Source organism: Shewanella sp. MF08487, assembly GCF_050848685.1.
In the GTDB taxonomy this organism is placed as follows: domain Bacteria; phylum Pseudomonadota; class Gammaproteobacteria; order Enterobacterales; family Shewanellaceae; genus Shewanella; species Shewanella glacialipiscicola.
In genome coordinates, this window is record NZ_JBOZPB010000020.1 from 57,672 (window position 1) to 98,551 (window position 40,880).

32 protein-coding genes (1 of these 32 only partly in view) are annotated in these 40,880 nt (G+C 47.9%); 18 read left to right on the forward strand and 14 right to left on the reverse strand.

Annotated features, from left to right (window positions below; genetic code table 11):
- The 7 genes from ACRN9H_RS14020 to ACRN9H_RS14050 all read left to right on the forward strand — a co-directional run.
- Window positions 1-808 carry the 3' portion of a hypothetical protein gene (locus tag ACRN9H_RS14020; RefSeq protein ID WP_432314557.1) on the forward strand. 41 nt of this gene lie to the left of the window's left edge, so the window shows 808 of its 849 coding nt (coding positions 42-849); the start codon falls outside the window, past its left edge; it ends in the stop codon at window positions 806-808.
- A gap of 147 nt (window positions 809-955) precedes the next feature.
- On the forward strand, window positions 956-1,267 hold the full coding sequence (locus ACRN9H_RS14025) for a hypothetical protein (RefSeq protein WP_432314559.1): 312 nt from the start codon (window positions 956-958) through the stop codon (window positions 1,265-1,267).
- 10 nt (window positions 1,268-1,277) lie between these two features.
- Window positions 1,278-2,732 carry a protein adenylyltransferase SelO gene (locus ACRN9H_RS14030; RefSeq protein ID WP_432314601.1) on the forward strand — a complete coding sequence of 485 codons (1,455 nt, stop codon included), beginning with the start codon at window positions 1,278-1,280 and terminating at the stop codon, window positions 2,730-2,732.
- A gap of 13 nt (window positions 2,733-2,745) precedes the next feature.
- Complete coding sequence (locus tag ACRN9H_RS14035; protein ID WP_432314561.1) at window positions 2,746-3,063, forward strand: DUF3630 family protein; 318 nt, start codon at window positions 2,746-2,748, stop codon at window positions 3,061-3,063.
- Window position 3,064: 1 nt separating this feature from the next.
- Window positions 3,065-4,090 carry a serine/threonine protein kinase gene (locus ACRN9H_RS14040; RefSeq protein ID WP_432314563.1) on the forward strand — a complete coding sequence of 342 codons (1,026 nt, stop codon included), beginning with the start codon at window positions 3,065-3,067 and terminating at the stop codon, window positions 4,088-4,090.
- Between the two features lie 136 nt (window positions 4,091-4,226).
- Window positions 4,227-4,835, forward strand: coding sequence for a thiol:disulfide interchange protein DsbA/DsbL (locus ACRN9H_RS14045; RefSeq protein ID WP_432314565.1), 609 nt, complete (start codon window positions 4,227-4,229; stop codon window positions 4,833-4,835).
- Window positions 4,836-5,321: 486 nt separating this feature from the next.
- Entirely contained in the window at window positions 5,322-5,534 is a 213-nt protein-coding gene (locus ACRN9H_RS14050) for a DUF1107 domain-containing protein (protein ID WP_220772211.1), read from the forward strand.
- A gap of 69 nt (window positions 5,535-5,603) precedes the next feature.
- Here the strand turns inward: ACRN9H_RS14050 and ACRN9H_RS14055 are convergent, their stop codons facing one another.
- Complete coding sequence (locus ACRN9H_RS14055; RefSeq protein ID WP_006083484.1) at window positions 5,604-5,825, reverse strand: cell division protein ZapB; 222 nt, start codon at window positions 5,823-5,825, stop codon at window positions 5,604-5,606.
- Window positions 5,826-6,004: 179 nt separating this feature from the next.
- Here ACRN9H_RS14055 and ACRN9H_RS14060 point away from each other — a divergent pair, with 179 nt between their 5' ends.
- Window positions 6,005-7,498 carry a Na+/H+ antiporter NhaC family protein gene (locus tag ACRN9H_RS14060; RefSeq protein WP_432314566.1) on the forward strand — a complete coding sequence of 498 codons (1,494 nt, stop codon included), beginning with the start codon at window positions 6,005-6,007 and terminating at the stop codon, window positions 7,496-7,498.
- An 80-nt stretch (window positions 7,499-7,578) separates the two neighbouring features.
- Window positions 7,579-7,932 carry a RidA family protein gene (locus tag ACRN9H_RS14065; RefSeq protein ID WP_261273302.1) on the forward strand — a complete coding sequence of 118 codons (354 nt, stop codon included), beginning with the start codon at window positions 7,579-7,581 and terminating at the stop codon, window positions 7,930-7,932.
- Between the two features lie 162 nt (window positions 7,933-8,094).
- Here the strand turns inward: ACRN9H_RS14065 and ACRN9H_RS14070 are convergent, their stop codons facing one another.
- Together ACRN9H_RS14070 and ACRN9H_RS14075 are read right to left on the reverse strand one after the other, a co-directional pair.
- Window positions 8,095-8,436, reverse strand: a complete 342-nt coding sequence (locus ACRN9H_RS14070; protein WP_432314568.1) for a hypothetical protein — start codon at window positions 8,434-8,436, stop codon at window positions 8,095-8,097.
- A gap of 12 nt (window positions 8,437-8,448) precedes the next feature.
- On the reverse strand, window positions 8,449-8,721 hold the full coding sequence (locus ACRN9H_RS14075; RefSeq protein WP_012197738.1) for a Rho-binding antiterminator: 273 nt from the start codon (window positions 8,719-8,721) through the stop codon (window positions 8,449-8,451).
- Window positions 8,722-9,212: 491 nt separating this feature from the next.
- On the opposite strand from ACRN9H_RS14075, the gene ACRN9H_RS14080 reads away from it, so the two are divergent.
- Window positions 9,213-10,304, forward strand: a complete 1,092-nt coding sequence (locus ACRN9H_RS14080; protein WP_006083479.1) for a branched-chain amino acid aminotransferase — start codon at window positions 9,213-9,215, stop codon at window positions 10,302-10,304.
- Between the two features lie 140 nt (window positions 10,305-10,444).
- Here ACRN9H_RS14080 and ACRN9H_RS14085 read toward each other — a convergent pair whose 3' ends face one another.
- From ACRN9H_RS14085 to ACRN9H_RS14115, 7 genes are all read right to left on the reverse strand, one after another.
- On the reverse strand, window positions 10,445-14,971 hold the full coding sequence (locus ACRN9H_RS14085) for an EAL domain-containing protein (RefSeq protein WP_432314571.1): 4,527 nt from the start codon (window positions 14,969-14,971) through the stop codon (window positions 10,445-10,447).
- A 406-nt stretch (window positions 14,972-15,377) separates the two neighbouring features.
- Window positions 15,378-16,241, reverse strand: coding sequence for an isocitrate lyase/PEP mutase family protein (locus tag ACRN9H_RS14090; protein WP_432314573.1), 864 nt, complete (start codon window positions 16,239-16,241; stop codon window positions 15,378-15,380).
- Between the two features lie 55 nt (window positions 16,242-16,296).
- Window positions 16,297-17,520: a 2-methylaconitate cis-trans isomerase PrpF gene (gene prpF / locus ACRN9H_RS14095; protein ID WP_432314575.1), complete on the reverse strand. Its 1,224-nt coding sequence runs from the start codon at window positions 17,518-17,520 to the stop codon at window positions 16,297-16,299.
- A 160-nt stretch (window positions 17,521-17,680) separates the two neighbouring features.
- Entirely contained in the window at window positions 17,681-20,284 is a 2,604-nt protein-coding gene (gene acnD, locus ACRN9H_RS14100) for a Fe/S-dependent 2-methylisocitrate dehydratase AcnD (RefSeq protein ID WP_432314577.1), read from the reverse strand.
- Between the two features lie 96 nt (window positions 20,285-20,380).
- On the reverse strand, window positions 20,381-21,508 hold the full coding sequence (gene prpC, locus ACRN9H_RS14105) for a bifunctional 2-methylcitrate synthase/citrate synthase (protein WP_432314579.1): 1,128 nt from the start codon (window positions 21,506-21,508) through the stop codon (window positions 20,381-20,383).
- A 134-nt stretch (window positions 21,509-21,642) separates the two neighbouring features.
- Window positions 21,643-22,521 carry a methylisocitrate lyase gene (prpB, locus tag ACRN9H_RS14110; RefSeq protein ID WP_432314581.1) on the reverse strand — a complete coding sequence of 293 codons (879 nt, stop codon included), beginning with the start codon at window positions 22,519-22,521 and terminating at the stop codon, window positions 21,643-21,645.
- Between the two features lie 49 nt (window positions 22,522-22,570).
- Window positions 22,571-23,356 carry a GntR family transcriptional regulator gene (locus ACRN9H_RS14115; RefSeq protein ID WP_432314583.1) on the reverse strand — a complete coding sequence of 262 codons (786 nt, stop codon included), beginning with the start codon at window positions 23,354-23,356 and terminating at the stop codon, window positions 22,571-22,573.
- A 331-nt stretch (window positions 23,357-23,687) separates the two neighbouring features.
- Between ACRN9H_RS14115 and ACRN9H_RS14120 the strand changes: the two genes are divergently transcribed.
- Entirely contained in the window at window positions 23,688-24,158 is a 471-nt protein-coding gene (locus ACRN9H_RS14120; protein ID WP_432314603.1) for a DUF523 domain-containing protein, read from the forward strand.
- 30 nt (window positions 24,159-24,188) lie between these two features.
- Here ACRN9H_RS14120 and ACRN9H_RS14125 read toward each other — a convergent pair whose 3' ends face one another.
- The 3 genes from ACRN9H_RS14125 to ACRN9H_RS14135 all read right to left on the reverse strand — a co-directional run bounded on the left by ACRN9H_RS14125 (window position 24,189) and on the right by ACRN9H_RS14135 (window position 27,670).
- The gene (locus ACRN9H_RS14125) at window positions 24,189-25,124 is read right to left on the reverse strand and encodes an acyltransferase (RefSeq protein WP_432314585.1); all 936 of its coding nucleotides are present in this window, start codon (window positions 25,122-25,124) and stop codon (window positions 24,189-24,191) included.
- A gap of 7 nt (window positions 25,125-25,131) precedes the next feature.
- On the reverse strand, window positions 25,132-26,034 hold the full coding sequence (locus tag ACRN9H_RS14130; protein ID WP_432314587.1) for an acyltransferase: 903 nt from the start codon (window positions 26,032-26,034) through the stop codon (window positions 25,132-25,134).
- A 109-nt stretch (window positions 26,035-26,143) separates the two neighbouring features.
- Window positions 26,144-27,670, reverse strand: a complete 1,527-nt coding sequence (locus ACRN9H_RS14135) for a YifB family Mg chelatase-like AAA ATPase (protein WP_432314589.1) — start codon at window positions 27,668-27,670, stop codon at window positions 26,144-26,146.
- An 845-nt stretch (window positions 27,671-28,515) separates the two neighbouring features.
- On the opposite strand from ACRN9H_RS14135, the gene ACRN9H_RS14140 reads away from it, so the two are divergent.
- Window positions 28,516-29,838 carry a hemolysin family protein gene (locus tag ACRN9H_RS14140; RefSeq protein WP_432314591.1) on the forward strand — a complete coding sequence of 441 codons (1,323 nt, stop codon included), beginning with the start codon at window positions 28,516-28,518 and terminating at the stop codon, window positions 29,836-29,838.
- Between the two features lie 167 nt (window positions 29,839-30,005).
- Here the strand turns inward: ACRN9H_RS14140 and ilvY are convergent, their stop codons facing one another.
- Window positions 30,006-30,893, reverse strand: coding sequence for an HTH-type transcriptional activator IlvY (gene ilvY, locus ACRN9H_RS14145; RefSeq protein WP_432314593.1), 888 nt, complete (start codon window positions 30,891-30,893; stop codon window positions 30,006-30,008).
- A 231-nt stretch (window positions 30,894-31,124) separates the two neighbouring features.
- Here ilvY and ilvC point away from each other — a divergent pair, with 231 nt between their 5' ends.
- From ilvC to ACRN9H_RS14175, 6 genes are all read left to right on the forward strand, one after another.
- Entirely contained in the window at window positions 31,125-32,603 is a 1,479-nt protein-coding gene (ilvC, locus tag ACRN9H_RS14150) for a ketol-acid reductoisomerase (protein WP_432314595.1), read from the forward strand.
- A gap of 771 nt (window positions 32,604-33,374) precedes the next feature.
- A complete protein-coding gene (gene ilvG, locus ACRN9H_RS14155) occupies window positions 33,375-35,048 on the forward strand; it encodes an acetolactate synthase 2 catalytic subunit (protein ID WP_432314597.1) in 1,674 nt (557 codons plus the stop codon).
- The gene (gene ilvM / locus ACRN9H_RS14160) at window positions 35,045-35,302 is read left to right on the forward strand and encodes an acetolactate synthase 2 small subunit (protein ID WP_006083459.1); all 258 of its coding nucleotides are present in this window, start codon (window positions 35,045-35,047) and stop codon (window positions 35,300-35,302) included. The genes ilvG and ilvM overlap by 4 nt, the downstream gene beginning before the upstream one ends.
- Window positions 35,303-35,438: 136 nt before the next feature.
- Window positions 35,439-37,328, forward strand: a complete 1,890-nt coding sequence (ilvD, locus tag ACRN9H_RS14165) for a dihydroxy-acid dehydratase (RefSeq protein ID WP_432314598.1) — start codon at window positions 35,439-35,441, stop codon at window positions 37,326-37,328.
- 16 nt (window positions 37,329-37,344) lie between these two features.
- On the forward strand, window positions 37,345-38,940 hold the full coding sequence (gene ilvA / locus ACRN9H_RS14170; protein ID WP_432314605.1) for a threonine ammonia-lyase, biosynthetic: 1,596 nt from the start codon (window positions 37,345-37,347) through the stop codon (window positions 38,938-38,940).
- Window positions 38,941-39,184: 244 nt separating this feature from the next.
- Window positions 39,185-40,318, forward strand: coding sequence for a pyridoxal-phosphate-dependent aminotransferase family protein (locus ACRN9H_RS14175; RefSeq protein WP_432314607.1), 1,134 nt, complete (start codon window positions 39,185-39,187; stop codon window positions 40,316-40,318).
- The last annotated feature ends 562 nt before the right edge of the window (window positions 40,319-40,880 follow it).

Below are 40,880 nucleotides of genomic sequence, written 5' to 3' on the forward strand. Positions count from 1 at the left end.
GTTTTTATTTCGTCGCACACAACGATTGGCGAAGAAGGAGCAAGAAGCGTTGAAGCCTAAATCGGCGCCGATTACGCCGGTTGTTCCTCGCGAAGAAACACCGATTTCATCTACAGCAGAGCCCGAGCAGGTTGAGTCTGTGGAGCTAGCCGTAGGGACTCCTGTAGTGGAAGCGGTTATTGAAGTTGAAGCCGAATTGATGCCGCGCGACCCAAAACAGACAGTGAATACTACGCATATTTCGGTCGATATCGACACTGATATTATCGAGGTCGATATTCCTGCGGCACATAACGAAGAGGCGGTGATCATCTTAGGTTCAACATTTGTAGATGACCCATCTGAAGTCGCTGGTGTTGATGTACTTAAGGCTGAAGTTCAGGCTACTGTGCCAGTGATTGGTGCTCAATCGCCCGGCGATTGGGCGAATGTGACCTTGAAACGAGCTTTTGAGGAGTATCAAGCGGCAACCTCAGTAAGCGATCGTTACAGTGCATTACAAAATATGGTGGGTGAGTGCTACAAGCAGCGTAAATCTGCTGATTATCTCAATTATGGTGCTCAGTTGGCACAGGAGTATATTGCATTATTCCAAGCGGTGACTGCTGAGCAAGGTAAAACTGCTGAGCTTAAATCTGCAGGTTTCCTCCACTTGGCGACGCTGCTTAATGATACTCAAGCGTTCGATGCTGCTATTGTCTTATGTCGTAAAGCATTAGAGTTTGGGTTGAGCGATGGCACAGTAACGGGCTTTGAAGGCCGTATTAGTCGAATAGAAAAAGCCCAGACCAAAGCTGCTATGACTTAACATGAATGTAGGGATTAAACCCTTAGGCGAAAAGCGGTTATTTACCTCGTCTAGGCAGTGTAGAATCCTCCTTAACTGATGCGCAAAAGGCGAACCTTAGTTCGCTTTTTTTTATGGGCCTATTTTATGGGCTTAAGTAGGGGAACAATGAAACTACGCTATGTCTTACCGAACGCCTTATTTATGTTTGGAATACTGTTACTCAGTGGCTGTACTAAAACGGCAGAATGGACACTGTTTTATTATCCCGATGCGAGTGCCATTCCGGCGATGCCTTTACAGACCGAAACGATTAATGGCTACTATGAAACATTAGAGCAATGCCAAAGTAAGGCACACGGCATGCAGCGTTTAAGTCGCTCTGGTGTGAGTGGTTTTGGCCTTGGCGTCTATCAGTGTGGACATTTATGTGAACTTGACGATAAGTCGGTGCTGGTTTGCAAGACCTTGAGCCAATAGGTGGGTGATGATGAAGTTTAAACAGGATTTTTTTACCCAGCTGCCCGAATTTTACTCGCAGGTTTATCCTCAGGGGATCACCAATCCTCAGTGGCTAGCGTGGAGTGATGACGCTGCGCAATTAATTGGCCTAACCCAGCCAACCGATGAGCTATTACTCGGTTTATCTGCTAATGCCGCAATCGATGGCGCGACTTATTACGCCCAAGTGTATAGCGGCCACCAGTTTGGCGGTTATACGCCGCGCTTAGGCGATGGGCGCTCAATTATCTTAGGCGAAGCGGTAGGCCCAAACGGTGTGTGGGATGTCGCGCTTAAGGGCGGCGGCCCAACGCCATACTCTCGCCGTGGTGATGGCCGTGCGGTGATGCGCTCAGCGGTGCGCGAGTTTTTAGTCTCAGAAGCGCTATATGCTTTACAAGTTCCCACTACGCGTGCTTTGGCCGTGATTGGTTCTGACTTACCAGTTTGGCGTGAGAGCCAAGAAACGGCAGCGATTACTGTACGTCTAGCTCGTAGTCACATTCGCTTTGGTCATTTTGAGTTTTTTTGCCATAGCGAACGTGGCCGCGCTGATAAACTGATTCAATTACTCAATTTCACGATCACTCAGCATTATCCTCATTTGAGTTGTGATGCTGCAGGTTATAAAGCGTGGTTTTTACAGGTAGTGCAAGATACGGCCAAAATGATTGCCCATTGGCAAGCGGTAGGTTTTGCCCACGGGGTGATGAACACCGACAATATGTCGATTCTGGGTGACAGTTTTGATTTTGGCCCTTTTGCATTTTTAGATACCTTCCAAGAAGATTTTATCTGTAATCACTCTGATTCAGAGGGGCGTTATGCATTTGGTCAGCAGCCGGGTGTTGGATTATGGAACCTACAACGCTTAGCGCAAGCATTGACACCCGTTATCCCGTCCGACGATTTAATTGCCATCCTTAATCAATACCAAGAGGCGCTAGTTCAGCCTTATTTACATTTGATGCGCGCAAAATTAGGTCTGCCAACATTAGTTAAACCAACGCCAGAGCAGGATAAGCAAGACCTTGAGCTTATTGGTCGTTTGACTGTGCTAATGGAAAAAAATCAACTCGATTACACTCAAACATGGCGTCAATTCGGTAAGGTCGACCCGACCAGTCAACACAGCGGTTTACGGGATGATTTTATCGATGTGGCGCAATTTGATACTTGGTATCAAGCCTATCAACAGCGATTAGGTATAGTGGCTGATGTGGGTGAATGGCAAACTGAGCGTAATGCAGTGAATCCAAAATATATTTTGCGTAACTATTTAGCTCAAGAGGCGATAATTGCGGTGGAAGAGGGTAATCTTGCGCCATTGCACCGATTGCAGAAAATTTTAAGCCAGCCTTTTGCCGAACACACAGAACATGAAGACTTAGCTAAACGTCCACCGGACTGGGGCCAAGGTTTGATTATGTCATGTAGTAGTTGATTGGATAAAAAACATGAAATTAGCTAGCACTCAGATACAAGCCATTCGCTTAGATAAAGAGGCGTTAAGTTTATCAATTAGCGCCGATATTGATTTTGATCGTTTTGTCGATTTTGCCGAGCCACTTGCAGCGATACTCGATTGCACTGTGGGTGAGCGTCAGTGGGGCGCCGACAGACATCAATGGGCATTAGCATTTGAAGGGAGCCTGTTATGGCTCAATTATGAGTTTTATGGCAATATTTGCTGGCTTTCAACTGAAAATAAAGCCGATTTTGAGGTGTTAGAATACTTCGCCACTGTGCTTAAACCTCATCTAAGAGTGAACTAATATGAATCAGAATATGACGCCGCCGACGATAACCAATACCAGCGGTGCAGCATTCCATTTCCAAGCGTTAACGCCAGATTTGATCTTAGATGCCATTGAAAGCTTAGGTGTGTATCCTGAAACGGGCTTGCTCGCACTCAATAGCTATGAGAACCGTGTATATCAGTTTCGTAGTGATGAAGGGTTACGTTATGTGGTGAAGTTTTATCGCCCCGATCGTTGGAGCGACGAACAGATCCAAGAAGAACATGACTATGCGTTAGCGCTCGCCGCTGAGGATATTCCAATGGCGGTGCCTGTGATTATCGAAGGCCGCACACTGCATAAGTATCAAGGTTTTCGATTTACGCTGTTCCCGTCTTTAGGTGGTCGAGCTTTTGAGGTCGATAATTTAGAACAACTAGAGTCAGTCGGTCGATTTATCGGTCGCATACACCAGTACGCCGCGCAAACCTCATTTGCAGAGCGTGAACCCTTAAACCCACATATTTTAGGGGCAGAACCGCTGGCGTGGTTAAAACAATCCGATCTCGTGCCTAACAGCTTGCGTTTGCCTTTTTTTACCGTGGTAGAGCAAGTGCTAGCTAAGGCCAATGCGATTTGGGAACGACAGGATTTTGCGGCAATTCGTTTGCATGGGGATTTACACCCAGGCAATATTCTGTGGACGCCCGACGGCCCTGGATTTGTCGATTTAGACGATGCGCGTATGGGGCCGGCCATTCAAGATTTATGGATGATGTTAACCGGTGATAGAGCGCAGCAATTAATGCAGCTTGAAATCTTACTCGAGGCCTATGAAGAGTTTTGTGAGTTTGATACTAGGCAACTGGCCTTGATTGAGCCACTGCGGGCGTTGCGTATGGTGCATTATAACGCGTGGATTGGCCGCCGCTGGGATGATCCAGCTTTCCCGATGAACTTCCCTTGGTTTGGGGATGAGAAATATTGGGAGCAGCAAATTTTATCGTTTAAAGAACAGTTATATGCGCTGGGCGAACCGCCTTTGAGTTTAGTACCTTATTAATGTTCAATATTTAACCATGCATAATAGTCGCAGTGATTTTAAATTGAACTCTTAGGCGTGAGTTACACTCAAAAAAGAGAATGTGTTAGTCTCCTGCCTAGTGAACCTATTTATAAGATTGATTTAAGGAATTTTCATGAAAAAAGCATTACTTATGGCTGCGGCCTTGTTACTGGCACCAATGGCCGTAGTCGCTGCAGATTATCAAGAAGGTGTTCATTACACTGTGATTAATGATGGTCCTGCGACGGCAAAACCTGAAATTACTGAGTTTTTCTCCTTCTATTGTCCACATTGTTATAATTTTGCTAAGACTGTAGTGCCAAAAATTATTGCAGACAAACCTGATGGTGTGGCTTTTAACCAAGCGCACGTTGATTTTATCGGTAAAGACATGGGCGTAGAAATGTCACGTGCATTTGCAGTAGCACATCAATTAAATGTCGATGATAAAATTGATAATGCACTTTTTTCAGCTATCCATGATAAAAAACAAAATTTTACTAATCGTGATGATATCCGTGCTCTTTTTATCGCTAACGGTGTGGATGGTAAAACCTTCGACGCGGCCGCGGAATCTTTTATGGTGAAAGCGCAAATGGCTAAGATGAAGCGTGATACTGAAAATGCTAAGTTAACCGGCGTACCGGCTTTGGTTGTTAATGGTAAATATCGCGTTGAAACCGGTTCAATCAAATCCTACGATGAGCTATTAGATATCGCTTTCTTTCTAGCGAAGAAATAATGCTGATGACGTTATCATGTCGCCGTTATACGAGCGGGTGATAATCACGTACCCATACAGTTGTTTGTTTAAAGGAGCCTAACGGCTCCTTTTTTATTGCTTGTGACGGCAGTATTAAGTGTTGGCGTGAGTTAGCGACGTCGGGTTAAGCGCTTGAGATTATAGTTTATTGAATATATTGATAAAAAACAGGTAAAAAAAACCGTACTTCTTATAACAGAAAGTACGGACTTGAGCCAAGGGGCTCTTTTTCACCCTGAGTAACATGGTTAATTTAACAGAGCGTCAAAAAATTGGCAAGCGTCATTTTTATGGCTTTTGGTTTTTTTGTGATTGAGTTTAATATTGATAGTTTAACTAAATCAGATGATTGAAGTTTTTGGGTGCTCAAATATGAAAAATAGTCTGTCAACCATGCAACTCAAACAGTAAACCTTATGTCAAAGAGGGGAATCAATAACAACAAGAATGTTTATAGGTGGTCATATGAGAGTTTTCCCCGTTTACGCCCCTAAACTTATCGTTAAGCATGCGCGTATTTTTCTTACTGGTGTTATTTGGGTTAAAGATTTAGGACGACTAGAATTTGAGCGGGGACGGTTTTTACTACCAAGAAAAAGCCTGCCAAAAGTGAAGCAGGCTATTTTAGAGCTGAACGAACTCATTGAAGCGCAGAATTATCAAACCAATTCAATTTAGAGCGGGTTCGATTTAGAACCGGCTCAATTTAAATCTCATTTAGTTAGTATAGATTTCACGCCGTGCAGCTTAGATTTCGCTGTTTAACAAGCCAACAAGGCCAGTAACTTTTTCGTTCCAAGAAGTGAGTTCTTCTTGTAGTTGCTGGTTTTGCGCATTCAATTGTTGATTGTGCTCACTCAGTGTAGACGCTTTTTGCTTCTCTTCTTCAAGCTCCATTTTTAGAAGCTCGATCGTTTCGAGTGCAGCCTGGATTTTGGTTTCCAGTTTGGACAGTAATTCAAGGCTCATCTGGAGAGTCCTATGGTTTCTGGATGGGACTGTGATTCTAGCAGTGCCTAGAACTTAAGGAATAGCGATTCTTGTCGTTTGGTTAAAAAACACCCTATTACTGGGTTCTAAATTAAGTTTTTTTGCATTTGTTATTAACTCGTTAGTATTCTTGGTTTTATTTTTTATCGGAATGGTCCATGTCGCCTAGTCTGCTCGCCATACTCCCGTTACTGTTGACCTTAACCTTAGCCCTGTTTTTACGCCGCACGCTGGTGGCGTTAGGCGTTGGTATCGTCTCTGGCGCGCTATTGATCGCCCAATTTGACCCGCTGCAAACTGCGCGGTATTTGCTTGATATCGGTGTTAAACAATTTTATGCCCAAGGCGCGTGGCAAGCGTGGCACCTCAATGTGCTATTGGCCATGTTGCTGCTAGGTAGCATGACGCAGTTGTTAGCACGTGGCGGCGCCGTGGGTCAGTTTGGCGATTGGCTATATAGCCGTATCCGCACTGAGCGTCAGGCGCGTCTGGGAGTGGTGTTCCTCGGTTGGTTAGTGTTCATCGATGGGATTTTCAGTTGCCTTGCCGTCGGTCATGTTTGTCAGCCACTGAGCCAGCGTTATGGCATTCGCCATGAGCAGCTCGCTTATCTGGTGGATTCCAATGCCTCGCCCCTGTGTGCGCTATTGCCTTTCTCCAGTTGGGGCCCCTATGTGATGGCGCTTATCGCGGGGATCAGCTTTTTGCCCATGTCGCCGCTGGAAGCCTTCATCGATGTGGCCTTATTTAACTTTTACGCCATAGTGACCTTAGGTTTGTCCGTGCTTGTCGCTTGGTATGGCGTGGGTTTTCGCTCTTTTGTCGCCGCTACCGTGGTGGAATCTTCTAGTACAGTCGAGGCCAAGGGCAATCCTTGGCTACTCGCTATTCCTATGCTGACTCTGTTATTGGCTTCGGTGGGATTAACTTTGTGGTCTGGTGCCCAGCAGGTCTCTTCTTGGGATGTGTCGCTCTGGCTGGCTAAGGCCGATATTGGCGCCTCTATGCGCGATGCTTGTTTGTTGGCGACCTTGGTCACTCTGATTATGTTGGGCTTGTCTGGGCGACGCTTAACGGCGTTAGTGGGGGATTTGAGCCACGGTGTGCGCATGATCGCCTTTGCTATTGCAATTTTACTCTGCACTTGGATGATTGGCGCTGTTATCCAAGATCTTGGCGTGGCGAAATTGTTGGCCGCTTGGGCTAAATCTTATCTTTCTCCACACTTGCTGGTGGCGGGAATGTTTTTACTCTGCGCGATAATGGCTTTTGCGACGGGCTCGAGTTGGGGCACATTTGCGATTATGATCCCGATTGGCGCTGAGATTGCTCATAACCTTGATCCTCATCTGTTGTTACCAGTATTGAGCGCTGTGATGGCGGGGTCAGTTTTTGGCGATCACTGCTCGCCCATTTCAGATACCAGCGTGCTCAGTGCGACCAGTTCAGGTTGCGCTCCCCATGACCACGTGGTGACCCAGTTGCCCTTTGCATTAATCGCGGCGTGTTCGGCCTTGGTTGGATTCCAATTAGTGAATTTAGAAGTGGCGACGCCGTTAGTGTGGTTGGCCGTGGTGAGCTGTGGTCTCGGTTTATTTGCCTTGATGGCGCGCTTCTATTCGCCTTGGCCTAAGTTAGCGGCGCAGACATAACGCCTGTTTATCGTTAAAATGGCCTATTCAGTTTGAGCTGAACCAATTATTTAAATGTACTGATTTAAGAGATGATCAATATGAGCATTACCCGTTTAGACGTTGGCACCCGCATGAGCAGTATAGTCATTCACCAAGGTACTGTGTATCTGTGTGGTCAAGTGGCGAAGGATAAGTATCAAGATATCACTGAGCAAACCGTCACTATGCTTGAAGAAGTCGATACCTTGTTGGCGCAGGCGGGGAGTTCGCGTGAGCATTTGTTGTCAGCGACTATCTATCTGAAAGACATGGGTGATTACGATGCGATGAATGCCGTATGGGATGCTTGGGTGCCTAAAGGCCATGCACCAGCCCGCGCTTGCGTGCAAGCTGCCATTGCTGAGCCGGAATATTTGGTTGAAGTGTCTGTAATAGCGGCGGTCGCGGTTTAAGCGCTAAGCTATTTTTCGCCCTGTTTAGAAACCTATTTCAATCCCTATTTAGAATCCTGTCACCGAGTGTCATGACTCGGTGAAGCTTTTCCGCAATACACCTCGCTATCTAAACCTGCATTGTTCATCACGTTCACTCTCTTCTAGCTAAATCTTTCAGCTTTAACCTAATAAGTATTCCATTAAATGTTTAGGCACAAGCGGTGGATGATCCACATATTGGATTGAGAGTGCCGCGGCGATCGTATCCATATTCTGTTGCGCTAAGCCCTGTTCGATAATGGCAAACGCCCAAGGAGCCTCAGTTTTGAGCTTTAGGTAATAAGGCGTGTTGATAAATTGTGCGAGTGAGTAAGCCGCGCCACCTAAACCATGCCCCCAACCATCGCTGACCTGAAAAGGTCTATCAAGATGCGTCGTATCAAACTCAATCAGCTGGGGATATTGGCCATTATGCCCACCGGTCCAGTGACCGATTTCAACTGCTAACATTATCTTTGCCATGTGTTGTCCTCGCTAACCTTGTTTAGTGGCAATCTGCATCCTGCCAAATTCAGCATGCACATCGACAGGCGTGATAGCGACGATATGGTCGAGCCTAAGGGATTGTTTATTTTGTTGCTGCTGGATAACAAGCCACTCGGTTTTGTCGGCTCTGGTCTGCGTGGTGATGGCTTGACCTTGGCACTGCGTGCCATCAATTAACTCAATCTTGAGCTGATAACCGCGCAGGCAGGCAAGTTCGAGGTAATCGTAGTGCTCACAGGGGATCATCTTATAGTCAGACATAGGTTTATCTCATCGGGAGTTCGACCCCATTGTGGCAAAAATACTTGCCATTGGCATTATGTGTGACCCAATGCTGATTGTTTTATCTAGTATCTAAGACAGTGTGAAAGGCTGAGCCAAGCATGTTAGCGAGTTTTTTATTGCTTAGACCTTTATACCCAAGCTACCTGAAGATACGAGTTTCAGAGCGCCTAGGGTGCTTCAATTCAAGGCGCATCAATGACAGAATGTCGGTCACCTTTTGAATTGATGCAACACGGAAGTGGAGTTCCCTAGGCGCTCCGTCCCGGCGGGTTTTAATGCACTTTATGCTGTGTTGGTTATTTTTAACTTAGCCCACTAGGTCCGCAAATAACCGCCTTGCCTAAAGTGCGTTAAATTCCCGCTGAATCCTGCATCTTCAGATTGTTTGGGTATAGATATGCGCGCCCCTCTTGACTTTATTCCTGTCGCTCCCTAGTCTGCTTGTTCAGTAATCAAGGTGGTATGCGATGGAAATAACCTACAATTTAAAACCTGCGTCCGAGCGCCGTACTGAGCAATTCAAGCCCGAGGGGAATGTGGGCTTTGGTAGCCTCAGAACCGATCATATGTTTTTGATGGATTATCATGACGGACAATGGTGCGATCCGCGCATCGTTCCTTATGGTCCATTTGAAATGGCACCGGGTGCAATGGCGTTGCATTATGGCCAGTCGATCTTCGAAGGCGCGAAAGCCTTTATGCACGAAGATGGCGAGATTTATACTTTCCGTATTAATAAGAATGCCGAGCGGATGAATCGCTCCGCCGATATCGTCTGTATTCCTAATATCGATGAACAAGTGCAGATGGATGCGATCAATGCGTTGATCGATGTCGATCGCCTGTGGTTCCCGATGCAAGAAGGTGCGTGTCTGTATATTCGCCCCTTTATTTTTGCGACCGAAGACCGTCTCTCTGTTAGCCCAAGCACGCGTTATACCTTCTGTGTGGTATTAAGCCCAAGTGGTGCTTATTACGCAGCGGGTGTCAACAAAGGCATACGCTTACTGATCAGCAAAACTTTCCATCGCGCAGTTTCGGGTGGCACTGGCGCCTCAAAAGCGGCGGGAAACTATGCGGCGTCGTTGCGTGCGGGTAAAGCCGCGGCAGCCTTTGGTGCATCGCAAGTGTTATATCTCGACTCGACCAATCAACAGATTGAAGAAGCGGGCGCGATGAACCATTTCCACATATTAAAAGATGGCACTGTGATCATTCCGACTTTCACAGATACCATTCTTAAGTCGATCACCTCGCAATCCATCATGGAATTGGGTGAGATGCTTGGTTGTGAAGTGCGCCAAGAGACTGTCATGCTTGATCAATTTATCGCTGACATCGAATCTGGTGAAATTATCGAGGCGGGTGGTTTTGGTACAGCGGCCGTAGTTTCAGCTGTAGGCTCCTACATTTTTGAAGATGGCCACATAGTCACTGTCGGTAATGGTGAAGTGGGCGAGCATGTTCAGCGCATCTACAAACTCTATACCGAAATACAAAAGGGTCACATTCAAGGTCCAGAAGGCTGGGTTAAGCGTGTTGAACGTTTAGCAAAGTAAGGATGTTGTGGTGATGATTAAAGGCTCCTAGGAGCCTTTTTTATTGGCTGATTTTGACGATGACATTTGTAGGCTTCGCCTCAAATCAAACCAAATCAAACCAAACCAAATCAAATCAAATCAAATCAAATCAAATCAAATCAAATCGGCTGTGGCTTAGATTGATTCTTGAGTAAAGTTAAAAAATCCGCGGCACTTAAGGGTTTACTGAGTAAGAAACCTTGTACTTGATCGCAACCCTGCATCGCCAAGAAGTTGAGTTGTTCTTGGGTCTCTACGCCTTCGGCGACAACGTTCAGGTCTAAACTGTGGGCGAGGGCGATAATAGCGCTGGTGATGGCCGCATCGTCGGGATCATTTGTAATATCTCTGACGAACTCTCGATCGATTTTCAGCGTGTCTATCGGGAAGCGTTTGAGATAACTTAGGCTCGAATAACCTGTCCCAAAATCATCCACCGCTATGGTCAAGCCTAGGGCTTTGAGTTTAGATAAAATGCTGACCGACTCCTGCGGATTGCCCATGATCATCGACTCTGTCAGTTCAAGCTCAAGGGATTGTGCCGGGAGACCTGATACTGCCAAGGCAACTTCTATAGTGGAGATAATATCGGCCTTAAGTTGGCGAGCCGATAGGTTAACGGCGACAGTGATACCATTGAATCCTAAGCTGTTCCATTCGGCTAATTGCTGGCAGGCTTGATTGATCACCCAATGGCCAATTTGGGTGATGATGCCGGTTTCTTCCGCCAGCGGAATAAACTCGACGGGGGAAATTGGGCCAAGTTCAGTGTGATGCCAACGTAAAAGCGCTTCTATCCCAGTGAGTGAACCATCCTTTAAACAGAACTTAGGTTGATAAACTAAGCTCAATTCGTTGCGCTGAATCGCCTCTTTTAGCCCACTTTCGAGTTGCACATGGCGAGTGGCAATTTCATTTAACTTAGAAGTATAAAACTGGAAGTTATTTCTACCTGAGGATTTCGCGTGGTACATGGCTGTATCGGCAAATTTAATCAGCGAGTCAGCATTGTCAGCATCGTTTGGATAGAGACTGATGCCGATGGAGGTCGAAATGGTTAGCGTTTTATCGTCCAATAAGAAGGGCGTTTGGAATGCTCTGAGTACTTTTTCTGAGATCAAAGTAGCGGCTTTGGTTTTCGCCACCCCTTCTAAAATAATGGTAAATTCATCACCGCCTAGGCGTGCGACCGTATCGCCATCGCGCACTGCATTTTGCAGTCTTCTGGCTACCGCTTTGAGCAGTAAATCGCCGACATGATGCCCCATGGAGTCGTTGATATGTTTAAAGCGGTCAAGATCTAAAAACAGTAAGGCGACGATATTGTTCGCCCTATGCGCTTGGGTTATCGCGTGATTGAGCCTGTCTTGGAATAAGGTTCGGTTTGGCAGGCCCGTTAAGGTGTCGAAACTGGCGAGGAAACGCAGATCTTCTTCGGCTTTTTTCCGCTGTGTGATGTCGGTAAATACCGCGACGAAGTGACTGGTTTCACCTTTAATATCGATAACTTGGTTGATCTCAAGCCAGACTAAAATCGCCTGCCGTTGTTTATTGCGGATCCACAGTTCCCCGACCCAATGTTTATGGCGCAGTAGCTGTTGTTCAATAGTATTGAACAATTCACGCTGTTGGCGCCCAAAGGCTAAATGAATGAAATGCCTGTCGGTGATTTGGCGCTCTGTGTAGCCAGTAATGGCACAAAAGGCAGGGTTAACCGAGCGAATGCGATAGTCTAGGCCCGCAACGACAACCGCTTCATTCATACTGTTGAGCACTTGCGAGGACAATACCAGCTCGTTCTCAATCAGTTTACGAGAGGTGATATTACGATTAGTCCCTGTCATGCGGATTGGGTTATCTAGGCTATCTTTTTCAACCACTTTGCCACGGTCTAAAATCCACACCCAATTACCCGGTGAGCGTTCGACACGGTACTCGGCTTCGAAGAAAGGCGAGCGGCCTTGAAGGTGCTCGTTTAGCTCAAGTTTGAATCTCTCTCTGTCTTCTGAGTGCATGCTCTCATGGACAATATTGCTGCTGTTCCAATGGGGAATAGAAGAGTCCATATTGGTACGATAGACTTGGTTTTCGGCTATGTTCCAGTCCCACATGCCATCGCCAGACGCCCAAAGTGCCAGTTTTAGCCGCTCCTCTGAGGCGCGAATGCTGGTTTCAAATTCACGTTGTATTTGATGTTTCTTTTTACGCCAGAGAATGACCCAAGCCAGCAGTCCTAAAGTGAGTAAGAAATAAAGGATGTAGGCGAATTGAGTGCGATAGAAGGGGGCTTGTACATTCAGATCGACAAGCAGCGCGTAGGCACCTTCTGAGTTGTATTGCAGCCCATGACGAACATGTAATCGGTAATGGCCAGAATTGATGTTAGTGAAGGTGATTTCATTGCCTGTGGGTAGCTCATGCCATTCGTTATCAAATCCCTCGAGATAATAGCTGAAACGGTTTTTACCCGTGTAGCTGAAATCCAATGAGGTCACCTCAAAACTGATTAGCTGATCGCTATAGTCCATCACTATGCTAGGGGGGCGGCTTAAATCGAGAATCGTGTGGCCTTTTCCCGCAATGCTATAGCCAGTGAGTGCGACTTTAACATCGGGTCGTTGATCTGGAATCGACTGGGGATTGAAACGATTGATGCCGTTAATGCCACCAAACCAGAGATCGCCATCGCTGTCCTGCAGTTTTACGCCGCCGTTAAACTCCAGTGCCTGCAAACCTTCTTGTTCGTTGAATATGATGATGCGATTGGTTTTAGGGTTAAGTTTACCTATGCCGGCATTGCTGCTAAACCAAATGTTATGTTCTTGGTCCTCAAGTAAGGCGTAGATGGTATCGCTTGGTAATCCCTGCTCGCGGGTGTAATGAGTAAAGCCTGCATCGGCACCTTGGGAAGATAACTTACTGATCCCGCCATGGGTGGCGAACCATACCTCACCCGCCTGAGTCACCAAAATATCGCGGACACGGTTGTTGATTAAGCTTTTCTTATTAGAGGATTGATGGAAGTAAGATTTACCTATCCCCGTTTTCATATCCAGTTTCAGCAGGCCATTGAGTGTGCCTATCCAAAGCGTATCTTTGTGTGCTCTTAGGATTAAAAGCTGGTTTTGTGCCGGATAGAAATGATCAATATTTGCCAATGAGATAAAAGTAAACTCATCGGTATCTATAGCTTTGCGATAGATGGCATGGGTCGTTGCTACCCAGAGAAGACCTTGATCATCAATGTCTAGATTGCGAATATAATTGGCTTCAGAGCCTTGGTCCGTACTTGTAGTGACCTTGAGTAATTGGAAATCGCCCTCTGGCGACAGCCGACCGAGTCCATAGTTAGTGGCAAACCAGAGCACGCCAGCTTTGTCTTGATCAATATCTCGCAGGATGAGGTTTAAATTGCGTTGATGCATTCCTAAGGCGTTCGCAAATAGCTCCGTATAATGCTCATATTTTCCATCGGCTAATATGCGCTTAAGCCCTGCGCCTTCAGTGCCTATCCAAAGGGCATTATCTTTGCTGCGGAATAAGGTGCGAATATTGTTGCTCTGTTGCGACAGCTCAGTGGTGTATTCGAAAATATGCTGAAAATACTGGCGACGGGTATTAATTTTATCTAATCCCGAATAACTGGCGCCTAGCCATAAGTTGCCAAAGGGATCTTGTAGTAAACTCAGTATGTTATTTTCACTGATACTGTTGGTGCGCTTAGGATCGTATCTATGGTAGGTCGCTGTGAATAAATTATCATTTTTCTCGAGTTGAATGAGACCCGCTTCAGGCCCGACGACCCAAAAGTCACCCTGTTCGGTTTGGATAAAATCCTTAATGTAAGGCACGTTATCGTCAGTCTGCCAAAGGATTTCGCCCTGCTGCGAGGCCAAGTTGTAGTGCCATAGTTGTCCACCTAGGGCTAAAGTGATCGAGTAGGCCGAGTTCGCCCGAATTTGATAGGTGGTGACATTTTGCGGCACGTTTAAGCGAGTGATGGTATTCGCACTGGCGGCAAAGGTGCCGCTATCTTGGGTACCTGCCAGCAGGTACGTGTTTTCAACATTGGCTAAGCTAGTGATATAGGGCTCGACGCTATTACCTAAACTCACTTGGGTAATGCGTTTGGTTTTGGTCGATAGGGAAAATAGTCCTGCTTTAGTACCAATCCAGAGTGTATTACCCACTATGCTGAGTTTGGTGGTGCGGGGATCGGTCAGACCTTGTTCTTGGCCAAAGTGCTCAAAGGTCCCTGTACTCAAATCGAGTCGATTGACCCCTTGGCTGAATGTGGAAACCCAAATGTAGCCTTCTGAATCTTGAATAATGTCAGAGACATAACTTTCTGAAATACTGCTAGGATCGTTGGGGGAATGGGTAAAAATGGTGAAGTTATGACCGTTGTATGCATGCAAACCATCTTGAGTACCAATCCACAACATGCCAGCACTGTCCATAAACAGGCTGGTAATCGTATTCTGGTTGAGACCATCTTCACTGCGAATATGTTCAAATTTAAGCTGCGTGAAAGCCGCGCTCAATGGTTGCGCTAATCCATTGCACGAGATCCCCCACAAACTTAGGATACAAAGCGCGCCTAGCACTAGCTTGTGGATTAGTTGACTCAAATTTTCCCCTACCAAAAAACGGACCCATCCTGATTAGGTTTCTATTTAGTTTAGTTCTTAGCCTAGACCTTAAATGCCATTTTGTTGTAAAAACTTTAGCTTAAATTGCTGACTTGGTTTAAAAACAACCAAAATCGATGGGCGCGATTCAGTCATCGATCATGCGATAGCTCAAATATGCTGTTTTAGTGTCTTTGTGCTGGTTATGACGAGCTTTTTTTCCCGTGTTTAAGCTTAAGAATCTTAGCACTGTTTAAGATAGGCCAACATATGATGCTGCGACAAATGCAGCGAAAACCAGTGCGCAGAGTCACTAAAATCATGAAGGGGAATAGAAAAAGACCTTGCCGGAAGGGGGAGAAGCAAGGTCTTTGGTTGAACTGTTTTAGCGTTTAGATGGCAGGGTTAAACTTGCATTGACTCAGTTACGCCCATAGCCGAGGTCAATATCCAAATATGCTTGTGTATTTATGATCCGTTCTCGCTCTGCAAACGACACCATCTGTTCGGCAATTCTGCCACTGTCACCCTGCTCGAGAATCGTGCGTAAGGTGTGCTGACAAGCATGGATAGTCGCTCGTTGTAAGTCAGAGGGAATAATAATGAACTTGTATCCCAATGCTTGCAGTCTGTCCTTCGACACCAGCGGTGTTTTACCACTGTGGAACATATTGATGAGCTTAGGCTGCTTAATATGCTTAGCGATCAATTCAATTTGCTCAACGGTTTCGGGCGCTTCGACAAAAATCACGTCGGCCCCCGCTGCTAAATACGCATGTGAGCGCTCCATTGCAGCGTCGAATCCTTCAACAGCGATCGCATCAGTGCGAGCAATTAAGATAAAATCTGGGTCAGTTTGGCTGTCCTTAGCGACACGGATCTTGTGCACCATTTCTTGGGTACTCACCAAAGATTTATCATTCAGATGGCCGCAGCGCTTTGGAAAGGTTTGATCTTCCAAGTGCAATGCTGCGACACCCGCTCGCTCAAAGGCTTTTACTGTGCGGCTCACGTTGATGGCATTACCAAACCCAGTATCTGCATCCGCTATGATGGGCACTTGGGTCACTTCGACCATTTGCTCAAGTCGATGCAACACTTCGCTAAAGCTCAGCATGCCTATATCGGGGAAACCACAACTTCTCGCAATCGCGCCGCCACTGGCATAAATCAGCTTAAACCCCGCCTGTTCGGCTAAACGTGCCGTCATACCATCGTAAACACCGGGGGCGACGTGAATATCGCTACCACTGAGCATTTGTCGTAATGCCGTTGTTTTTTTCATTTGAATCCTCTTCCTTGTGCGCCTTTAGCGATTGAATCTAAAACCAGATAAACGATTAGAAACACTCGCTCGGTACTCGCACAAAACCTTCCATTAGCACGCGGGCGCTGCGGCTCATAATGGCTTTAACAACTGTCCATTCGCCGTTGACCATTGACGCCTCAGCCCCAACACGCAGCGTGCCTGAGGGATGACCAAAACGCACCGCATCTATTTTGTCCTTAGTGTCTCCGCTAGCGGCTAAGTTAACTAAGGTACCGGGGATTGCTGCTGCTGTGCCAATTGCCACTGCTGCCGTGCCCATCATGGCGTGGTGCAGTTTGCCCATCGACAGCGCGCGCACGAGCAAGTCGATATCATCGGTATTGACGGGTTTGCCGCTCGATGACACATAGGCTTTGGGTTTAGCAACAAAGGCGACCTTGGGCGTATGTTGGCGCGTAATCGCTTCATCTATATGCGAAATCAAGCCCATACGCACAGCGCCATAGGCGCGAATGGTTTCAAATTTAGCCAGTGCCGCCGTGTCGCTGTTAATATCATCCTGCAGCTCAGTGCCTGTGTAGCCTAAGTCCTCAGCATTGATAAAAATGGTGGGAATGCCAGCGTTAATCATAGTGGCCTTAACGCTGCCAATACCCGGCACTTCTAGCACATCAACAACATTGCCGGTCGGGAACATGCTGCCACTCCCTCCGTTAGAATTGGCATCTTCGTCCGCAGCCGGATTCATAAATTCGATTTGCACTTCGGCCGCGGGAAAGGTCACACCATCGAGCTCAAAATCCCCTGTTTCTTGCACTTCACCTTGGGTGATGGGTACATGGGCGATAATGGTTTTGCCTATGTTGGCTTGCCAAATACGCACAGTGCAGATGCCATTGTGTGGAATGCGGGCCGTATCAATTAAGCCATTGCTGATGGCAAAGGCGCCGACGGCGGCGGTTAAGTTGCCGCAGTTACCACTCCAATCGACAAAGGGTTTATCGATGGCCACTTGGCCGAACAGGTAATCGACATCGTGATCGGTTTGGGTGCTAGGGGAGAGGATCACGGTTTTACTGGTACTTGAGGTGGCAGCACCCATGCCATCAATTTGTTTGCCGTAAGGATCTGGGCTGCCAATCACTCGCAGCAGTAGCGCATCACGAGCAGGGCCGGCAACTTGTGCGGCTTTAGGCAAATCCTGCAGCCGGAAAAACACGCCTTTACTGGTGCCGCCGCGCATATAGGTCGCAGCAACTTTGATTTGCGGCGCGTGGGGTGTTGAAGCATTCATAGATTGACTCCAAAAGGACTCCCAATGGAATCCAAATGAGCGCCAGTAACTTAATTGGGGAAGTTATTGGCGCTCGGTTTCGCTAGCTTATCTTTAGCTGATATTCGCGTTTTACTTGAGCCGAGCCTTGATTCAAGACTCGACTCAAACAAGATTCGATTTAAGCCTGATTCGATTCGAGAAAGTCCTGCGCGAAGCGTTGCAATACGCCGCCTGCTTCATAGATCGAGACTTCTTCGGCGGTATCGAGGCGACAGGTTACTGGCACTTCGATGCGCTCACCGTTTTTACGGGTGATAACGACGGTTAAATCCGCTCGTGGCGCTGGCGTGCCGAGGACATCGAACACTTCTGTGCCGTCTATACCATAGGTGGCGCGGTTGTCACCGGCTTTAAATTCCAGCGGCAATACGCCCATACCCACTAAGTTAGTGCGATGAATGCGCTCGAAACCTTCGGCAACAATGGCCTCAACGCCCGCTAAACGCACGCCTTTGGCGGCCCAGTCGCGCGACGATCCTTGGCCGTAGTCTGCGCCCGCTATGATGATCAGCGGCTGCTTACGTTCCATATAGGTTTCAATCGCTTCCCACATGCGGGTCACTTGGCCTTCGGGCTCGATACGCGTTAGTGAACCTTGTTGCACTTTACCGTCAACGATTGCCATCTCGTTTTTAAGCTTGGGATTGGCAAAGGTTGCGCGTTGGGCGGTTAAGTGATCGCCCCTGTGGGTGGCGTAGGAGTTAAAGTCTTCCTCCGGCAAGCCCATTTTGTGCAGGTATTCGCCCGCGGCGCTGTCGAGCATAATGGCGTTCGACGGCGATAAATGGTCTGTGGTGATGTTGTCACCTAGCACCGCCAGTGGTCGCATGCCCTTGAGTGCGCGTTCACCTGCCAATGCGCCTTCCCAGTAAGGAGGGCGGCGAATATAAGTAGATTGCGGACGCCAATCGTACAGCGGGCTGATTTGCTCGCCGTAATCGACGGCTAAATCGAACATGGGCTCGTACACTTTGCGGAACTGCTCAGGTTTAACACTGGTCGCAATCACGGCATCGATTTCTTCATCCGATGGCCAAATGTCGATAAGTTTGACTGGATTGCCATCATGATCTAATCCCAGCACATCCTTTTCGATATCGAAACGTATGGTGCCAGCTATCGCGTAGGCGACGACCAATGGCGGCGAGGCCAAAAAGGCTTGTTTGGCATAGGGGTGAATACGGCCATCAAAGTTACGGTTACCCGATAACACAGCAGTGGCGTACAAGTCGCGGTCGATCACTTCTTTTTGAATCACAGGATCCAGCGCGCCGCTCATGCCGTTACACGTTGTGCAGGCAAAACCAACAATGCCAAAACCGAGTTGTTCAAGCTCAGGCAATAACTTGGCTTCTTCCAAATACAACTGCACTGCTTTTGAGCCGGGCGCGAGTGAGGTTTTGACCCAAGGTTTGCGGCTTAAGCCTTTGGCGTTGGCGTTGCGGGCAATCAGACCCGCTGCAATCACGTTGCGCGGGTTACTGGTATTCGTGCAGCTGGTAATTGCCGCGATAATCACTGCGCCATCGGGCATTAAGCCAGGCTCGTTTTCGATTACGCCGCTAATTCCACGCTCAGCAAGCTCTGATGTTGGCACCCGTGCGTGTGGGTTTGATGGCCCTGCAATGGTGCGCACTACCGAGGATAAATCAAAACGTAATACGCGTGGATAGTGCACTTCGGTCAAGCTGTCGGCCCATAAACCTGCGGTTTTGGCATAGGTTTCAACCAGTTTAACTTGCTCGGCTTCGCGGCCCGTTAAGGTCAAATAATCAAGGGTTTGCTGGTCGATGTAGAACATGGCTGCGGTGGCGCCAAATTCAGGCGTCATGTTTGAAATCGTGGCGCGATCGCCAAGTGTCAGCGCTGCTGCGCCTTCACCGAAGAACTCTAAGTAAGAGGAGACGACTTTTTGTGCGCGTAGAAACTCGGTCAAGGCCAATACGATATCGGTAGCCGTAATGCCAGGCTGTGGCCTGCCCGTGAGCTCGACACCGATAATGTCCGGCAGGCGCATGTACGATGCGCGCCCCAGCATCACGCTTTCGGCTTCTAAGCCGCCAACACCAATGGCGATAACGCCCAGAGCATCAACGTGCGGCGTGTGGCTGTCGGTGCCGACTAAGGTATCTGGGAAGGCCACGCCATTGCGTGAATGCACCACAGGCGACATACGCTCTAAGTTAATTTGGTGCATGATGCCGTTACCCTGAGGGATAACATCTATGTTTTTAAAGGCTTTTTGCGTCCAATCAATAAAGTGGAATCTGTCTTCGTTGCGTCTGTCTTCGATAGCGCGGTTTTTGGCAAAGGCGTCTTTATCAAAACCACCAAACTCAACGGCGAGTGAGTGATCCACAATGAGTTGTGTTGGTACAACAGGGTTTACTTTGGCAGGGTCGCCACCTTTAGCGGCAATCGCATCACGCAGGCCTGCAAGGTCAACTAAGGCGGTTTGCCCCAAAATGTCGTGGCAGACCACGCGGGCAGGAAACCAAGGGAAATCCAGTTCTTGCTTAGATTCGATAATTTGTTTCAGCGAGGCGGTTAAGTCCGCAGGTGTGCAGCGACGGACTAAGTTTTCAGCGAGTACGCGCGAGGTATAAGGTAGCTTGGCGTACGAGCCGGGAGCGATCGCTTCTATGGCTTCGCGGGTGTCGAAATAATCAAGCTTAGTGCCGGGTAAGGGCTTGCGATATTGGGTATTCATAGCAGTGTTCATAACATCATCCATTTCGGAAAATGAAGTTGGCGCGAGACTGTCTATTCACAGACATTTCTTTAACAGAAGTCTCGCGCCAAGAGTCGTTAGCTTGGCTTAACGGTTGGCAATGGGGACGACTTTGCGTGGCGCTACGCCCACATAATCGGCACTTGGGCGGATGATGCGGTTGTTAGAGCGTTGCTCCATCACGTGCGCAGCCCAGCCCGTTACCCGTGAACACACGAAGATAGGCGTGAACAACTTAGTCGGAATGTCCATGTAGTGGTACGCGCTGGCGTGGAAAAAATCTGCATTACAGAAGAGTTTTTTCTGTTCCCACATCAGGGCTTCACAGGCAACCGATACGCGGTATAGACGGTCGTCACCGTTGGCGGCAGCCAGTTTTTCTGACCATTCTTTGATGATGGCATTACGGGGATCAGACTCGCGGTAAATCGCGTGGCCAAAGCCCATGATCTTATCTTTACGCTCGAGTTTGCCCATTAAGATGTCGCGCGCATCGGCTTCATCTTTCATATCTTGAATGAGTTCCATCGCCGCTTCGTTCGCGCCGCCATGCAGCGGACCGCGCAGTGAACCAATCGCCCCAGTGACGCATGAATGCATATCTGACAGGGTGGAAGCACATACGCGAGCGGTAAAGGTTGATGCGTTAAATTCATGTTCTGCATAAAGAATTAACGACACATCCATCACTTTTGCATGCAGTGCCGACGGCGCTTTACCGTGTAACAAATGTAAGAAGTGCGCGCCAATTTGGGCGTCATCAGTTTCGGTTTCAATACGCACGCCATCGTGGCTAAAGCGATACCAGTAACAAATAATCGATGGGAATGCAGCCAGTAAGCGGTCAGATATTTCACTTTGTTGGCTAAAGCTGTGCTCGGCTTCTAAGTTACCTAGCATAGAGCAGCCAGTACGCATCACATCCATAGGATGAGTGTCTGCTGGAATGCGCTCCAATACTTCTTTTAATGCTTGCGGCAGACCGCGAAGGCCTTTGAGTTTGGTTTTGTAGGCATCAAGCTGGGCTTGAGTGGGCAGCTCGCCGTAAAGAATAAGGTAGGCGACTTCTTCGAAGGTGGCATTTTCACCGAGATCTTTCACATCATAACCGCGGTACGTTAGGCCCGAGCCTGACACGCCCACTGTGCTTAATGCGGTTTCGCCTGCGCTCTGGCCACGTAATCCTGCACCGCTTAGTTTTTTAGCTTCTGACATAATGTTTCCCTTCCGTTAACTCTGTTTGGTTGTCGTTGATGCATTGCAGTTTAGGTAAGGTGCTAATACGTCAACATTTATTGGTTAAGGTTGTACTTCCTGTTTACGCTGCATTGTAGGGTGCAGTTAGCCAGTTATTTATCTTGGCTAAACAGTTGATCTAACTTGTCTTCAAAGGCGTGGTAGCCCAAGTATTTATACAAATCGTTACGAGTTTGCATAGTGTCGAGCACGTTGCGTTGATGACCATCATTCATCAGCGCTTGCATCACGTTCAGTGCCGCTTGGTTGGCTGCACGGAAAGTACCGAGTGGATAAAGCACCATGTCGGCGCCCGCCTGCGCGAGTTCTTCTTTATTGAACAATTGGGTTTGACCAAATTCAGTCATGTTGGCCAAAATCGGTGCTTTGACTTGCGCTTTAAAGTGGCGATATTGGTCTAGCTCAGTTAAGGCTTCGGCGAAGATCATGTCGGCACCGGCGGCAATATAAGCTTGAGCGCGTTCAATACCCGCTTCTACACCTTCAACGGCAACCGCATCGGTACGTGCCATAATGACAAAGTTAGGATCGATACGGGCATCAACGGCCGCTTTAATGCGATCGACCATTTCTTCTATGCTCACAACCGCTTTGTTAGGTCTGTGGCCGCAACGTTTTTGCGACACTTGGTCTTCCATGTGTACAGCGGCGACGCCGATTTTTTCAAATTCTTTGATGGTGCGAGCAATATTGAATGCGCCGCCCCAACCAGTATCGATATCGACCAATAAAGGCACCTGCGTGGCGGAGGTGATGCGGCCGGCATCAATCAGCACGTCATTCATTGAGGTCATGCCCAAGTCAGGCAAACCGTAGGAAGCATTGGCAACGCCAGCGCCCGAAAGATACAAGGCTTGGAAGCCAGTTTGCTCTGCCATCAAGGCAAAATAGGCATTGGTGGTGCCAACGATTTGTAACGGTTTAGCCTTAGCAAGAGCTTGGCGAAAACGTAATCCTGCGCTTTGGGTCATGGTCTTGTCCTTCTATTTATCCATTGTTTGGCATGTGAGCCGTAAGAACTTAGCTGATGTTCACTAAGGTTTCTTTTGCGGCGGCATTGGCTTGCAATTCAATTAAGCGTAATTCGGTATTTTTACGCCCCTGTTCGATATGGCGACGCATCAGCAAACTCGCCAACTCCCCATCGCGCTGGGCAATGGCCTCGACTATGCGTCTGTGCTCGGCAATCGCTTTTACAGGGCGATTTTTATTAGTGCATTGGTAACGATACATACGTAGCAAGTGATACAGACCGCCGACTAGGGTTTCCTGTAAGTGTTTATTGCCACTGGCTTGAATGATTTGGTAGTGAAAATCGACGTCGCCTTCTTCTTGGAAGTAGGTATCACCCTTTGCGAGCGCGGCATCTTGGCAGGCGAGTAAATCTTCTAACTTGGCTAACTGCTCAAGGGTGATGCGACTGGCGGCGAGCTCGCAGGCCATACCTTCAAGCACGCTACGCAGTTGATATAAATCGTTAAGTTCGCTAACTGTCAGCTGAGCGACGCGGGCGCCAACATGGGGCGCACGCACCACTAAACGTTGTCTTTCTAAGGTTTGCAGGGCTTCGCGGGTCGGGCCGCGGCTGATACCGTATTTTTCGGCCAGCGCTTGCTCGTTAATTTTACTGCCCGCAGGCAGCTCGCCCTTGATGATGCTGGTTTGGATCTGCACCAAAATTTGATCGGCGAGTGTGATCGACGTTTTATCTGCCGAAGTCGATTTGACCTTATGCAGGTGGGAAACATGATGCAGGTGGGAAACATGTGTGTCATCAGAAACGAACGTGGTGTCTTGCTTCAACATAGAGCGCATCACTATTCATAGGATTGTCGACAATGGGTAAAAAATAGCCCTCTCTCAGTGGATTGTCAACAATGTGTTTACTTAGACGTAAGTCTACATTCTAATTGCTTTTTATTTATTGTTTTGATTTTTATGGTTTTATTTTAATTTGTTCGTTTTTAATATTTTAGCTTATGAATTTTTAAATATTAAATTGTCAACAATGAAGTGGTTTTCGCCGTCCGTTCTTGTTGCTGGTGTTGATGGCTTTGGGGGAAATCGTCCAAATGCATTTTTGCCTGTTTGTCCTTCGCGTTATGCTATGGGCGGAATGAGACATTTGGGGATGATAGTGGAAAAAGTGTTAGTGAGCAGTTGTTTACTCGGGCAAGCGGTGCGCTACGACGGTGGTCATAACTTGATGGAGAGCGAACTTGTACAGACGTGGCTTGAGCAAGGGCGGATTGTAGCGATTTGTCCCGAATGTGCAGGCGGTTTGCCGACACCCAGACCGCCTGCTGAGCGGGTTGGGCAGCGTATCTTAACCGCTCAGGGTGAGGATGTGACCCACGCTTTTAGTCTGGGAGCCGATCTCGCCCTAAAGCTGGCGCAGCAAGAAGGGATTAAAGTGGCGATCCTAAAAGCCCGTAGTCCATCCTGTGGTAATAAGCAGATTTACGATGGTCAATTTGCGAAGCAATTAATTGCGGGACAGGGATTAACGGCTGAAAAACTCAGCGCCGCAGGGATAACCGTCTTTAATGAATTTGAGTTAGTCACTGCTGCGGCATATGTAGCAAAGCTGGAGACGGCCGCTGTTTGAGCCTTTTCTGTTTGTGATTTAATTCGTTCGTTATTGAATGTGAGTATGATTAGTGCTGGTGGTAGGATTTTGATGTGCGCGCAGTAAGTCATCAATTTGTTGATCTTTCTCAGCCCATATTTGATTTAACCAGCGCTGGAATTCGACGCGGTACTCAGACTCAGAAAAATAACGTGCTGGGTCAACCTGAGGTACGGGCAGAGCGTTGATTCGTACAATAATCTTACTCACTTTACCGTTCATCACTCCAAACAGAATATCCTCAGGCGCATCGGGATACACAATAGTCATGTCGAGTAGATTGGTAAATTGCTCACCCATAGCTGATAGGGTAAAAGCGATGCCGCCGGCTTTAGGGCGCAATAAGTGTCTATAGGGTGAATTTTGGCGCTGATGCTTCTCTTTGGTAAAACGGCTGCCCTCTACATAGTTAATAATCGATGTGGGCATTTTTTTGAATTTTTCACAGGCGCGGCGCGTCGTCTCTAAATCTTTACCCTTAAGCTTTGGATTCTTCTTCAGTTTTGCTGGACTGGTTCGATTCATAAATGGCATATCGAGCGCCCAACAGCCTAGGCCCATAATCGGCACATACATTAGCTCATTTTTGAGGAAGAACTTCAGCATTGGAATATGGTTACGCAATACATAAGTTTGCGCGGCGATATCAAACCCACTGAGATGGTTGCTGATCAGTAAATACCAACTGTTTTTATCCAGCCCTTCGAGCCCTTGTACATCCCATTCAATTTTAGCGATCAAAAACAGAATACCGCCATTGCAACTGGCCCAAGCCCACATGAAACGATTCATAACGGTAGACACCGCATTACGCGCACCTTGCGTAGGCATCACGATTTTCACTAACCCGCCAAGGCTGATAAGCGAACTCCATATAAAGGTGTTTATAATCAGTAGGCTCAAACTGATTATAAACAACATTGGCCCAGGCAAGAAATTTAACATAATGGCGTTACCTTTGTTCTTTATTCGTTTGGCTAGCCAGTTGGCTTAACACTTGATCTTTAGCTAACCATATTTGATTCAACTGTTCTTGGAAGCTAATTTTAAAATCACGATCATTCATATAATCGCCGCGCATGGCGGGATCAATGTCCGACACCTTAATGTGTACTTTAACGCGGGGCATTTTGCCTGTTAGGTAGTCCCAATAAGTGGGCACTGTGTCTGGGTAGTAAATGGAGACATCGACTAACTTGTGGATCTGTTCACCCATGGCCGATAGCGCAAAAGCCATGCCGCCGGCTTTAGGTTTTAATAGGTGTTGGAACGGTGAGTTTTGCTTTTGATGTTTAGCTTTACTGAAGCGCGTGCCTTCGACAAAGTTCATCACACTCACTGGCTTAGCCTTGAACTTAGCACAGGCTTTACGTGTGATTTCAATATCCTTACCCTTTAACTTAGGATTTTTACGCAACTGTGCCGTGCTGTAACGACGCATAAAGGGGAAATCAAGTGCCCACCAGGCTAAGCCTAAAATCGGCACAAAAATTAATTCTTGCTTGAGAAAAAACTTTAAAAAAGGGATTTTTCGGTTAAAAACTCGCTGTAGGATCAAGATATCGACCCAAGACTGGTGATTGGCAATGACCATATACCACTCTTTAGTAGAAAAGTCGGTGTCGCCGCTCAGCTCTATGTTAACGGGATGTAAGCAACGCTCAATCACACCATTCACACTAATCCATGCACTGGCACAAAAGTCGAGTACATAGCTAGTCGCAGTCCTTAATAGGCTGATAGGTATCAGTTTTATAAAACTGATCAATACGATTGGGATAGTCCAAAAGATAGTATTAACAACGTAGCCTAAAAATGCGATACAGCCTTTGAATTGTGAAAACAGCGTCCCCATCCGAGCCCCCTGACAAAAATTGGAGGCCTATGTTACTCGGTGTCGGCGTTTGGCTCAATCTTAGGCGCTGCTGTGGGTGCATTTGTTTAACATTTATTTCAATGCGAGTTCAATATTGTTGGGATAAGCGGGCGAGTAATCTATCCATTGCACGGTAACCTAAAGCTTGGGCAAGATGGCGGCGTTCGGTATTCGGTGCTTGTTCAAGATCGGCAATCGTGCGCGCCACCTTTTGTATACGATGGAAACTGCGAACCGAAAGGCCAAGTTTTACCACGCTTTGTTCTAAAAAGATTAAATCGGCGTCGCTAATGCCGCTAAAGATTTTTAGTTGTTTTCCTGTGAGTTCACTATTGAGCACACCGGCACGGGCAAGTTGCCGCTCACGCGCTCGTTTCACCCGCTTGGCGATATCTTGGCTGGTTTCTGTTTGCGGCGCCGCTTGCGTTAAGGTGCCAGCGGGGAGTTTGGGTACTTCAATGGTTAAATCGAAGCGGTCGAGAAATGGGCCCGAAAGCCTTGAGAGATAACGTTGAATCTGTTCGGGGCTCGATCTGTGTTGACTATCGAGATCGCCGCTCGGGCTGGGGTTCATCGCCGCGATCAATTGGAAGCGACTCAAAAATGTCAGCTTAGCGGCGGCGCGGGAAATCACCACTTCGCCGGTCTCCATCGGCTCGCGCAGGCAATCTAAGACTTTTCGAGGAAATTCGGCGACCTCATCCAAAAACAATACGCCACGATGAGCCAGAGAGATTTCACCGGGTTTGGGAATACTGCCGCCACCCACGAGTGAAATAGCTGAACTAGTGTGGTGCGGCGCCCGAAACGGCCGCTGTAAAAAATGTTGCGGTTTAATGTCGAGTCCGGCAACCGAATGCAGCGCTGCCACTTCCAATGCTTCCTCATAATTGAGCGCGGGTAATAACGCCATCATACGGCTGGCTAGCATGGTTTTACCCGTGCCTGGTGGCCCTAGCATCAATAGATTGTGATTACCCGCTGCGGCAATTTCGAGCGCTTGTTTGGCCTGATATTGGCCAATCACATCGCTTAGGCAAGTATGGGACTCGGGCGTTTCTTGGCTTATCCATTCTAATTGCGGCGCTAATGTGGGCAGCTGGGCTTGCCCTTGTAAATAAGCGGCGAGGCTTTGTAAGTGCGAGCCAAATAATACCTTGGGATAGCCGACGAGCTCAGCATCGTGACGGTTATCGAGTGGCAGGATTAAAGTATGCTCTTGGCGTTTAGCCGCAATAATCGCGGGTAATAATCCTTGGCAATAACGTATATGCCCAGAAAGCGCCAACTCACCGACAAACTCGAGATTTTTAAGGCTATTCAGCGTAATTTGCTCCGAAGCCGCCAGTATGCCTACGGCTATGGGCAAATCGTAGCGGCCACCTTGCTTAGGTAAATCTGCTGGCGCGAGGTTAACGGTTATCCGTCGCATCGGGAATTCAAATCCGGCATTAATCAATGCACTACGTACTCGCTCACGTGCTTCTTTCACTGAGGCTTCAGGTAAACCCACTAGATTAAATGCGGGTAAGCCATTGCTGAGATGCACTTCAACAGTGACTTCCGGGGCTTCTACCCCGCAACTGGCTCGGGTAGTGACGCAGGCAATTGCCATAAACAAATCCTTTTGTGGTTCATTTCACGCAGAATTTGAGTGTAGCAGTTAATGGAATGATGGCTTTACCATCGACTCTGAATTCAAGCGAAGTGTGGATTCGTTATGGGCTAGTGGATCTGCACACTTACATACCATTAATGCATACTTTTAGCCTGATGATATTGGCGCACTTAAGTGTTGACTAAGTAGATTTTTTAAACGCCACAGGCAGCACTGAATAACAGCCAAATAATTGATAACATTTATATGAGGTCGCGCCGCTAGTTTGTCTTTCAGATAAAAAATTATTCAAGCTGAGGAATATTAGCCCATAAATCGGATATAATACGTCGCCGATTGTCGAGATGGTGGTGTACTCGTGGTGGCGTCTATACTGCAATTCTGAACGTCTTTCAAGTAATGTGACTAAGCTAAAATAATAGCTAAAACCATATCAGTGTAGTCAATGCTATTGGTTTTTATCTGCGTTCTAGCAGATCAATAACTAAGCCACTAAGCTAAAATGTATTAGTGTCGATGAGTCTAACGAAAATTAAAAATATAATATTCAGTACATTAGGCGACAATATCACTGGGAGTCGTCGACTTTTGGCGGTGGCTCTTACAGTATGATTTGTGTACTGCGGAGCTGAATCACGCATAACTTGAGCAAGTGCAGATATATAGCACGCTACATCTTGCCATCTCAGTGATTATTTATCCGCGCTAGAGCGCGGCTTATGTGATTTTTGAGCGACGCCTAACCCAATAAATGTTACTCCAATACAATGAATTCAGCTGACACGCGAGCAGTAAAGCGCGGGTCGGTCCTAGTTAGTCCAGTGTTAAATGAAAGGTGTTACATGAGTCTCTTTGATAACGTGATGATTATATTGTGCCTGATTGGCGCAAGTTGTTTCTTCTCTATGTCAGAAATTTCGCTTGCTGCTTCCCGCAAAATCCGTTTACGTCAGTTAGCCGATGAAGGTGATGCTCGAGCTGAAAAAGTGCTGAAGTTACAAGCCGTTCCAGGCAGTTTTTTTACTGTGGTGCAAATTGGGCTTAATGCGGTAGCAATTATGGGTGGTATCGTGGGTGAGTCGGCATTTCGGCCGTATTTCCATAGTCTGCTGGCGCCTTGGTTAACGGATCCTTGGCTTAGCCAAGTGAGCTTTTTGTTCTCGTTTGTGTTGGTAACCAGTGCCTTTATCTTGGTGGCTGACCTTATGCCGAAGCGCATTGCGATGGCAATGCCAGAGCCTGTAGCGTTAGCTGTCGTCGGGCCAATGTCTTTCTGTATTGTGCTATTACGCCCATTGGTATGGTTTTTTAACGGCATGGCCAGTGGCATTTTTAAACTATTGCAAATTCCTACCGTTCGTAACGATGCTATCACTTCAGATGATATTTATGCGGTAATGAATGCGGGTGCAGAGGCTGGTGTGCTTGATCGCGGCGATCAACAGATGATGGAGAATGTGTTTGAAATGCAAACCGTTTCTGTAACATCAGCGATGACAGCCCGCGAAAGTTTAGTGTATTTTTTACTGCAGGATAGCGAAGAAGATATCAAACGTAAGATTTCTGAAGATCCACACACTAAATTTTTAGTGTGTGATGGTCAGCTCGATATGATCAAAGGAATTGTCGATGCTAAAGAGCTATTAATTCGTGTGATTAATGGTGAAAATATTACCTTAAAGGACACCAGCTTAGTCCACACCACCTTGATTATTCCTGATACTTTAAGCCTATCTGAGGCGATGGAATACTTTAAAAATAGCCGTGCCGATTTTGCGGTAGTGATTAACGAATATGCCCTCGTGGTCGGTATTGTTACTACTAACGATTTACAGCGCGCGGTAATGGGAGCTTGGTCATTACATGAGAGTGAAGAGCAAATTATTGCCCGTGATAATAACTCTTGGCTAGTCGATGGTGTCACGCCGATTACCGACGTGATGCGCGCCTTTGGCATTGAAGAGTTTCCGCATAATCAAAACTATGAAACGATTGCTGGTTTTATGATGTATATGCTGCGTAAAATCCCTAAGCGTACTGATTTTGTTAACTATGCTGGCTATAAGTTTGAGGTGGTTGATATCGATTCTTATAAAGTCGACCAACTCTTAGTGACTCGAATTGACCCAATTGCTACTGACAAGCTCAATTCACCTGATATTTAATCTATTTAACCTGCGGTGATGTGACTTAGGTTGGCTAATATTTTAGCTGTACAGAGTCACATCACCATTAGGTGCAATTAATGCTCGTCACCCACCAACGCTGCTTTACGTAAACCGTTTGGGTTTACATTATGTTTGATTCAATCTCTTATTAATGATTCGGTTCTTCACATCGCAGGCGTTTGAATCACTTCTAAAAACGCATTGATGATGGGTTCTGCTAAGCGTTTTACCCTACAACAGCAACCTAACTCGAACGGCTCAATCGTAACGGGCGACGATAATAGCTGAATACGATCCCGCACTGGGCTGTTATTGATCACCACAACTGGGCTCATGCTGATACCGCAGCCTAACGCCACCATAGAGGCAATCGCTTCTTGGCCCGACACTTGGGCGTAAATATTAGGGCTGATACCCATTTGTTTGAACCAGTTATCGGCGCGGCGCCGTCCTGGGCCGTGATCTGGGATGATAAAGGGTACGCTCGACCAATCGATGGGCGTTTGGCTAACTTGTTGCTGTACTGCGCAGCGGATAGTCGGCGCGATAATCGACAGCGGGACATCGTCGATTTTGGCAAAGTGTAAGCTGCTGGGAAACGGATCGGGCAGGGCGGCGATGGCGATATCGGCGCGATTCTGCTGCACTTCGACCAGTGCGTTCGCCGCATCTCCCGTGGTTAAGGCGATTTCGACGAAGGGATGTTCTTGGCGGAATAAATCCAATAAACCCGGTAAATGACTGTAGGCAGCGGTCACCGAGCAATACAGGTTTAACCGGCCGCGCAACACATCCTGCTTGAGGCTAATACTGTGTTTAAGTGTCCCCCAATGATTCAAAGTCTGTTCGGCAAACAGCTTAAACTCACGCCCCGCATGGGTTAAGGTCACGCTGCGATTATCCCGCTCTAGCAGCTTAGCGTTCACTTCTTCTTCTAATCTTTGCAGGGCTCGGCTTAAGGTCGATGGGCTCACATGCATCTGCTCCGCGGTCTTGGCGAAGTGTAAACTGTCACATAAGTGCAGGTACAATTTGAGGGTACGAATATCCATAACTTATCCTGTTTAGCCTGAGCTTGAGTGCTGCATATTGCCGCCGATGTTGCAGCCAGTGTTACTGAGCGTTATTGCGGCTGACGTTGCGAATAATGCAATATTAAGTTCCGAATATATCATTTTAAGCAATGATACGCATAGGTTATAGTGACCTTAATCACAACCATTATTTAACATTATGTTAGTTTGGTTGCGTCCAATATTTCTGACTTATAGGTGGTATATCAGATGGCTAACTATTTTAACTCTCTGAATTTGCGTCAACAATTAGCACAGCTTGGGCAATGTCGTTTTATGGATCGTTCAGAGTTTAGCGATGGCTGTAACTACATTAAAGATTGGAATATTGTTATTTTAGGTTGTGGTGCTCAAGGTCTTAACCAAGGCTTGAACATGCGTGATTCTGGACTGAATATCTCTTTTGCCCTGCGTCCAGAAGCGATTGAGCAAAAACGTGCCTCTTGGCAAAAAGCCACCGACAATGGTTTCCGTGTCGGTACCTTTGAAGAATTAATCCCAGCGGCAGATCTGGTGCTTAACCTAACGCCAGACAAACAACATTCAAATGTGGTGAATGCGGTTATGCCACTGATGAAGCAAGGTTCTACCTTGTCTTACTCACACGGCTTCAACATTGTTGAAGAGGGCATGCAAGTTCGTCCCGATATCACTGTGGTGATGGTTGCCCCTAAGTGCCCTGGCACTGAAGTGCGTGAAGAATACAAACGTGGTTTTGGTGTGCCAACCCTTATTGCGGTTCACCCAGAAAACGATCCAAATGGTGACGGCTTAGAGATTGCTAAAGCCTACGCTAGCGCTACCGGTGGCGACAGAGCAGGGGTTCTACTGTCGTCTTTTATCGCCGAAGTGAAGTCGGATCTAATGGGCGAGCAGACCATTCTGTGCGGTATGTTGCAGACGGGCGCTATCTTAGGTTATGAGAAAATGATCGCCGATGGCGTTGAGCCAGGTTATGCGGCCAAGCTTATCCAGCAAGGTTGGGAAACGGTCACTGAAGCGCTGAAACACGGCGGCATCACTAACATGATGGACCGTTTGTCTAATCCAGCCAAGATTAAAGCATTTGAAATTGCAGAAGATTTAAAAGAAATCCTCCAGCCATTATTTGAAAAGCACATGGATGACATCATCAGCGGCGAATTCTCTCGCACTATGATGGAAGACTGGGCGAACGATGATGCGAACTTACTGCGTTGGAGAGCCGAAACGGGCGAAACAGGTTTCGAAAATGCGCCCGTATCGAGCGAGCATATCGACGAACAAACCTATTTCGACAAAGGTATTTTCCTTGTTGCTATGATCAAAGCGGGTGTGGAACTGGCGTTCGACACTATGGTGTCTGCGGGTATCGTGGAAGAGTCGGCCTATTACGAGTCACTGCACGAAACCCCACTGATCGCTAACACGATTGCTCGTAAGCGTTTGTACGAAATGAACGTAGTGATTTCAGACACCGCCGAATACGGTTGCTACCTGTTCAATCACGCCGCCGTACCTATGCTGCGCGACTACGTTAATGCCATGTCATCTGAGTATTTAGGTGCTGGCCTGAAAGACTGCGCAACCGGTGTCGACAACCTCACGCTCATCGCAGTTAACGAAGCGATTCGTGAAACGGCAGTGGAATATGTTGGCGCTGAGCTTCGCGGTTACATGACTGATATGAAGAGCATTGTTGAAGCCTAATTGAGTTTTAGCTGAGGCTTAAGTGATCGTTAGTTAAGCCCAGCATTGGGGGAGAGGGTTGAGACTCAAAGGACTTGGGTCTCAGCTCAGTTCCCAAGCAATCTCAGATACTGAAACGCGCATCTTGAGCTTACTTAGTGATGAATCAGCTTTGTGATAAATCAGTGTAGTGAGAAACAAATTTTTCCTGTTCAGTGGGTTGTCGAGCGGGCAAAAACGACATTGTTAGTGAGTTAATAGTTAGTGAGTGAATCTTCAGTGAGCGTTCGATGGTGAATGTGCGTTCAGTGAATGAATCCTGCGGTAGGTGAATCGCGCCGACTGAGGATCAACAGTTAACGTTTTACTTTGTTGTTTTGCATTGTCTCGGCAGGGAAGCTGAATTTTTTTTGACAAAAGATATTTTTTATTGTGTTTGGCTGTCGCTTTATGGTAAAGCTAATAGCTCGCGGTCGGGCAAAGTCCAAAGCGAAACTAACTTTCATGCAATATCCCAATTTTAGAAACACCGATTAGGAATCCATATTGATGTTTAACCAAGCTGCCAAGCTCATTCTCGTGATTATTACCGTCGTGATTATTAAATCACAGCGGGGGCGGCGCATGGCGAACTGATAGACCTAAAAGGTTAAAAGTTTCGAAAGAACCCCCCGCTCCGAAAGGACTGGGGGGTTCTTCGTTTCAGGGCCTAGAGTAAGGTCCTAAACTTCGAAAGAGTAAAAAATTAGCGTCGATTTTCGGCAATTCAGGACTAACGTAGCGAGAGAGAATATGGAACCAGGGCAGATGATCAGAGGCGCAGACGCGGTAATCAAAGTGTTAGCAGCACATGGCGTCACCACAGTGTTTGGTTACCCAGGTGGTGCCATTATGCCAATATACGATGCCCTCTATGGAAGCCCTGTCGAACATCTGCTCAGCCGTCACGAACAAGGCGCCGCCTTTGCTGCCGTAGGATACGCAAGAGCCAGCGGTAAAACTGGCGTGTGCTTTGCGACTTCAGGCCCAGGCGCGACTAACCTGATCACTTCCTTAGCCGACGCGCTGTTAGATTCAGTGCCTATCGTGGCTATCACAGGCCAAGTCTCCACCGCCGTTATCGGCACAGATGCGTTTCAAGAAATCGATGTGCTGGGCATGTCACTGAGCTGCACTAAGCACAGTTTTATGGTGACAAACATCAACGATCTTATCCCAACCTTATATCAAGCTTTTGAGATCGCCGCATCCGGCCGCCCTGGTCCTGTGTTGGTCGATATCCCGAAGGATATCCAACTCGCTCACCTCGAATACCGTACACCTTTGCTGGCCGTCACCAACGAACCCCAAGCCGAGATGAGTGATATCGAGGCTGCTCGTGCACTGCTGGCTGAAGCGAAACAACCTATGTTGTATGTCGGCGGCGGTGTGGGCATGGCGGGCGCGGTCGATCAACTGCGTGAGTTTATCAAAGTGACGGGCATACCTTCGGTCGCAACCTTGAAAGGGCTGGGCAGTATCGCCCACGGCACGCCAGGTTACTTAGGCATGTTAGGCATGCATGGTGGCAAAGCGGCTAACTTAGCGGTACAGGATTGTGATTTGCTGATCGTGGTTGGCGCCCGTTTCGATGACCGAGTCACCGGCCGCTTAGCGAGCTTTGCCGATAAGGCCAAAGTGATCCATCTCGATATCGACGCCGCTGAACTGGGCAAATTGCGTATGCCAGAGGTGGCAATCGCCGGCGACTTACGTCAAATGCTACCTGCCTTAGCCATGTCGATGAACATCACCCCTTGGCAGGCCGAGGTGGAGCATTTATCCCGTAAACACCAATGGGATTATCAACACCCCGGCAGTTTGATTTACGCCCCTGCCTTGCTGCGCCGTTTAGCTAATAAGTTACCCGAGGACAGTGTTGTGTGCTGCGATGTGGGCCAGCACCAAATGTGGGTGGCCCAGCATATGTGGTTCCGCCGCCCAGAAGATCACCTGTCCAGCGCGGGCTTAGGTACTATGGGGTTTGGCTTACCTGCTGCCATTGGTGCGCAAGTGGCCCGTCCTGATGCCACTGTGGTGACTGTGTCTGGCGATGGGTCTTTTATGATGAATGTGCAGGAGCTGACTACCATCAAACGCCGTAAGCTGCCGGTGAAAATCGTGCTAGTTGATAACCAAAAGCTTGGCATGGTGAAGCAGTGGCAACAGCTATTTTTTGAAGAACGCTACAGCGAAACGGATTTATCCGATAACCCCGATTTTGTTTTATTGGCCTCCGCCTTTGATATTCCCGGCCGCACGATTTTTTCTTCCGACGAAGTGGAAGAAGCCTTAACCGAAATGTTAGCGGTTAAGGGCCCGTATTTGTTACACGTTGCAATCGACGATGCTTTTAACGTTTGGCCACTGGTGCCCCCCGGCGCATCAAACAGCGATATGATGGACGAAATGGAGAAACAAACATGATCCACTCTCTGGAATTAACGGTTCAACAACGCCCCGAAGTGCTTGAGCGTGTTTTACGCGTGACTCGCCATCGTGGCTTTACGATTACCCAAATGCAGATGCGCATGAATGACGATGCGAGCCTGTCGCTGGATATGGAAGTCGATAGCGAACGTGCCATCGAACTGTTAAGTAATCAGCTGAATAAACTGATTGATGTGACTCAATGTAAGGTATTGTTACCGCTGAGCTTGCAACAAACGGCGAATGCTTAAGGCCTTGCTTAGGTGCATTTTAGTCCATGATGTTGAGTGACTATGAGTGCCAGATATTGAGGGGAATGCGGCAAGTGCAGCATTCACCATATGAATTAAGAATACCATTTTCGATTTGAGATAAAGGATACAGTCAATGCCAAAGTTACGTTCAGCTACCAGTACCGAAGGCCGCAATATGGCGGGTGCCCGTGCGCTATGGCGCGCCACAGGGGTGAAAGACAATGATTTTGGTAAGCCAATTATCGCCATTGCTAACTCCTTTACTCAGTTTGTACCGGGTCATGTGCACTTAAAAGACATGGGGTCACTGGTGGCGAGCGCCATCGAAGAAGCTGGCGGTATCGCCAAAGAATTCAATACGATCGCCGTCGATGACGGTATCGCCATGGGCCACGGCGGCATGCTTTATAGCTTGCCATCGCGCGAGCTTATCGCCGACAGTGTGGAATACATGGTTAACGCCCACTGCGCCGATGCTTTAGTCTGTATCTCCAACTGCGACAAGATCACCCCCGGCATGTTGATGGCGGCGCTGCGCCTCAATATTCCCGTGGTGTTTGTCTCTGGCGGACCGATGGAAGCGGGTAAAACTAAGCTGTCAGATAAGCTCATCAAACTTGATTTAGTTGATGCTATGGTGGCGGGCGCCGACTCGAACGTGAGCGATGAAGACAGTGCCAAAATTGAGCGTAGCGCTTGCCCCACTTGCGGCTCTTGTTCTGGCATGTTTACCGCTAACTCGATGAATTGTTTAACCGAAGCGCTAGGATTATCGCTGCCGGGTAACGGCTCTATGCTGGCAACCCACGCGGATCGCCGCGAGCTGTTTTTGGAAGCGGGTCGCCGCGTGATGGCGCTGGCAAAACGTTATTATCATCAAGATGATGAGTCGGCATTGCCACGTAATATCGCTAACTTCAAAGCCTTCGAAAATGCCATGACGCTCGATATCGCCATGGGCGGTTCATCTAACACAGTATTGCATTTATTAGCCGCCGCGCAGGAAGCCGATGTTGATTTTACCATGGCGGATATCGACCGTATGTCGCGCCTTGTGCCGCACCTTTGTAAGGTTGCGCCATCGACGCCTAAATACCATATGGAAGACGTGCACCGTGCGGGCGGCGTAATGGGAATTTTAGGCGAGTTAGATAGAGCTGGATTACTGCATACCGATGTGTTCCATGTGGCGGCCGACAAGGGTGACACTTTTGCGGGCGGCACAGTCAGTGATGGCACGTTAAAGTCAGTGTTAGCGCAGTACGACATCATGCAAACCCAAGATGACGCGGTAAAACACTTCTTTATGGCGGGGCCTGCGGGCATTCCAACTACTAAAGCCTTTAGCCAAGATTGTCGTTGGCCGTCACTGGATAACGACAGGCAAGAAGGTTGTATCCGTAGCCGTGAGTTTGCCTTTAGCCAAGAGGGCGGTCTTGCCGTATTGTCGGGCAACGTGGCCGAGAACGGCTGTATTGTTAAAACCGCGGGCGTGGATGAATCTAACTTAACGTTCGTCGGCACGGCACGTATCTACGAGAGCCAAGATGATGCGGTTGCCGGCATTTTAGGCGGCGAAGTGGTCGCGGGTGATGTGGTGGTTATCCGTTATGAAGGCCCCAAAGGTGGCCCGGGCATGCAAGAAATGTTGTATCCGACCACGTATTTAAAGTCGCGCGGTTTAGGTAAAGTTTGCGCGCTGATCACCGATGGGCGTTTCTCCGGTGGCACTTCAGGTTTATCCATAGGTCACGTCTCACCCGAAGCAGCTGCGGGCGGCACTATCGCCTTGATTGAAAATGGCGATCGCATCGAAATTGATATTCCAAAGCGCAGCATCAAGTTGGCAGTAAGTGATGTTGAACTCAATGCCCGCCGCGAAGCCATGTTAGCGCGTGGCCCAATGGCGTGGAAACCTATTGGTCGAGAGCGTTATGTGTCACTCGCGCTTAAGGCCTACGCCATGCTCGCCACCAGTGCCGATAAGGGCGCGGTGCGCGATCGCAGTAAACTGGAGGACTAATATGTTTACTGCATCTATGTTGCCACTCTCATCGCAAACTCAGGCGGATTTAGCCCATTTTCAGTTGGCACAAAGCTATCTGCAAAAAATCCTGTTGTCATCTGTGTATGACATAGCGAAAGTGACGCCGCTTTCAAGTATGAACAAGTTATCGGCGCGTTTAGGTTGTCAGGTATTTTTGAAGCGCGAAGATATGCAGCCAGTGCATTCCTTCAAGTTACGCGGTGCCTATAACCGTATCGCCCAGCTGACGAAAGAAGAATGTCAGCGCGGCGTGGTGTGTGCGTCGGCAGGCAATCATGCTCAGGGTGTGGCGATGTCGGCGGCGAGTCGCGGTGTGGATGCTGTGATTGTGATGCCTGAGACGACGCCCGATATTAAAGTCGATGCGGTGCGCCGTTTAGGTGGCAACGTGGTATTGCACGGCCAAGCCTTCGATCAAGCCAATGGGTTTGCGATGGCGCTGGCCAAAGAAGAGGGCCGAGTTTACATTGCGCCCTTTGATGATGAAGCTGTGATCGCAGGCCAAGGCACTATCGCCCAAGAGATGTTGCAGCAGCAGCGCGATCTCGAAGTGGTATTTGTGCCCGTGGGCGGCGGCGGTTTAATCGCGGGTATTGCTGCCTATTACAAGGCGGTGATGCCGCAGGTGAAAATTGTCGGCGTCGAGCCAGAAGACGCCGCTTGTTTAAAGGCGGCGATGGAAGCGGGCGAGCCTGTGACTCTGGCGCAAGTCGGTTTATTTGCCGATGGCGTGGCGGTAAAACGTATTGGCACTGAACCATTTAGAGTCGCCAAACTGTATGTCGATGAAGTGGTCACTGTTACCTCGGATGAAATCTGCGCTGCGGTGAAAGATATCTTCGAAGATACCCGTGCGATAGCCGAACCCGCTGGGGCTTTATCCTTAGCTGGGCTTAAAAAATATGTCAGTGCTAATGCCAGTGGTGATTGCGGCAATGGTGAGAAAGTCGCCGCGATTTTGAGTGGCGCGAATGTGAATTTTCATAGTCTGCGTTATGTGTCTGAACGTTGTGAGCTTGGCGAGCAAAAAGAAGCGGTACTGGCGGTGAAAGTCCCTGAGCGTCCGGGAAGTTTCTTAACATTCTGTGAGTTGCTCGATAAGCGGGTGATGACTGAGTTCAACTATCGTTTCAGTAGTCGCGATCTGGCCGTGGTGTTTGCCGGCATTCGCTTAAGCCGAGGCCAAGGCGAACTTGAACAAATCATCGCTACCTTAGAGGCTAATGATTTTGAAGTGCAGGATTTATCCGGTGATGAAACCGCGAAATTGCATGTGCGCTACATGGTCGGCGGTCATCCACCTGAAGCTTTAGAAGAGCGTTTGTTTAGCTTCGAGTTCCCCGAACATCCCGGCGCGCTGCTGAAGTTTTTAACCACTTTGCAGAGCAAATGGAACATTAGTCTGTTCCATTATCGCAACCACGGCGCTGCCTTTGGCCGAGTGCTGGCGGGATTTGAAGTACCCGCGAGTGATGCTTTGCCGTTCCAACAGTTTTTAACTGAGTTGGGTTTTGTCTATCAAGAGGAAACCCAAAGTCCTGCCTATCAGCTGTTTTTAAATGCGGGTAACGGCAACAAAGTCTTATAGCGTTCGCTGTGATGCAAATAGCTTAGATCGACGCGATGACATGTTAGGCAAAGTTAGGCTAAAGGAGGGGCGCACATGCGCCCTTTTTTGTGGTAGTTTTGTAGACTTAATACTCTAGCCGCCGATTAATACGTCACAGTTAAGTTACTGACTTAACCCGTTAACGATTAACTGGCTGTTTCTTAAAGCAGAACGGCTAACGAATAACAACGAGACCTCGACCTGCACGCATTAAGGAGACATGATGTTACCAGCACCGCGTTTTACCGCTTTTAATCCTCCTCGCCGTATTTTGATGGGCCCAGGCCCGTCGGATGTTTATCCCGAAGTGCTTGCGGCGCAGTCCAGACCGACAATCGGCCACTTAGATCCGCTTTTTGTGGGCATGATGGATGAGCTTAAGAGCCTGATCCAATACGCCTTCCAAACTAAAAACGAAATGACTATGGCAGTATCCGCGCCGGGCAGTGCGGGCATGGAAACCTGTTTCGTAAACTTAGTCGAGCCGGGTGAGAAAGTTATTGTCTGTCGTAACGGTGTGTTTGGTGAGCGTATGCGCCAAAACGTCGAGCGCGTTGGCGCCATTGCAGTGCTGGTGGACAATGATTGGGGCGCACCTGTCGACCCTGCTGCGGTTGAAGCGGCGCTGAAAGCCAATCCCGATGCCAAATTTTTAGCCTTTGTGCACGCAGAAACCTCTACTGGCGCGCTGTCCGATGCCAAAACCTTGTGCGCATTAGCCAAACAATACGGTTGCTTATCAATCGTCGATGCCGTGACTTCCCTTGGTGGCGTCGAGTTAAGAGTTGATGAATGGGGCATCGATGCTATTTATTCTGGCAGTCAAAAGTGCCTCTCCTGTGTACCGGGTTTATCGCCCGTGTCTTTCTCGAGCGCAGCGGTAGAAAAACTGAAGAATCGTAAAACCCCAGTGCAAAGTTGGTTCCTCGATCAAAGTCTTGTGATGGCCTATTGGACCAGCGCGGGCGGCAAACGTAGTTATCATCACACAGCGCCAGTGAATGCCCTGTATGCCCTGCATGAATCCCTGCGTATGTTGGCGGCCGAAGGTTTAGAAAATGCGTGGAAACGCCATCATGAAATGCATTTAGTGCTGCGTGCTGGGCTGGAAAAGTTAGGGCTTAATTTTGTGGTTGCCGAAGATTATCGCCTACCGCAGCTGAATACGGTTTATATCCCAGCAGGTGTGGATGATGCCGCAGTGCGCACTCGTTTGCTGAAGGATTACAACCTCGAAATCGGCGCAGGCCTTGGCGCCCTTGCGGGTAAAGCATGGCGTATCGGTCTAATGGGCTTTGGTGCCCGCCGTGAGAATGTTTCTTTATGCCTCAAGGCATTAGAAGAGGTCTTAAGCTAAGCGGCAGCATCGTCATCCCCGCACTGCTTCTGAGCGGGGATCCAGCTTTTGGGTAACTGAAGTTTGATTAAGCACTGTCATTCCAGTGACACGCCGACTTTGGTTTAAAAATAAGTCATCCCTGAGGGCTCGACGGCGGCATCCATGCCGCCAACAGTCACTTCCATGACAGTGCTTAATCCGGTTAAGCCCTTGGTATACCTGATAGTCTGTTATTTACAATGATGCATTTCGAGAATTTAACAATGGGTGGCCCGTTAAACTATTTTAACAGGGCGTTAGCCATCAATAAAAAGGAAGCATCAATGAAAGCTAGGTTTTTGCCACCAAGAGATAACTATTCTGGGAACTTACTCTGGAACAAAGAAGCCTTTTTAGACAGAAATCAGGAAATTTTATTTTCAATAAAAAAGTTAAGAGATATTGGGTACTGGGTGTAGTGGCATAGTGAATTTGGCCACCTAATAAGAAATGTTATGATCTCATTCATAGCGAATTTAGGTGACAAAATGAATAAAAGTAAACGTGCTCGATATAGCGCAGCGATTAAACTCGAAACTGC

Excerpts from the sequence above, each read along its gene's own strand:
- ACRN9H_RS14025 (WP_432314559.1), top strand. The coding sequence starts at position 956 with ATGAAACTACGCTATGTCTTACCGAACGCCTTATTTATGTTTGGAATA.
- ACRN9H_RS14030 (WP_432314601.1), top strand. The coding sequence starts at position 1,278 with ATGAAGTTTAAACAGGATTTTTTTACCCAGCTGCCCGAATTTTACTCG.
- ACRN9H_RS14035 (WP_432314561.1), top strand. The coding sequence starts at position 2,746 with ATGAAATTAGCTAGCACTCAGATACAAGCCATTCGCTTAGATAAAGAG.
- ACRN9H_RS14040 (WP_432314563.1), top strand. The coding sequence starts at position 3,065 with ATGAATCAGAATATGACGCCGCCGACGATAACCAATACCAGCGGTGCA.
- ACRN9H_RS14045 (WP_432314565.1), top strand. The coding sequence starts at position 4,227 with ATGAAAAAAGCATTACTTATGGCTGCGGCCTTGTTACTGGCACCAATG.
- ACRN9H_RS14050 (WP_220772211.1), top strand. The coding sequence starts at position 5,322 with ATGAGAGTTTTCCCCGTTTACGCCCCTAAACTTATCGTTAAGCATGCG.
- ACRN9H_RS14055 (WP_006083484.1), bottom strand. The coding sequence starts at position 5,825 with ATGAGCCTTGAATTACTGTCCAAACTGGAAACCAAAATCCAGGCTGCA.
- ACRN9H_RS14060 (WP_432314566.1), top strand. The coding sequence starts at position 6,005 with ATGTCGCCTAGTCTGCTCGCCATACTCCCGTTACTGTTGACCTTAACC.
- ACRN9H_RS14065 (WP_261273302.1), top strand. The coding sequence starts at position 7,579 with ATGAGCATTACCCGTTTAGACGTTGGCACCCGCATGAGCAGTATAGTC.
- ACRN9H_RS14070 (WP_432314568.1), bottom strand. The coding sequence starts at position 8,436 with ATGGCAAAGATAATGTTAGCAGTTGAAATCGGTCACTGGACCGGTGGG.
- ACRN9H_RS14075 (WP_012197738.1), bottom strand. The coding sequence starts at position 8,721 with ATGTCTGACTATAAGATGATCCCCTGTGAGCACTACGATTACCTCGAA.
- ACRN9H_RS14080 (WP_006083479.1), top strand. The coding sequence starts at position 9,213 with ATGGAAATAACCTACAATTTAAAACCTGCGTCCGAGCGCCGTACTGAG.
- ACRN9H_RS14090 (WP_432314573.1), bottom strand. The coding sequence starts at position 16,241 with ATGAAAAAAACAACGGCATTACGACAAATGCTCAGTGGTAGCGATATT.
- prpF (WP_432314575.1), bottom strand. The coding sequence starts at position 17,520 with ATGAATGCTTCAACACCCCACGCGCCGCAAATCAAAGTTGCTGCGACC.
- acnD (WP_432314577.1), bottom strand. The coding sequence starts at position 20,284 with ATGAACACTGCTATGAATACCCAATATCGCAAGCCCTTACCCGGCACT.
- prpC (WP_432314579.1), bottom strand. The coding sequence starts at position 21,508 with ATGTCAGAAGCTAAAAAACTAAGCGGTGCAGGATTACGTGGCCAGAGC.
- prpB (WP_432314581.1), bottom strand. The coding sequence starts at position 22,521 with ATGACCCAAAGCGCAGGATTACGTTTTCGCCAAGCTCTTGCTAAGGCT.
- ACRN9H_RS14115 (WP_432314583.1), bottom strand. The coding sequence starts at position 23,356 with ATGTTGAAGCAAGACACCACGTTCGTTTCTGATGACACACATGTTTCC.
- ACRN9H_RS14125 (WP_432314585.1), bottom strand. The coding sequence starts at position 25,124 with ATGTTAAATTTCTTGCCTGGGCCAATGTTGTTTATAATCAGTTTGAGC.
- ACRN9H_RS14130 (WP_432314587.1), bottom strand. The coding sequence starts at position 26,034 with ATGGGGACGCTGTTTTCACAATTCAAAGGCTGTATCGCATTTTTAGGC.
- ACRN9H_RS14135 (WP_432314589.1), bottom strand. The coding sequence starts at position 27,670 with ATGGCAATTGCCTGCGTCACTACCCGAGCCAGTTGCGGGGTAGAAGCC.
- ACRN9H_RS14140 (WP_432314591.1), top strand. The coding sequence starts at position 28,516 with ATGAGTCTCTTTGATAACGTGATGATTATATTGTGCCTGATTGGCGCA.
- ilvY (WP_432314593.1), bottom strand. The coding sequence starts at position 30,893 with ATGGATATTCGTACCCTCAAATTGTACCTGCACTTATGTGACAGTTTA.
- ilvC (WP_432314595.1), top strand. The coding sequence starts at position 31,125 with ATGGCTAACTATTTTAACTCTCTGAATTTGCGTCAACAATTAGCACAG.
- ilvG (WP_432314597.1), top strand. The coding sequence starts at position 33,375 with ATGGAACCAGGGCAGATGATCAGAGGCGCAGACGCGGTAATCAAAGTG.
- ilvM (WP_006083459.1), top strand. The coding sequence starts at position 35,045 with ATGATCCACTCTCTGGAATTAACGGTTCAACAACGCCCCGAAGTGCTT.
- ilvD (WP_432314598.1), top strand. The coding sequence starts at position 35,439 with ATGCCAAAGTTACGTTCAGCTACCAGTACCGAAGGCCGCAATATGGCG.
- ilvA (WP_432314605.1), top strand. The coding sequence starts at position 37,345 with ATGTTGCCACTCTCATCGCAAACTCAGGCGGATTTAGCCCATTTTCAG.
- ACRN9H_RS14175 (WP_432314607.1), top strand. The coding sequence starts at position 39,185 with ATGTTACCAGCACCGCGTTTTACCGCTTTTAATCCTCCTCGCCGTATT.